Source organism: Anabaena azotica FACHB-119 (genome assembly GCF_014697625.1).
Taxonomy (GTDB): domain Bacteria; phylum Cyanobacteriota; class Cyanobacteriia; order Cyanobacteriales; family Nostocaceae; genus Trichormus; species Trichormus azoticus_A.
The window spans coordinates 1-57,671 of sequence record NZ_JACJSG010000046.1 but is presented as its reverse complement, the minus strand read 5'-3'; the positions used below and the strand labels follow the sequence as shown (position 1 = coordinate 57,671).

General features: G+C 41.3%; 46 protein-coding genes and 2 pseudogenes (1 of these 48 running past the window's edge). 25 read left to right on the top strand and 23 right to left on the bottom strand.

Annotated features, from left to right (window positions below):
• Positions 1 to 234, top strand: partial view of an exodeoxyribonuclease VII large subunit gene (gene xseA, locus H6G83_RS26950; RefSeq protein WP_190477759.1) — the 3' end only. Its footprint begins 987 nt before the window's first position; only the last 234 of its 1,221 coding nucleotides appear in the window; its start codon lies beyond the left edge, outside the window; its stop codon occupies positions 232 to 234.
• A 545-nt stretch (positions 235 to 779) separates the two neighbouring features.
• Positions 780 to 1,013: a HetP family heterocyst commitment protein gene (locus H6G83_RS26945; protein WP_242044844.1), complete on the top strand. Its 234-nt coding sequence runs from the start codon at positions 780 to 782 to the stop codon at positions 1,011 to 1,013.
• A 13-nt stretch (positions 1,014 to 1,026) separates the two neighbouring features.
• Here H6G83_RS26945 and H6G83_RS26940 read toward each other — a convergent pair.
• Positions 1,027 to 1,389, bottom strand: a pseudogene (locus H6G83_RS26940) (NAD-dependent epimerase/dehydratase family protein); the annotation flags it as partial.
• Positions 1,390 to 1,487: 98 nt separating this feature from the next.
• On the opposite strand from H6G83_RS26940, the gene H6G83_RS26935 reads away from it, so the two are divergent.
• Entirely contained in the window at positions 1,488 to 1,679 is a 192-nt protein-coding gene (locus tag H6G83_RS26935) for a hypothetical protein (RefSeq protein ID WP_190477756.1), read from the top strand.
• Between the two features lie 320 nt (positions 1,680 to 1,999).
• A complete protein-coding gene (locus H6G83_RS26930) occupies positions 2,000 to 3,175 on the top strand; it encodes a patatin-like phospholipase family protein (protein ID WP_190477754.1) in 1,176 nt (391 codons plus the stop codon).
• A gap of 27 nt (positions 3,176 to 3,202) precedes the next feature.
• On the opposite strand, the gene H6G83_RS26925 is transcribed toward H6G83_RS26930, so the two are convergent.
• Complete coding sequence (locus tag H6G83_RS26925; RefSeq protein WP_190477752.1) at positions 3,203 to 3,343, bottom strand: hypothetical protein; 141 nt, start codon at positions 3,341 to 3,343, stop codon at positions 3,203 to 3,205.
• A 231-nt stretch (positions 3,344 to 3,574) separates the two neighbouring features.
• Between H6G83_RS26925 and H6G83_RS36460 the strand changes: the two genes are divergently transcribed.
• Positions 3,575 to 3,649, top strand: a complete 75-nt coding sequence (locus H6G83_RS36460; RefSeq protein WP_190477780.1) for an element excision factor XisH family protein — start codon at positions 3,575 to 3,577, stop codon at positions 3,647 to 3,649.
• A 128-nt stretch (positions 3,650 to 3,777) separates the two neighbouring features.
• Here the strand turns inward: H6G83_RS36460 and H6G83_RS26915 are convergent, their stop codons facing one another.
• On the bottom strand, positions 3,778 to 3,924 hold the full coding sequence (locus H6G83_RS26915) for a hypothetical protein (RefSeq protein WP_190477750.1): 147 nt from the start codon (positions 3,922 to 3,924) through the stop codon (positions 3,778 to 3,780).
• Between the two features lie 4 nt (positions 3,925 to 3,928).
• Here H6G83_RS26915 and H6G83_RS26910 point away from each other — a divergent pair, with 4 nt between their 5' ends.
• Positions 3,929 to 4,813 (top strand): hypothetical protein, encoded by an 885-nt coding sequence (locus H6G83_RS26910; protein ID WP_190477749.1) that lies wholly within the window; start codon positions 3,929 to 3,931, stop codon positions 4,811 to 4,813.
• A 104-nt stretch (positions 4,814 to 4,917) separates the two neighbouring features.
• Here the strand turns inward: H6G83_RS26910 and H6G83_RS26905 are convergent, their stop codons facing one another.
• The 6 genes from H6G83_RS26905 to H6G83_RS26880 form a co-directional block, all read right to left on the bottom strand.
• Positions 4,918 to 5,520 carry a hypothetical protein gene (locus H6G83_RS26905; protein ID WP_190477747.1) on the bottom strand — a complete coding sequence of 201 codons (603 nt, stop codon included), beginning with the start codon at positions 5,518 to 5,520 and terminating at the stop codon, positions 4,918 to 4,920.
• Between the two features lie 173 nt (positions 5,521 to 5,693).
• Entirely contained in the window at positions 5,694 to 6,695 is a 1,002-nt protein-coding gene (gene galE, locus H6G83_RS26900) for a UDP-glucose 4-epimerase GalE (protein WP_190477744.1), read from the bottom strand.
• Positions 6,696 to 6,750: 55 nt separating this feature from the next.
• Positions 6,751 to 7,080: a hypothetical protein gene (locus tag H6G83_RS26895; protein ID WP_190477742.1), complete on the bottom strand. Its 330-nt coding sequence runs from the start codon at positions 7,078 to 7,080 to the stop codon at positions 6,751 to 6,753.
• A gap of 103 nt (positions 7,081 to 7,183) precedes the next feature.
• On the bottom strand, positions 7,184 to 9,403 hold the full coding sequence (locus H6G83_RS26890) for a family 1 glycosylhydrolase (RefSeq protein WP_190477740.1): 2,220 nt from the start codon (positions 9,401 to 9,403) through the stop codon (positions 7,184 to 7,186).
• Positions 9,404 to 9,587: 184 nt separating this feature from the next.
• The gene (gene glf / locus H6G83_RS26885) at positions 9,588 to 12,038 is read right to left on the bottom strand and encodes a UDP-galactopyranose mutase (RefSeq protein ID WP_190477739.1); all 2,451 of its coding nucleotides are present in this window, start codon (positions 12,036 to 12,038) and stop codon (positions 9,588 to 9,590) included.
• A gap of 898 nt (positions 12,039 to 12,936) precedes the next feature.
• Positions 12,937 to 13,176 carry a hypothetical protein gene (locus tag H6G83_RS26880; RefSeq protein WP_190477737.1) on the bottom strand — a complete coding sequence of 80 codons (240 nt, stop codon included), beginning with the start codon at positions 13,174 to 13,176 and terminating at the stop codon, positions 12,937 to 12,939.
• A 410-nt stretch (positions 13,177 to 13,586) separates the two neighbouring features.
• Here H6G83_RS26880 and hisD point away from each other — a divergent pair, with 410 nt between their 5' ends.
• The 3 genes from hisD to H6G83_RS26865 all read left to right on the top strand — a co-directional run bounded on the left by hisD (position 13,587) and on the right by H6G83_RS26865 (position 18,842).
• A complete protein-coding gene (hisD, locus tag H6G83_RS26875; protein WP_190477734.1) occupies positions 13,587 to 14,876 on the top strand; it encodes a histidinol dehydrogenase in 1,290 nt (429 codons plus the stop codon).
• A gap of 1,146 nt (positions 14,877 to 16,022) precedes the next feature.
• Positions 16,023 to 17,141: a mechanosensitive ion channel family protein gene (locus H6G83_RS26870; protein ID WP_190477733.1), complete on the top strand. Its 1,119-nt coding sequence runs from the start codon at positions 16,023 to 16,025 to the stop codon at positions 17,139 to 17,141.
• A 648-nt stretch (positions 17,142 to 17,789) separates the two neighbouring features.
• Positions 17,790 to 18,842, top strand: a complete 1,053-nt coding sequence (locus H6G83_RS26865) for a tellurite resistance TerB family protein (RefSeq protein WP_190477731.1) — start codon at positions 17,790 to 17,792, stop codon at positions 18,840 to 18,842.
• A 302-nt stretch (positions 18,843 to 19,144) separates the two neighbouring features.
• On the opposite strand, the gene H6G83_RS26860 is transcribed toward H6G83_RS26865, so the two are convergent.
• Positions 19,145 to 19,762, bottom strand: a complete 618-nt coding sequence (locus tag H6G83_RS26860; RefSeq protein ID WP_190477729.1) for a DUF4231 domain-containing protein — start codon at positions 19,760 to 19,762, stop codon at positions 19,145 to 19,147.
• A gap of 13 nt (positions 19,763 to 19,775) precedes the next feature.
• A complete protein-coding gene (locus H6G83_RS26855) occupies positions 19,776 to 20,516 on the bottom strand; it encodes a hypothetical protein (RefSeq protein ID WP_190477727.1) in 741 nt (246 codons plus the stop codon).
• A 382-nt stretch (positions 20,517 to 20,898) separates the two neighbouring features.
• Here H6G83_RS26855 and H6G83_RS26850 point away from each other — a divergent pair, with 382 nt between their 5' ends.
• From H6G83_RS26850 to H6G83_RS26830, 5 genes are all read left to right on the top strand, one after another.
• Positions 20,899 to 24,678 carry a two-partner secretion domain-containing protein gene (locus H6G83_RS26850; RefSeq protein ID WP_199328610.1) on the top strand — a complete coding sequence of 1,260 codons (3,780 nt, stop codon included), beginning with the start codon at positions 20,899 to 20,901 and terminating at the stop codon, positions 24,676 to 24,678.
• Complete coding sequence (locus tag H6G83_RS26845; RefSeq protein ID WP_190477726.1) at positions 24,675 to 26,426, top strand: ShlB/FhaC/HecB family hemolysin secretion/activation protein; 1,752 nt, start codon at positions 24,675 to 24,677, stop codon at positions 26,424 to 26,426. Before H6G83_RS26850 ends, H6G83_RS26845 begins: the two co-directional genes overlap by 4 nt.
• Positions 26,378 to 29,215, top strand: a complete 2,838-nt coding sequence (locus H6G83_RS26840; protein ID WP_242044842.1) for a CHAT domain-containing protein — start codon at positions 26,378 to 26,380, stop codon at positions 29,213 to 29,215. The genes H6G83_RS26845 and H6G83_RS26840 overlap by 49 nt, the downstream gene beginning before the upstream one ends.
• A gap of 324 nt (positions 29,216 to 29,539) precedes the next feature.
• On the top strand, positions 29,540 to 32,686 hold the full coding sequence (locus H6G83_RS26835) for a TIR domain-containing protein (RefSeq protein WP_190477724.1): 3,147 nt from the start codon (positions 29,540 to 29,542) through the stop codon (positions 32,684 to 32,686).
• A 109-nt stretch (positions 32,687 to 32,795) separates the two neighbouring features.
• The gene (locus tag H6G83_RS26830; protein ID WP_313937119.1) at positions 32,796 to 33,485 is read left to right on the top strand and encodes a DUF928 domain-containing protein; all 690 of its coding nucleotides are present in this window, start codon (positions 32,796 to 32,798) and stop codon (positions 33,483 to 33,485) included.
• Between the two features lie 503 nt (positions 33,486 to 33,988).
• On the opposite strand, the gene H6G83_RS26825 is transcribed toward H6G83_RS26830, so the two are convergent.
• Together H6G83_RS26825 and H6G83_RS26820 are read right to left on the bottom strand one after the other, a co-directional pair.
• Positions 33,989 to 34,336, bottom strand: coding sequence for a DUF2973 domain-containing protein (locus tag H6G83_RS26825; protein ID WP_190477720.1), 348 nt, complete (start codon positions 34,334 to 34,336; stop codon positions 33,989 to 33,991).
• 237 nt (positions 34,337 to 34,573) lie between these two features.
• Positions 34,574 to 34,894, bottom strand: a complete 321-nt coding sequence (locus H6G83_RS26820; RefSeq protein WP_190477718.1) for a DUF2605 domain-containing protein — start codon at positions 34,892 to 34,894, stop codon at positions 34,574 to 34,576.
• A 491-nt stretch (positions 34,895 to 35,385) separates the two neighbouring features.
• On the opposite strand from H6G83_RS26820, the gene thrS reads away from it, so the two are divergent.
• The 4 genes from thrS to H6G83_RS26800 all read left to right on the top strand — a co-directional run bounded on the left by thrS (position 35,386) and on the right by H6G83_RS26800 (position 39,020).
• Positions 35,386 to 37,233 (top strand): threonine--tRNA ligase, encoded by a 1,848-nt coding sequence (gene thrS, locus H6G83_RS26815; RefSeq protein WP_190477716.1) that lies wholly within the window; start codon positions 35,386 to 35,388, stop codon positions 37,231 to 37,233.
• Between the two features lie 57 nt (positions 37,234 to 37,290).
• Positions 37,291 to 37,479, top strand: coding sequence for a hypothetical protein (locus H6G83_RS26810; RefSeq protein WP_190477714.1), 189 nt, complete (start codon positions 37,291 to 37,293; stop codon positions 37,477 to 37,479).
• A 264-nt stretch (positions 37,480 to 37,743) separates the two neighbouring features.
• A complete protein-coding gene (locus H6G83_RS26805) occupies positions 37,744 to 38,670 on the top strand; it encodes a hypothetical protein (protein ID WP_190477712.1) in 927 nt (308 codons plus the stop codon).
• Between the two features lie 113 nt (positions 38,671 to 38,783).
• Positions 38,784 to 39,020, top strand: coding sequence for a ribbon-helix-helix domain-containing protein (locus H6G83_RS26800; protein ID WP_190477709.1), 237 nt, complete (start codon positions 38,784 to 38,786; stop codon positions 39,018 to 39,020).
• 20 nt (positions 39,021 to 39,040) lie between these two features.
• Here the strand turns inward: H6G83_RS26800 and H6G83_RS26795 are convergent, their stop codons facing one another.
• Both H6G83_RS26795 and H6G83_RS26790 read right to left on the bottom strand, forming a co-directional pair.
• Positions 39,041 to 39,280, bottom strand: a complete 240-nt coding sequence (locus tag H6G83_RS26795; protein ID WP_190477707.1) for a hypothetical protein — start codon at positions 39,278 to 39,280, stop codon at positions 39,041 to 39,043.
• Between the two features lie 74 nt (positions 39,281 to 39,354).
• Positions 39,355 to 39,723, bottom strand: coding sequence for a hypothetical protein (locus H6G83_RS26790; protein WP_190477705.1), 369 nt, complete (start codon positions 39,721 to 39,723; stop codon positions 39,355 to 39,357).
• A gap of 201 nt (positions 39,724 to 39,924) precedes the next feature.
• On the opposite strand from H6G83_RS26790, the gene thrB reads away from it, so the two are divergent.
• The 4 genes from thrB to H6G83_RS36065 all read left to right on the top strand — a co-directional run bounded on the left by thrB (position 39,925) and on the right by H6G83_RS36065 (position 48,711).
• Positions 39,925 to 40,830 (top strand): homoserine kinase, encoded by a 906-nt coding sequence (gene thrB, locus H6G83_RS26785; protein ID WP_190477702.1) that lies wholly within the window; start codon positions 39,925 to 39,927, stop codon positions 40,828 to 40,830.
• A gap of 23 nt (positions 40,831 to 40,853) precedes the next feature.
• Positions 40,854 to 41,393, top strand: a complete 540-nt coding sequence (locus H6G83_RS26780) for a hypothetical protein (protein ID WP_190477700.1) — start codon at positions 40,854 to 40,856, stop codon at positions 41,391 to 41,393.
• Between the two features lie 414 nt (positions 41,394 to 41,807).
• Positions 41,808 to 43,421 (top strand): NAD(P)H-quinone oxidoreductase subunit 4, encoded by a 1,614-nt coding sequence (locus H6G83_RS26775; protein WP_190477698.1) that lies wholly within the window; start codon positions 41,808 to 41,810, stop codon positions 43,419 to 43,421.
• 1,138 nt (positions 43,422 to 44,559) lie between these two features.
• Positions 44,560 to 48,711 carry a hypothetical protein gene (locus tag H6G83_RS36065; RefSeq protein WP_190477695.1) on the top strand — a complete coding sequence of 1,384 codons (4,152 nt, stop codon included), beginning with the start codon at positions 44,560 to 44,562 and terminating at the stop codon, positions 48,709 to 48,711.
• A gap of 124 nt (positions 48,712 to 48,835) precedes the next feature.
• Here H6G83_RS36065 and H6G83_RS36550 read toward each other — a convergent pair whose 3' ends face one another.
• The 8 genes and pseudogenes from H6G83_RS36550 to lgt all read right to left on the bottom strand — a co-directional run bounded on the left by H6G83_RS36550 (position 48,836) and on the right by lgt (position 54,497).
• Positions 48,836 to 49,330: a CAP domain-containing protein gene (locus tag H6G83_RS36550; protein ID WP_242044846.1), complete on the bottom strand. Its 495-nt coding sequence runs from the start codon at positions 49,328 to 49,330 to the stop codon at positions 48,836 to 48,838.
• A pseudogene (locus tag H6G83_RS36545) lies at positions 49,322 to 49,690 on the bottom strand (CAP domain-containing protein); the annotation flags it as partial. The gene H6G83_RS36550 and the pseudogene H6G83_RS36545, both read right to left, overlap by 9 nt.
• A 29-nt stretch (positions 49,691 to 49,719) precedes the next feature.
• Positions 49,720 to 49,983: a hypothetical protein gene (locus H6G83_RS26760; protein WP_190477691.1), complete on the bottom strand. Its 264-nt coding sequence runs from the start codon at positions 49,981 to 49,983 to the stop codon at positions 49,720 to 49,722.
• Between the two features lie 169 nt (positions 49,984 to 50,152).
• Positions 50,153 to 50,866, bottom strand: a complete 714-nt coding sequence (locus H6G83_RS26755; RefSeq protein WP_190477689.1) for an SDR family oxidoreductase — start codon at positions 50,864 to 50,866, stop codon at positions 50,153 to 50,155.
• A gap of 8 nt (positions 50,867 to 50,874) precedes the next feature.
• Entirely contained in the window at positions 50,875 to 51,945 is a 1,071-nt protein-coding gene (gene rlmN, locus H6G83_RS26750) for a 23S rRNA (adenine(2503)-C(2))-methyltransferase RlmN (RefSeq protein ID WP_190477687.1), read from the bottom strand.
• Positions 51,946 to 52,107: 162 nt separating this feature from the next.
• Positions 52,108 to 52,461 carry a phenylpyruvate tautomerase MIF-related protein gene (locus H6G83_RS26745; protein ID WP_190477685.1) on the bottom strand — a complete coding sequence of 118 codons (354 nt, stop codon included), beginning with the start codon at positions 52,459 to 52,461 and terminating at the stop codon, positions 52,108 to 52,110.
• A gap of 131 nt (positions 52,462 to 52,592) precedes the next feature.
• Positions 52,593 to 53,375, bottom strand: coding sequence for a precorrin-4 C(11)-methyltransferase (cobM, locus tag H6G83_RS26740; RefSeq protein ID WP_190477684.1), 783 nt, complete (start codon positions 53,373 to 53,375; stop codon positions 52,593 to 52,595).
• A 255-nt stretch (positions 53,376 to 53,630) separates the two neighbouring features.
• Positions 53,631 to 54,497, bottom strand: a complete 867-nt coding sequence (gene lgt, locus H6G83_RS26735; protein WP_190477682.1) for a prolipoprotein diacylglyceryl transferase — start codon at positions 54,495 to 54,497, stop codon at positions 53,631 to 53,633.
• Positions 54,498 to 54,662: 165 nt separating this feature from the next.
• On the opposite strand from lgt, the gene coaD reads away from it, so the two are divergent.
• From coaD to H6G83_RS26720, 3 genes are all read left to right on the top strand, one after another.
• A complete protein-coding gene (gene coaD, locus H6G83_RS26730) occupies positions 54,663 to 55,241 on the top strand; it encodes a pantetheine-phosphate adenylyltransferase (protein ID WP_190477681.1) in 579 nt (192 codons plus the stop codon).
• Positions 55,124 to 55,819 (top strand): ATP synthase subunit B family protein, encoded by a 696-nt coding sequence (locus tag H6G83_RS26725; RefSeq protein WP_190477679.1) that lies wholly within the window; start codon positions 55,124 to 55,126, stop codon positions 55,817 to 55,819. Before coaD ends, H6G83_RS26725 begins: the two co-directional genes overlap by 118 nt.
• Before the next feature lie 292 nt (positions 55,820 to 56,111).
• Entirely contained in the window at positions 56,112 to 56,996 is an 885-nt protein-coding gene (locus H6G83_RS26720) for a TIGR02391 family protein (protein ID WP_190477677.1), read from the top strand.
• The last annotated feature ends 675 nt before the right edge of the window (positions 56,997 to 57,671 follow it).

Below are 57,671 nucleotides of genomic sequence, written 5' to 3'. Positions count from 1 at the left end.
CAGCGTCAACAATTGTTACAGTTAACTTTGGGGCGATCGCAGCAAGCCAAGCAGCACTTACAACTGTTACGAGAAAAATTAATCAGTCTTGACCCGAAAGCGGTGTTACAGCGTGGCTATGCAGTGGTGAGACAGGAAAATGGGGCGATCGCGCGGACTGCGGCTGAACTAGCTGTGGGCGATGAATTGTTGATTCAACTTTCACAAGGTGAGGTTAAAGTCAAGGTGATATAGGAACAGTATTTGATTTTGGAAAAAGTCGGCAACAAATTTGAATTATTTTTACCCGTAAAAAAATGCCAATCTGGCTGAATTAGACGCAAGAAACTAGTATTCTGTACTTTAGGTAACTGTTTGGTAATTTGTTTTGCTTGGCGAAGTTAGTGTCTGGAGTTTAAGAAATGGTGATAAATTTTCCATATTCTCACTGCACTACTCAAAAGTTAAAAAACCATATTTATCTCTGTTAAAGGTGCAGTTTTCCAGTGATAATTACTGCTAATAATTAAACTATCAAGTTAAAAGCTAGTCAAATAAACTTCATTTTTCAGTGCATTGCAAATATTCTACTTGAGCGAATTAAACGACTTTTTGCGAATTGTTTCAATTTGTATGGCAATCAGCTAATCTCAGCAAAATGGTAACGCTAGATAGATTAAAATAAAACGCTAACCATAAAATACGGATAGCAAGAGACACTCAAGGCTATAACCTGTACTTTATTGAAAACCATTATGAGATACCCCATCCATTCTTCTGGGTCTAGTTTTCAGAATACAATGACTACTGAACAATTAAATCAGATAATTGAAGCAATTACTGATGGGAGATATTCCTGGGCTTGTGTATTAATTTTGCGTTTCATTGGCTACAACCCACTTCACTTTATACCTCAACGGACTTATAGCCGGATATTAAAAGAGAATAGACAAGTTACAAGCAATCAAGCAAATACAACAGAATTAAAAATACCCTGTGGACAGGCTGCTACAGGTGTTGGTAGAGATAACTAAAACACTGGGAATTTCAGGCTGTTTTGTGTTCCCTATCCCCTGTTATATGTCTTCGTTGATGCCATTGCCAAGCGTGAGTGATAATTTCATGCAAATTGGGTATTGAGGTGGCGAAGCTAATTTTATCTGTACTTTATCAATACTACCAACTAAAATCGGTGGATCACTCGGCGATCGCGCTCTATAGTTTTGATATCTTTCCCTGTAACAAGCTTGGCAGTTTCTATCACTTCCCGCACGGAAAACTATTCCCATTTCCTAAGTTAAATACAACACTTTCTCCCCCGTTGAGTACATATTGCAAAGCCAGAATATGGGCTTGCGCCAAATCATTCACATGAATGTAATGTCGGATATAAGTGCCATCTGGGTAGGGTCATCAGTGTTAGAGATGAAAACTGTTGATATAGGAATCTGATTTGATTTCTAAATAAATCTCAGTAATTGTAGGGCGCTGCACTGCCCACCAAAGATATGATACTGTATGCAATGCCCTACGCCACTTGCGCGATTGCCGATTTAGAAGTATCGAGAAACCTGATAATAGGAAATTTAGAGTTCCACAAGAACGATACCTGCGGCGAACATAGCGTATGCACTCATCTAGCTCGTTCCTATTGTGCAACGTCGGTTTTGACGGTGAGTTGTTCATGCGGTGGGGCATGAATTTTTGTCGTTAGATTGTGCAGGTTTATGACAACCAGAGCCTACCAAGAGCTTCATGTTGCTAAAAAGCTACACATTATTTAATCTGTAGCGTTCCCAACCTCTGCTCCAGAGGGAGATGTACCGCAGGCGATAAATTCTTTCTATGGATGTTCATATAGAAGTGAATAGCAGCTAATGCTTAAAGTCACTTGACTAGCATCTATCTTAGGATATAAATGTAATGTGCATCAAGTAATTGGTTAATAAGTGGCAAAAATCTTCTTATTGATCATAGTCATGATTTTTGAAGACCTAATTATCGACCTTATTAGAGGACTATGAAGCCATTCAAAATTCTTAGCCTAGATGGTGGTGGTATCCGTGGAGTTTTATCCGCAACACTTCTTGAGGAAGTAGAGAGGATAGTAAGAGAAAAGAAGGGACAGGAACTCCATGAATATTTCGACTTAATTGCCGGTACTTCTACTGGCTCAATTTTGGCTGCCGGGATTGCTTGTCAGATGAATGCCAAGGAAATGACTCGTCTTTACCTGCAACAGGGACAAAATATCTTCCTCAAGTCAGTATATGAGCAACGCAAATGGAGAAAGCTCAGTCAAATTTTCGGATTTTTCGGAGATTATGTGTTATATCCCCACGAATACGGAGAGCAGGGATTGTCTAAAGTATTGGAAAAAGAATTACGTGCATCTCCTGTGGGTAAAAAGTTGGGTAAATGTCCCACAATGGCAGAGATTAAGGAACATACCACAAACCAACTGTTGATTCTTGCTTATGATGTGTTATCCCGAAACACAACCTGGTTTGCCAATGATGACAAAGAAGAATGGTACTATAATAACGAACTCTGGAAAATATGCACTGCCTCGGCTTCAGCACCAACGTTTTTCCCTCCTTACAAATTCTCCTATAAGAATTCCCCGGATGTTCTCCCTCACATTGATGGTGGAGTAGCTGCAAATAACCCAGAATTGGCGGCGGTAGCTCATGCTTTATCTATGACGACAGAGGATCAAACCAAGCCGGAAATACAACAAATTGCCGTTCTTTCGGTTGGCACAGGTCAAACAACTTCTGCTTATGACTACGAGAAAGTCAAAAAATGGGGGTTACTAGACTGGGTAAGTCATCTTCCTGATATTTTTCTAGATCCTGGAGCGGAAAATTCACACTATGTTGCTTGTCGTATGTTTATGGGAATACGCTGTGAAAATCGTCTGCGTTTGAATTTTGAACTTAACAAGCAGTTTGAATCAAAGCGGGAACCCGGTAGGCTGCGTAAACAGCTAAAAACACCCTATAATGAATACATTGAAAAAAAGACGGGGCAGAAGAAAGAAATTAACGAAGAGATTGACAATCCTGAAAATTGTCGAGACCTGATAGAGGCTGCCAAATGTTATCTTGAATACGGAATCATAAAAAATTATCCGAGCAAAGGAAAAGACATTTCAGTTCGAGAGGCAATTGAACATTTTATTGATTGTCATTAAGTGCGATCGCCCAAGGCAGGGTTTCTTTCAGGGTATCTTTAGCAAAGAACCGGGATTAACTGGGTAAACCTCTAGCAAAAAGCGATCGCCTTCCATGATCGTCAGTTGAAAATCATCTACAGCTTTACTCAGAGTAAATATACCATAAGGTATAAAGGTTTTCTCCATTTCATTCTCAAGCTAGCCCGCGCCCTACTTACCTATCAAGCCATCGCTTTTCTGATTTGTGGAAGGCGATCGCTTCGTTATATGAGTAATGGTAGGATAATTTTCATCTATGTATGCCAGATAAAGATATAGCAGGGGACAGGTTATAGGGGACTCTTGTCAGGGCTGAAAGCCTTTGAAATTAAAGGTTTTAAAATTGTATGATGTCCTAACTTATGCTTCGACTGCTATATATTTCATAATATTGTTAAAACGGCCCTCGAAAAAGATAAATGGACAATTACTAACGGGCATCTATTTATTTAAGTTGAGGAAGTTGTAATTATTTTAGCTGAAGACAATAGTAGGGTGCGTCAGATGTGGAAAATACCTTGATCTGTTCCAAATTATTGCTGCTGACGCAACCTACAGTTAGTTTGATGATAACTTGTTCATCAAGCGATCGCAGATCGTACCGCTCCACCCATCGCACATTTGAGGAGTATTGCCGCGCTAGGTTTGCATACACTCACCGCCGCGTGAATTATCTCATAGCTGGTTCTGTTGTATTTGACAACATAGTAATGGTAGCCAATGGACATGATTATGACAATGCTAGAGACAATGACAGGAAAAATCAACCCCCAAGAACTGACACAAAGCAGACTGCAATTGCACTACGCAGTTCAATATATTGCGGCAACGGGCGCGGCATTGGTAGAACCTCTACCAGATGACAGCCACACCAGTATGATATGGAATCCGGTTTTAGAAGCGTTCGTTGGCGCGACTATTCGAGGGGATCAGCCCTTTCAAATAGCAATCAAGCCAGTTAGCCTCACATTAAGCTTGATAGATCCTCAGAATAACACGATCGCATCTTTGCCATTACACGGAAAGACTATGCTAGAAGGACTCGATTGGCTCCAGCAAGAGATTTCTAAACTCGGTATAGATGCGAACAAAATTGTGCTTTTGGACTTTCCATCTGATGATTTTCCCGCTCATCCCCTTGCTCATGGAGCATCCTTTGATGCCAGTCAAGAAGGAGAATTGCGTGAATTAGCTAGTTATTATATTACCGCGCATCGGCTACTTCAGGCAATGGTTACAACTTACGAGAATGCTTCAGCCATTTACATTTGGCCTCATCATTTTGATATAGCAACACTAATTACACTTCCAAGTTCCAAAAATGAGAATTCATTAACAGTCGGGGTTGGGTTATCGCCTGGAGACACTAGTTATCAAGAACCTTATTGGTATGTGTCTCCTTATCCGTATCCAGACATAGCAAATCTTCCTAGCCTTGATGGTCAGGCTTTTTGGCATACCCAATACTGGGTTGGGGCTGTGCTGCCAGCTTCTCAATTCACTAAGAATGCTAATGCTGAAACCCAACAACAGCAGGTTGCTGCATTCCTACATTCTGCTGTGAAAGCATCAATAGCCCTACTCCAGCCCAAATCTGCTTGGGAAAACTCTGGTTGAGCAAGTAACTAGGGTGAAGGTAGAATCCTCTCTCTAACGAGACGCTTACGCGAACGGCTTTAGCCAGGGGAGTGTCAACACATGACAACTGCAAATTCTCATTCTCAGCCATTCTGTACCATCCAAACCAGAAAACCCAAAATTTGCTCAACTGGTAGTAGTGGATAATCGCTTAAGTCAATGGTGACAGTTTGCCCTTCGAGTTTGAGAAACCGCCAAACTGTACCACTCGTCACTGTTCCGTAAATCGTGGAAATTGGTTGCTGCTTTTGTTGATTAAAACGTTGTGCTGCTACCATTTCGGCTAAACATTGTCCCAGTGCTGGTTTGAGGTCTTCTTTCTTCGCTTCTACCAATACTACCGCCGGGGCTTTAATAAATAACTGTTCTGGAGAGCGACTAATCAGAAAATCGACATAGCCAGTCAAATCAACCTCTGGTTGCACGTTGAACTCTTCGCCGGAAAAGACGCTGATTTGTCCATGAAACTGACGTTTGACTTCTAACAAAACGGGGTTGATAATTCCTTCAGAACGGGCTTTTTCACTACCCACCGCAACAGCCCAAGGTAGGGTTTCTTTCAAGGTATCTTTGAGCAAAGAACTGGGATTGACTGGGGAAATCTCTGGTAAAAAGCGATCGCCTTCTACAATCGTCAGTTGAAAATCATCTACAGCTTTACTCAGAGTAAATTTACTATAAGGCATAAAAGTTCTCCCCATTTGCTTGATAAGCTAGCCTGCGCCCTATTTATCCATCAAGCGATCGCAGTCTGGAAGCTGTATCTTTAAATTTGATTTGTTGGGGTTTACTTGAGTTATCCCAACCTACGGCTAGCTTGCTTAACTGCATTATCTAAACTCTGAGAATTTTAGATTTGCTATTTCTTAGCCTCTACTATATGTCTTTTTTGATGCCATTGCCAAGCGTGAGTGATAATTTCTGGCAAATTTGGATATTGAGGTTGCCAAGTTAATTGTGTCCTTGCTTTATCGCTACTACCAACTAAAATTGGTGGATCACCCGGTCGGCGATCGCGTTCTATAATTTTGATATCTTTACCTGTCACTTGTTTGGCAGTTTCTATTACTTCCCGCACGGAAAAACCACTGCCGTTTCCTAAGTTGAATACTTCACTTTTGCCGCCGTTGAGTAAATATTGTAAACCCAAAATGTGAGCTTGCGCCAAGTCATTTACATGAATATAATCGCGGATACAAGTACCATCTGGGGTAGGGTAATCAATACCAAAGATAAAAATAGATTCACTCTTACCTAACGCAGCTTGTAACACTAGTGGAATTAGATGAGTTTCGGGAATATGGTCTTCACCTAACAAGCCATTGGGGTCAGCACCTGCGGCGTTAAAATAGCGAAAACTTACAGATTTAAGATGATAAGCAGCATCAAAATCAGTCAGAATTTTTTCTACCATCCATTTGCTAGTAGCATAGGGGCTAATGGGGTTTTGCGGATGGTCTTCTGTCAGGGGAATAAATTGAGGTACGCCATAAAGAGCGCAACTAGAAGAAAAGATAAATTTATTAATCGATGCAGCTAACATTGCTTCTAACAATGTTAAAGTGCCGACAACATTATTACGGTAATATTTGGCTGGGTCAGTAACAGATTCACCTACAGCAATGTAAGCGGCAAAGTGCATGATTGCCGCTATATTATTTGTAGCAAAAATGTTGTCAAGAAGAGAGCGATAGCTCATATCCCCAACAATCAACTTTACCTGCAAAACCTCTTCGACAATTTCTCGATGCCCATTTGAGAGATTATCTAAAACAATAACTTCATAACCTGCATTTTTGAGAGCGAATACTGCATGGGAGCCAATGTATCCGGCTCCACCTGTGACTAAAATAGTTGACATAATTAAAAACTAGTAATTAATGATGAATATTTTTTAAATTGATATAACCTATCTCTCAAGAAACACAGGTAACAGGTGACAGAAAATAGGGAATAGTTGTGTTTCTTTTATATTTTGCGGGAGCGTGCGATCGCGCTTGTGGGAGGTTCTTATCTTGCGCCACTCTGTTATTGCGAAAATTGCAGCCCAAAACCTTTATGATTTCGTAGGGTGGGCAGTGCATCGGCACTAGCTTATTGAGAAGGTGCAAAATGTCAGCTATGTAACTACGGCTATAAATTGCGAATGCAGGCGGTTGCATTGTTAATGCAGGCGGTTGCATTACGAATGCAGAGGGTCGCATTGTTAATGCAGGCGGTCGCATTGTTAATGCAGAGGGTCGCATTGCGAATGCAGGTGGATACATTGCGAATGCCATGTAGTAAATAACGAATGCGTTAGAAATTGTATAAGTGGTGGGCAATGCCCACCCTACTGTCTGTCACTTGTCACCCGCTATAATTTCTATCATTGAAGTATTTGGACATAGCACTGTCGAGGCAAGGCATGATTTCGCCGCGACTGCTACCAAGTACACTGTAAGTAGGACGAGGAGCAATCCAATCAAGTTCTTGTGCAGGTAAAGCTACTAAACTACTGACACTTACACCAGCTTGTTTTGCGGCTAGTCTAGCTAAATCAGCCCAGGCGATCGCACTTTTATTAGCCAAATGCCACAAGCCGTTTTCACCATCAATTAATAAATCTAAGCTAGCATGAACAAGGTCTGGCACATAGGTGGGCGAAACAACCGCATCCTCAGCCGCAACAAATTGTCTGCCTGCACTCAATTCACGTAGAGCAATAGTGACAAAGTTGTACTCATCCCACGGGCCAAAAAATGCACTGGTGCGAATTACTAATGATGCAGGATAAGCTTGCAATACTAATTTTTCTGCCATCACTTTGCTGCAACCGTACACATTTAGAGGTGCAACAGTATCAGTTTCTACATAAGGATTTGTTACTGCGCCATTAAATACTAAATCTGAGGAAAAAGTTAATAAAGCTACGTTATGTTGAGCGCAAGCGGTAGCTAAGATTTCTGCACCTTCAGTATTTATTTTTAAGCAAATGTGAGGTTCGCGTTCTGCATCATCTACTTTCACATATCCCGCAGCATTCACAACTGCCCAAGGTTGTAGTTCCGCAAGTACCGCATTCACAGAAACAGCATCGGTAATATCCATTTCTTGGCGTGATAACAAGCGATAGGTAATACCGCGCAGTTCACACAACCGAGCAAAAGCTTTTCCTAATGTGCCTCTAGCGCCAATAATTAATAAAGGACGAGAAGCCGCAGGAATAATTTCTACCCCACACCCTTGATGAAAACAATTAACAGCCGGATATTCTAAACGCTCTGGTCTTCGCCACCATCCAGGGGTTTCTAGTAGTGGGTGATGGGGTTGACGACCATGAGCTAAATTGGCGACTAATTTGGCGATCGCAGTTGGTCGGGGATCAGGCGATGGCGTTCCGCCCAGCGTAGCTGATCGCAAATCAAACACACCTGCTTCGTAATACCCAACTGAGCGAGTTAATAAGCTATTCCAATCGTAACTACCTAACAGCGCCCAAGCTGTAACAGCAAGAATATCTACACCTTCATCTTGTAATTTGTGAGCAGCATTCCACACCTCAAAAAACCAGCGTAGTTGCTCCTCACGGGTACAGTGGAGGTGAACTTCCGTGATAGCTAAGGGTAGTTTATAACGTTCCCAAGTTTCCTTAAGTAATGTGTATGCGCCTGCTGTACCTTCAGCACATACCCTGACCGCCTCCACATCTGCGTACCTTTCCTTACCATTACCACCATGCGTCCAAACTGGATACTTTTCTAGATTTTCATCCAGAAAACGCTCACTTGTTAGGTAATGGTTAATACCGATAATGTCCGGTGGACAATAACAATTTGCACTCTTCTGTTCTAGTTCCGCCTCACTTAAACCGCAGTCACATAAGTATTTCCATATAGGATGATTTTGGTTGATGCGACCGCACAATAAATCAAAACTCAACCAACGGCGCTCGTTTTCAAACTCTGCTTGATAACTTAGTTTTGGTGTACTGTAAGTCTTACCTAAATCCTCCGTTTGCACAAGTTTAGCATCCGGGTTAACCTCGCGGATAGCTTTCATTGCCAGGGCGATCGCTTGACACTCCCCTAACAAAGCACGAGCAAAAGTTAAATCATCCTTTCCGTGAGGATACCAATGTCCATACATCCCACTAAACCTTGCAGTCGTCAGTGGTTCATTCACAGGCGTGTAATATGTAACCCAAGGATATCGTTCCGCCACCGCACGGGCAAACACCGCTAACTTCTGGGGAAACTCTGGGTCTACTAAGCTAGTATCAAGGGGACCACTACCATGATGTACCAATCCCACAATTGGAGTAATACCCAGTTCCCGCAACCTTTCCAGCCGTTCATCCGCCCAAGACCAGTCAGCAGTCTCCAACCCATGAGGGGCGATCTTCTCCCACAATACCGGGTAGCGGATTTTTTTGATCCCCAGTTCGGCAAACAATTCCAAATCATCCAAACGCCTTGCATGACCGTTGCGTTCCAACTGGTCAAAATACTCCTCACCCACACGATTAACAGTACATTCTATCCCAGCCCACATCTCTAGGGGATGTTTTGAATTGAAAACAACAGACATATATTTTGTAATTCGTAATTAAAAAAAATCAACTATACTTAGTAAAAAATCCGCGTTGCTGAATTAAAATATGAAAAGACAAAATAAACTTCCTTTTTCTTGATAACTTTGCGTCTCCGCGCCTTTGCGTGAAACAAAAAATCTGTGGGGCAGACAAAACGCCCACCCCACAACAAATCACCAACTAAGCCTTAACAGCAATTTGCTTGTAAACAGACAAAGCCTGCGCCACACATTGATCCATGTTGTAATATTTGTAAGTCGCCAAGCGCCCTACAAAATATACTCCGGGGATGCTCTCTGCCAAAGCCTTGTATTGCTTGTAAACTTCCTGATTTTCAGGACGTGGTACAGGATAATAAGGGTCGCCCTCTGCTTGAGGATATTCGTAAACAATGCTAGTTTTAGCGTGTTCCTGTCCAGTCAAATACTTAAACTCAGTTACACGAGTATATAAGTGTTCATTGGGATAATTAATCACTGGTGCAGTTTGGAACACCTGAGTATTGTGTGTTTCGTGCTTAAACTCCAGCGAGCGATAAGGTAACTTACCGAAACGATATTCAAAGAACTCGTCCACTGGCCCAGTGTAAACCATCTCCCGGCAAGGTATCGCCTTCTCAATTTCCCGATAATCGGTATTCAACATTACCTTGATGTTCGAGTGATTTAACATAGTCTCAAACATCCTGGTAAAACCGTGGAGTGGCATTGCTTGATAACTATCAGTAAAATAGCGATCGTCGCGATTGGTACGGGTAGGTATTCTGGCAATTACTGACTTATCGAGTTCGGAAGGGTCAAGTCCCCATTGCTTTCTGGTATAATTGCGGAAGAATTTCTCATACAATACCCGACCAACTTTGCTGATGACTACATCCTCTGAAGTCTGGATATATTCTTTGGGTTCAGCTAGTGATTTAAAGAACTCTTCCGCCTCAAAAGAATTGAGGTTCATCCCATAAAGTTTATTGATGGTGTCCAGGTTGATGGGGATGGGAACCAATTGTCCATCAACGCTAGCAAGCACGCGATGTTCGTAAGCACGCCACTGGGTGAAGCGAGAAAGGTACTCAAAAACGTCGCGGGAGTTGGTATGGAAGATATGCGGCCCGTATTTATGGACGAGAACACCATGTTCATCGTAATGGTCATAGGCATTACCGCCAATATGGTTACGCTTATCTACAATCAGTACCTTTTTACCATCAGATGCTAAACGTTCGGCAATGACACTACCAGAAAATCCCGCACCGACAATCAAATAATCAAAGACAAAATCTCTAGTGATAATATTGGGTGCTTGTCTACCTGCAACAGCACCAGTAGAGCCATTTTTCTCTTCTTTATTATCAGCTGCGATGGCGTTCCGCCCAGCGTAGCTGATCGCCGAATCGATCAACTTCACCATCGAAGCCAAAGTGCGATCCCAAGAAATCTTTTCCAAAAACCCATCAACTCGACTCAGCCAACCTGATGCTACATTATCCTCCTGCATTGCCAACTCAGCCGCAGCGATAAACTCAGCAACTGTATCTGCAATGCGTACCAACTTCAGATCCCCGTAAGGACGAACTACATCGCGAATAGAAGTAGATACTACAGGTGTAGCGGCTGCAAGATACTCTGGAGTTTTGGTAGGACTAATATAGCGGGTTGACTCATTACGCGCAAATGGCAACATCGCCAAGTCCCAACCAGACAAATATTTAGGTAGGTCTTTATATTCCTTACTGCCGAGATAATGAATATTATCGTATTGAGGCAGAGTTGCCGGATCAATTTTCACCACTGGCCCAATAATTACCAAATGCCAGTCGGGACGCGCTTGGGCAATTCCCCGCAACAATTCAATATCCATCCGCTCATCAATTACACCATAGAAACCCAAACGCGGATGGGGAATTTCAGCTTGATCTGCTGGTTCTTGCAGATTTCTGGCTTTGGCAAAATGCGCTACATCGACGCTGCTGGGGAAAGCGTAAACATTGGGGTGCTGATTAACTTTACTTTCGTAAAGGCTTTGTCCCCCTGTAAATACCAAGTTTGCACGGCGGAATAATTCTGCTTCGTACTCCTTCAATTTAGGTGATGCACCTTTGAAAGCAGATAATTCATCCATACAATCATAAACGACAGCTTCGGGTTGCCAATGGCTGGTAAATGCGATCGCCATTGGTGTGTAATACCAGCAGATATAATTGTTAATTTTCTGTTCAGCTAATAAGCCATCAACCAACACCTGCAAATCTGCATTAATAGCATCCTCACTCAAACCTTCTGGTAGATGCGGTACAACAACTACTACACCGCTATCATCTTGAATAACATCTAACCTACCTAAAGGTTCCTTAGTAAAAATCGGCTCTTCAATGAAAAATACTCTTCTTCCTTGAGCGCAACGGCTCAGAAGGTGTTGTGGTCTTTGAAAGACAAAATTCCACCGCAAATGGGATAAACAAACTATATCAGGTGTCTGTGTAAAACCTTGGGGTTTTTGTTGTTTTTTCGATATAGAAGATGATACACCAGAAGCTTGCAGATCAGTTAATTCTGGTAGACTGGTTTGGGCAACTTTCTGTGAGATTATCTGCTTAAATCCGTTACCGTTGATGTTAGATTTGCTTTGTGTCATATTGCGGTAAAGAAGATATATGTTGAAATTGCAGTGAAAATGTATCAACAATACTGACAAATCAAAAGATAAATATTTAACTTGTCGGCATATTTCCGCTTGAAAATGTTGTTAAATATATTGGCGGTATGATTTGTAAGCATCGGTAAAATGATGACAATAACTAACGGTAAATATTATTTTCCATGTTCACATCTACTGAAGATAGAGCTTTGTGTATATCAAAAGCATGATTTTTCCTCTAAATAAGCACAGCAGCTTAAATGTAGGTTTGATATTTGATTATAGAAAACGTACATCTGGTAAAATGGCATGATCATAATTACAGATACTAAAATCCCTTCAACGAGCAAGTTAGATTTTTATATCTGCAATTAAGTTGTGATCACTGGCAACAAGCTTGATAAATTGCTAGGCACAGAAAAACCCTCAAGCTCAAAGATACTAAAACCTTCCTCTATCCTGCCTAACTGCAACTATCAATGTTATCGCCTAATTAGTCCTAAATCTGTTTTCTTTTAACGTGAGTTCGACAAGCGTTGTTTTGACCTCACCCCCAACCCCTCTCCTACGAGGAGAGGGGAGTAAGAGGGTGATTTTTTCGTTTCTCCTCCCTCTCCTCTTAGGAGAGGGAGGTTGGGAGGGAGAGGTTCATCGAACTCACGTTCTTTTAGTACATAAATTTTCATTTGTAAAAGAAATTGATAACTTTAAGCAGGTTATCTCTTTTAGACAAATTTTTTGAATGATTAACCATTAGCTAATAGAAATAAAAGGTAATGGCAAGCAATATGAAGATTGTTGCTCGTTCTCCAGATGATATTGGTAACTAAAAAATATCATAGTACGAACAAAGGAGAAAACGAGCATTTATCCTCAGCCTAGTTCCAGAATCTTGTTAGCGAGATTCTGTTCCTTGATTAGGAAGACCAGGTGTTGTTACTGTACCGCCAGGCGCTTCAGGTTCAGCACCTTGACGAACATCAGTACCAGATTCTTGACCAGTCATCCGATATCTTTCATCAACAGAAGTGTCACCTTCTTCTGTGGTTGGCACAGTTGTTTGGGTTCCAGGGTTATCTTCTGGATTAAATTTCTCATCATTTTGACGATTATCAGGAGGAGTTTTAGATGTCATAATATTTAGTACCTTTTGCAATCCGTTATTGTATTAGAATAGATTTTTATTATCTTTATTTCGACTACCCTGGGATAGAAATTTTTCTCTAACTTATTTCACAAAAATATTGGCAAAACATCACTATATTGAGTGTATGAAAGCAATAAATAAACTAATATTTACTATTGCAAGATTCTTTAGTATGAAATTAGTAACCAAAAGTTAGATTGAAGAAGAGGGGGAAAGGGGGAGGGGGAAAGGGGAAGGGGGAAAGGGGAGTAACTGTTGACTGTTGACTGCTGACTAATGACTAATGACTATTGACTGTTGACTATGGACTATGGACTAATGACTATTGACTATTGACTAAAGCGCTAAACTAGATATTGTCCTTACTGCAAACCTGCATTAACTCAGAGATACTGTCCATGCTAGTCCTGAAAACAACCGCCCCAGAATTTTACAGCAAATTTCAAGCATTAGTGAGCGATCGCCGCGAGGCAACGGTTGATGTTAGTGGCACAGTACGCGAGATTCTGGCTGATGTGAAAGTGCGGGGTGATGCCGCAGTTAAGGACTACACGACTCGCTTTGACCATTTTAGCCCCCCTTCCCATCATTTAACTGCAACCTTCATCGCCGAACAAGCCGCAAAATGTTCTCCAGAGGTGAAAGCAGCATTAGAACTAGCGGCTGAACGTATCAGTTCTTTTCACCAAAAGCAACTACCCCAAGACATTGGTTACACCGACAGCACAGGCGTAAAATTGGGTTTAAATTGGGTAGCTCTATCTCAAGTAGGAATTTACGTCCCTGGAGGACGCGCTAGCTATCCCAGCTCAGTCTTGATGAATGCTCTACCCGCGAAAATTGCCGGGGTAGAACGCATAGTGATGACTGTACCCATGCCCCAAGGGGAAATCAATCCTGCCGTTCTAGCTGCTGCCCAAGTCGCAGGTGTAACAGAAATATATAGCATTGGTGGGGCGCAAGCGATCGCTGCCCTAGCCTACGGAACCCAAACCATCACCCCTGTAGATAAAATTGTCGGCCCTGGTAACGCTTACGTAGCCGAAGCCAAACGCCAAGTATTCGGGACTGTGGGGATTGACAGCATTGCTGGGCCTTCGGAAATTTTAGTTGTAGCCGATCGCCAAAATAATCCAGAATGGATTGCCTGGGATCTATTATCGCAAGCTGAACACGACCCCAACGCCCAATCTATCTTGATTACCGATGATGAACCCTTCGCCCAAGAAGTAATCGCCGCCGTTGCCCAAATTCTCACCACCCTACCCACCAAACAAGTAGCTAGCAGCAGTTGGCAAAATCACGGCGCAATCATTATCGTCAACGACTTAGCCGAAAGTATCCCCCTACTCAACCAACTAGCCCCAGAACACGTAGAACTGTGCGTAGACAATCCCCAATTACTAGCCAGTCAAATTAAATGCGCGGGTAGCCTATTCTTAGGAAGATACACCCCAGAAGCGATCGGCGATTATCTAGGCGGCCCCAATCACGTCCTCCCCACCTCCCGTTCCGCCCGCTTTGCTTCCGGCTTAAGCGTCTACGACTTCCTCAAACGCATCACCTACTTAGAATGCAATCAAGCCGCATTGCAAACAATCGGTCAAGCAGCCGTCACCCTTGCCCAAACCGAAGGTTTACCAGCCCACGCAGGTAGCGTTGCCATCCGTTTAGGCACTAGCAAATAAAAAATATCCCATCGTTTTCCAGGCAGTGCCTTGGGCGGCTCTGCTGTTTCAAAGCCTATCCCCCCGTACTCACAGGTGTAGGTTTTTAATATAGCAGTGAGTTGTAGGGGCGGGTTGACAAATACCTTTGATGATTGATGATGATCTGGGTAAATCCGCCCCTACCGAGAAAATCATTGTTTCATCCACAAGTCAGTTCGCTCAAGTCTCTTAACCCGCCCACGCTCCTCTGCTCCCCTACACTCTTAAACCCCTATACCCTTGCCAAAACCCTTGATTTTTCGTTCTCATGCGTAAGTCCTAAACAAGTAGCTATCAATTTAATGAACCTTTATTAAGCTTTTTTTAACTGTCTTAACTGTCCTTGCATCCTTATAGGAGTTTTGCAATACTAAGACAGGTGAGGTGCATCATCTGATACATCACTAAGGACTTTGAAAACAGCCTCTTAGATTTAAAAGTTTCCTTTGCATCTGAGTAAAGTATCCTCACGGAAATTTATCGCAACTTTAATTTAGTAAATATGCAAAAACAACTGGATATGTAAGGGATAAAAATAAAAACATAAACACAAGGTGGTGAATAATGTCAACATTATCCACCATACAAGCAATGCTTTCTTTGTTATATCAAGTTCGGCTAATTACTTATAATATGGTTGTTTTGGTCGGTAATAGCTAATAGCTAATAGGTAATTGTTGTGAGCCATTACCGATTACCGATTACCTATTACCAGCCCCCAATATATGATAAGTATTTAAGCGGACATGATATTAGAGAATGCCTGAAAACTTTTTCTTGTTGTGTTTAAGACTAGTAGCTCCTTTTTAAGGCAGGGCTGTTTCATTCCCTAAAAGACCATAATTTACAAGCGTTTCAACCAAAAAAATCAGGGAGCGCACAGTAGGGGCGCACATCTGTGCTTCCCTACAGATAATCGATGTGTGGCAAATATTTTTGGCATGGGTATAATTTTTCAATTGCCCACTTTCTCAAATTTTTGGCTGATACTCTTGACAAAATCCTGCTCCAAACGAATGAAACAGCCCTGCTTTTTAAGGGGGGTTAGGGGATATCAAAACATATACTTAGCACTTAAGACACATCCTCTGAAATGAAAAATGTTAACTAACCCGGATATAACCTATGGAAATAGTTTGGAATACGTTGAAAAGCCTTAATTACTCCAGCATCCCCATTGGCAAAATAGTTACTGTTGTCATCCTCTTAACGATTACACAGACATTAAGACGATTTGTTGTGGCAGCTATAGTTAAAACTATTGAGAGTTTTACTAGAAAAACTAAAACCACCCTGGATGATGAATTAATTTCGATTATCAAGCCGTCATTAAGTTGGTTGATTTTGATTGGTGGGCTATGGCTCGTTAAGGAAATTCTGTCACAGGAATTAGGTGTTCAATTGAGCGAAACCATTGGTAGGGCGCTCAATTTAGCTTCGGTGTTTATAGTAGCATACGCTATCTATCGAGCCTCTTCTATCTTAGGACAGATAATTGCTAACTTGTTGCTACATACCGACACTGAGTTAGATGAATTACTCAGACCTTTAATGCCGAAAATATTTCAATCGGCTGCTGTTATCGTCATCACTATTAAGGTCAGTGAAATATTTTTAGGACAATCCGCCGCAGCTTTAGTTGGTCTATTAGGTGGTGCTGGTATTACTTTAGGTTTGCTGTTAAAAGATATTGTCTATGACTGGTTTTGTACCGTGATCATTTACTCTGATAATCTCTATCGAGAAGGGGATTGGGTTTCAGTTTCAGGATTACAGGGTTTTGTGCAAATACAGAGTATTGGATTTAGAACTACCACTCTACATGTCTATCAGTGGGGTTCTATTTTGAAAATGCCCAACTCGAAAATGATTACGGGAATTGTTGAAAATTGGTCACAAAATCCGGGTGATGAATTAAAATGGGGCATTAATCTAACTCTCAAGATTGATAATATTTCCGCACAGCAAACGGCGAAAATATGCGATGCTATTAGGGAAATGCCCTCATCTATTCAGGGCTTATCCAAAGAGATAATTGTGCGGTTTAGCAAGATAGAAAATAATGCCCGTGTTATTAACATTGTTGCATTTGTTAATAACGAAAACCTCTATTTTGATGCAGAAAAAAACTTAAATTTGGCCATTTTAGATTTACTGGAACAAGAGGGAATTGATTTTCTGTATGTGGAACTAGAAACGAATCCTGAAGAACATAAAAGGTTCCAGAAAGCAGCCAATAATTAGCAAATAAATATTGTCACCGCCTATTTGTAAAGTAAATCTTAAGTAGGGTGTGTTACGGCAGTACAAATTGCCGTAACGCACCATGAGCAAGTGGCGCGTCACGCATTGCTTTAACGCACCCTACTATTTAAGCTTTACTTTATAAATCATCTCTCATGAGATTATACCGTTTCTTGATGAAGATGCACTTTATTCGGCGCTGTAGAGACGTTGCATGCAACGTCTCTACATTGTTTATTCGGCGCAACTTCATGGAGAATTGGTATTAGTTGTAAATTATTAGATTTTGTTAATCAAACCTTAACCTTCTGCCTACTAAATAGCGATCGCCTTCGCAAATGTAAAGAAATATATACATAACATTTGCCCAATATTTACACATACACCAGTCATAAAACCCAACAGCAAAAAGCTTTTGAGCCTGTTCCCTATCACCTGTCCCCTGTCCCCTACTATAACTAATGACAGAAATTTATGAATAAACATAATTCGATTGCTAGAGGATAAAACTTCCAGGCTATCGTACTAGTAATTTGTCATCACCGTAGAAATACCAAATATCGTAGATGAAAATCCTGTTAATTTCTTCCTATTGTTAGAGAAGTATCAGGCTTTTTGTAAGTTACTGTTTAGTAAGAGGTAATACTTATGACTAGTTACGAGCAGATTTTTAACTCAAAACAGACCATAGAAGAAGCACTTAGCCCAGAAGAAGCCGTTGCGGCGATCGCAGTTGTTACCACCCTTGCAGATTCAACCGATGAACAGATAGATGCTGAAAGTTTAGCCAGTATTCTCTGGCAATTTGAAGTTTTTGCTGAATATTCAGAAGAAGAAATCATTGAAATAGTTGATGAACTCATCACTATTGCCGAAGAAGATGGTGTTGGTGCTTTGTTTAATGCGGCAAGTCAAACCCTTTCTGATGAATTAGTTTGGGATGGTTTTGCAGCTGGAGTAATTATTCTCCTAGACGGCGAGAAACTAGTAATTCCCGAAGAAAAACAGCCTTACATTAAACAACTTCAACAAGCATTAAAACTAGATGAATCAGAAGCCCAAGAAGTTATTCAAGAGATAACCGCAGCTTTTCAACAAACAGATAATGAAGATGACTTAGATGATGAAGAAGATATTCTTATAGTGGAAGATTACAGTGAAGAGGTTTATGAATCACCCTTGGGTAACTTCACTGTCCCTATTCCCGTTGATGCCGAACAAGGAGGTAAAATTCAAAGTCAAGAAGGTGTAGTTGGCTTCTCAGATGACTTCGGCACTTTATTGAGAATTGATTATTACCCCATACCTCCAGAACAATTAGAAGAACTCGATTCCACAGATAAACAAGCATATCTCCGCTCAATCATGGTTGACAAGTATGTGCCTCAAGCAATACTACAAAACCTCCCAGATGCAGCAATCAAGCATACAGAATATCAAGAAAAAGGGGAGTTAAACTATTATTATACCCTGGTTGATATGCCTCTTGGCTCAACAATTTCTCAACAAGACAACAACGGCACTATTACTAGATTAAATGCCTATCGAGGGTTAATTTCTTTTATTCAAGATGACTTTTTGTATATAGTTAGCAGTCAGCGCAGCTTTTTTAATGGCGACACACCCGACTCCATAGAAGAAGAAGCAGAAAACATCAAAGAAAGTATTTTAGAGTTTGTTGATACTATAGAGTTTACTTAGTGGTAAGAGGATGTTTGAAAAGTATTATTGCTGACCTCAAATTCTTTAAGACCTAACCCCCCAGCCCCCTTCCCTACAAGGAATGGCAGGGTGGTTTCATACAATTAGAGAAAAAAGATTATTGTGTTTCAAAGCCTCTCCCCCCGTGGGGGAGCCAGTTGCGTGGGCGGGTTTCCCGACTTGAGCAAACTGGCGTGAGAGGTTTGGAGAGGGGTCAAAATCTCTGCTGCAAAACGAGAAATCAGGACTTATAAATTTTTCTTTTTCGTATGAAAGCACCCGCTATTAATTTTTAGTACAACTCATGATGATGAAGTATTTCCGACATAAACTTTTGAGGTTTGAAGGTTCTGCGGCAATACCCCATTGCTTTGTTTGTCATCATCGGTACTTGCTTGTTCTTTCTTCTCTTGCACAACTTGAGTAGCGTACACTTCTACATCCTTTTGGATAATATCTTCCACTTGGGTCGAAAAGAAGCTAAATGCTTGCTCGTGGCTTTTGTAGTCAACATAAGGCCCTGCCAATTGAAAGAATTGCCACCCTTGTGTTTTGAGAGATTCAGCTGTACGTCGATAGTGTCGCCAGCGTTCTCCGTAATGAAAAAATTCTTCAATGGCGGCGCTAATAGCTACAAGTTGACTTAGCGCAAAAGTTGACCAAACAAAAAGGTCTCTGACTGTAGAACTATTAATATTTAAACTGACTAAAGCCGGAAGAATCACACCACCAATAATTGTCACCAGTCGTAATCCATGATATCTATTGCGAGCTTTACCTGCTTGTGCTTCCATCCAGAGCATTTGGTCTAACCAACGCGAAGATAGAAATTTTTTTTGCATTTCTGAGAGAGTTAAGGAATCTATTAAATTTGTAAATTCCTCTTTGAGAAATTCTCGATAAGGATCTTTATTCAACATAGTTGTTTGCTCCCTAATTCAACAGTAAGTTTGTAATTGTCTTAATCAAATCTTCCTTTGCTGCTTCTAAGTCAATTGTTTGTAGACAGCCTGATGCAGCTAATTGTTTAGCTCGTTCATCAGTAGCATCCCCATGCAAAGCAGAAACTAGCTTGTCTGCGGTTCTGCCGCTACCAGCAATTACCATCACTAACCGCCCAGCAATAACGCTATTTAACGCATCCACAAAGGTAATTTCGCCACCATTAATCAGGACTGTAATTGAGGGTGCGCCATTAGCTAAAACAGTTGCCACTTGTACTATCCAGGGAGATTCATCACCCCAATTATTACCAGGAACTAGCACAAAATGAGTATGATGCGGCTCAAGGGGTGTGGCATCCTCACTGAAGACAGTTGTTTGTTCAGGTAAAATTACCTTCCCTATGGGTGCTACACCAACTAGCGGAAAATCGCCATTGATTTGGCTACGGGCTTTGCCTATCAATTGCATCACTCCCGCATCAGTACCACCATCCACCACATAAGCCCCCAAGCTTTGGGCAATTGGCGCTAAAACTTCTACGAACAGCCTCTGGATACGTAAAAAATCTGCTTCGCTAATTTTACTAGCGCCCCCTACTATAACTAAGACAGGACGGGAATTACTTAGCCCTAATTGCGCTAGCGCCTGGGGTAATTCCACGGCTTCAGATACCGTAACTGCTACTGCTGCTTGCTGGGAATTTAAATTTAGGCTGAAAAATTTGACCATTGATTGGGTGTATAACTTACAAATATTTAAGTATTTACCGTAACAAGTTTCTGTTTCATGTTCAATCGGCCATGAATACTATTTATAAATTAAATGTAGCTAAATAGACTTTAAATTCATTTGCATACTAAAGATAACCAACTTTTGAGAGAATGAGTAGACCCATAGCCAAAATTCGTCAAACAAGCTCCATTTATAGGCTTATTTCATTTAAGTAGCACTTGTTTAGAGCCAGTTTATCAGCATCTATAACTTTAGGCATACTACAAAAATATACACTAATATCGAAAAATTACTATGTAAATTCTTGACAAATTACAGTGTAGCGTTTTTAATTGGTAATTAATTATGCCGGATTTTACAATATAACTTTGAAGCCACCGTGAATAACAGTAGGATCTTTGCTGACGGCAAGCCTGGATTGTTCCTAGCAAAGCAAACTTTCATCCCCGTCGCTGTAGTATCGATATTGACCAGCAACCCTTGCCTAGCGCAAATCACACCTGACACGACCTTGGGAAATCAAAACTCCCAAGTGACAACTGGTGTCAACATTCAAAGAAATGAGGTTGACTTACAGGCTGACTTAATTGAAGGTGGTGTCCAAAGAGGCAGCAACCTATATCACAGTTTTTTAGAATTTAATGTCAACAATGGGCAGAGGGTATATTTTGCTAACCCTACAGGTGTTGAGAATATTTTTAGTCGAGTTACGGGCATTAACCCTTCTAATATTTTGGGGACTTTGGGCGTAAATGGTGCAGCTAATTTATTTTTGCTCAATCCCAAGGGGATTATTTTTGGGCCAAATGCCAAGTTAGATATTCAAGGTTCATTCCTGGCTACCACAGCTAACAGTTTTAAATTTTCTGATGGTAGTGAATTTAGTGCTACGAGTCCCCAAGCGCCGTCACTGTTAACAATGAGTGTACCCGTGGGTGTGCAGTTTGGTTCACAGCCAGCAGCAGATATTACCAGTAAAGGAGAGTTGGTAGCAGAAAAGGATTTGACGCTGAATGCTGGCAATTTGGATTTACAGGGAACAGTCAAAGCTGGTAGGAATTTAACATTACAGGCGCAGAACAATTTAAAAGTTAGAGATATCGAAAGTAATGCTTTCATTGCGCCTGCGGGTGGGAATTTGCTGGCGCAAGGTGATCTGTCTAGTTCTAATTATTCGGTAATTCATGCTATCGGCGATGTGAGCTTTAATAGCTACACAGGAGGATCTTTGCACATTCTGGCGGGTGGGAGTGTCAATATTGCTGGTAACGTTACAATTAAGGGCGTAGACAGCACAGGCAATTCTCTTCAAGAAACCGTCACGCGATCGGATGGAGAAACAGAGATAGATATTGATGGTAGTCAAACACCAACATTAGACATTAGAGCAGGGGTAGATTCCAAATATATTGGCACTCCAAACTTTACATCTAATACTCCAACAAATGCCAATATCAATATCAACGGAAATCTTACAAACTATGGAGGTTTGATATTTTTAACAAATCAATATCAACCAAATCCTCAGTTATCAGGAAATATCGCAACCAAGGAAATATATTCTGGCGGAAAAAACATTTCTAACCTTGAAAATGGAGGGAATATTGTTATTGAATCCAAAGGAAATATCACAGCCTCTAAAATATATTCTGGTGTAGAGAATAATAAAGGTGACGCGGGGAATGCAGGTAATATTATTGTTCAAGCCACTGGTAATATTAGGGTTGGAGCAACAGATCCAAATAGTCCAGATGGTGAAGGCGCTATGAATGCTTCCGTATTCACATGCAATTCCTCTGTACAAGGATGCTCTGGAAAAAGAGATGCTGGAAACGCTGGGAGTATTAAACTTACCAGCACTAACGGTGGTATCAAGGTTATAGGGGGCTTATTTACGAACTCAACTGCTTTTGGGGAAGGGAGTAGAGCAGGTGATACGGGAAATATTACATTACAAGCAAGGAACGGGACTGTTGAAGTTATTGCTAATGGATCTGGTGCGATTGTAACTCGAACTCAAAATGACAACAAGCCAGGTACAAGTGGAAATGCAGGGAATATTACAATTGATGCCAAAAGTATTACAATTAAGGGCCGAGCAAATAATCAAACAGACCTTGATGTAACAAGCGAATCTAAGCTAACAGGCTCATCTGGAAAGATTACATTTAACAGTCAAATGCCACTGGAATTAAATAACCTCACGATTGGCACGGATGCTCGTGATGGTAAGGGTGGCAATATTGATATCATCGCTCCTTCATTAACTATAAACAAGAGCCAAATTACTACAACAACTTCTGGCACAGGTAATGCAGGGTATATTAAGATAATTGCACAAAATTCGGTGCTAGTTGATAATGAATCGGCAATCAATACTAATAATACAGGTTCAGGATTTGCAGGAAATATCACAATTGATGCTAAAGAGCAAGTAGCTCTCGACAGCAGTAAGATATCGAGCGAAGGCAATAATGGATGGATAATTATTGGTGGCAGCTATCAGCCTAAAAGCATGATTATTGATAATTCAAAAATAACTACTGATAGTAAAAATTTAGGAGATGCAGGAAATATCACAATTAATGCTAGTGACAAAATATCTATTGACAACGGCAGCGAGATATCTAGTCAGGGGAATAATGGCTCTATAGTTATTGGTAATGACTCTGTGCCTAAAACCTTTACTATTGATAATTATTCTAAAATAACTACTGATGATGATAATTCAGAACAAGCAGGAAATATCACAATTAATGCTAGTGAAAAAATATCTATTGACAACGGCAGCAAGATATCGAGCACAGGTAATTATGGCTCTATAGTTATTGGTAATGACTATGTGCCTAAAACCTTCACTATTGATAATAATTCTAAAATAACTACTGATGGTGATAATTCAGAACAAGCAGGAAATATCACAATTAATGCTAGTGACAAAATATCTATTGACAACGGCAGCAAGATATCGAGCACAGGTAATTATGGCTCTATAGTTATTGGTAATGACTCTGTGCCTAAAACCTTTACTATTGATAATAAATCTAAAATAACTACTGATGGTAATAATTCAGAAAAAGCAGGAGATATCACAATTAATGCTAGTGACAAAATATCTATTGACAACGGCAGCGAGATATCTAGTCAGGGGAATAATGGCAGTATTAACATCACCACAGGTAAGTTGTCTGTAAATCAGAAATCGGAAATCAATACTAATGGTAATAATTCAGAAAAAGCAGGAAATATCACAATTAATGCTAGTGAAAAATTATCTATTCTCAACAATAGCAATATCTCTAGCAAAGGAAAATTTGGCAATGTTAACATCACTACAGGCAGCTTGTACCTGAATCAAAATTCGGGAATCAATACTAATAATGATTCCGGTGATGCTGGAGATATCAAGATCACAACACAGAATTTGTTACTTCGTCGCCAAAGCAAAATTACTACTACCGCAGGTTCAGAAAAGAATCCTGGTAATGGCGGTAGCATCAAAATTACTGCCGAGGATGGATTTGTTATAGCAGTGCCATCGGAAGATAGTGATATTACTGCCAATGCCTTCAAAGGTCAGGGTGGCAAGATTGATATTCGTGCTAACCGCATTCTCGGATTTAAAAAGCAGGAAAATTTGAGTTCAACACAACTGAGTGGGCTTACCAAAAATGGTATCAGCGACATCAGCGCCAGTTCCGATGTGGGTGACAATGGAGAGGTATCGCTGAATACTCTCAGTATTGACCCTACTCAGGGGCTAGTGCAATTGCCGACAAATATAGTAGACACTTCTAGATTAATTGCCCAAGGCTGCGGTAGCAGTAGTAACGTTGCTAAAGGAAAAAGTGAGTTTGTCATTACTGGACGTGGGGGACTACCTCCCAGTCCTGATGATACTCTCAAGGCTGGGGCTATTTCCCCGGAATGGGTTGTAAATAATACTACTACTAATAGGAATAATTCGGGGAGTATGCCTGAGAGGAATTTAAAGCAATTATCATCAAATACTGCCGATACTTTAGTTGAAGCGGTGGGGATGGTACGTAATGCAAATGGAGATATTGTTTTTACTGCTCAACCTACAACGGCTACTGGGCTACAGTCGGGGCTATCTAGTCAAGCTTGTGGTGTTGTGCAAGGGAATGTGAAACCATGAACGGGTTGCAGGGTAGGCGATCGCCACATCTATCTCAATACTATCCAAATAAGGTTCACATATCCTTCCTGGTGACAGGGTTAATTCTCGGCTTCCATCTACAACCCTTGGCGGCTCAAGAGGTTCCCGCAGAAGTAAGACCGCCTTCCATACAACCATTACCACAACCACAACCCCTCCCAGAACTACCACCGCCAGAACAGCTACTACCCAATGCACCCCAGTCACCAACGCAACCAGATGTGAATCCGCAAACTTTAGCGGAGACGTTGATTGTAGAACGGTTTGAGTTTGTGGGGAACACAGTTTTTAGCAACCAAGAACTGGCGAAGGTGACAGATGCTTACCTGAAACGCCCAATTACTTTTAATGATTTACTCGAACTACGTTCACGACTGACGCAGTTATATGTAGATAAAGGCTATGTGACTTCTGGAGTCATTATTCCCCCCCAAACTGTGAAAGGCGGGGTGGTGGTATTGCAAGCGGTAGAAGGAAGCTTAGAAAAGATAAATGTGATAGGTACGCGCCGCCTTAACCCCGACTATGTGCGCGATCGCCTAGCAATTGCAGCTGGTAAACCCCTATCGCGCGATCGCCTACTCGCCGGACTGCAACTATTACAATTAGATCCTTTAATTAAAAGTATATCTACGGATTTACAAGCCGGCATTCGTCCGGGTACTAATATATTAGAAGTTAAAGTTACTGAAGCCGATACTTTTAGCACTCAAATAGTCTTAGATAACCAACGCAGTCCCAGTGTAGGCAGTTTTCGCCGCCGCATCAATGTTAGCGAAGCCAATTTGTTGGGGTTAGGAGATGGTCTAAGTGTTGGTTACACCAATACAGATGGTAGTAATGGCTTTGATGTTAGCTATAGCCTACCCGTCAATCCCCGCAACGGTAAGCTGATTTTTACCTATGCGAATACTGATAGTAATGTGATAGAGCGTCCTTTTAACTTTTTGGATATCAATTCCGAGTCCAGATACTATGAATTAACCTACCGTCAACCCCTGCGACAAACACCCACCCAAGACTTGACTGTAGGAATTACCGCTAGTCACCAAGCAGGTCAAACATTCTTGGGTTTTGACAATATCGGGGCGACTCCGCTAGCCGTTGGTGCTGATAACCAAGGTAGGACGAAGGTTTCTGCAATTAGATTTTTTCAAGAATGGACTCAACGCAGTAGCCAACAAGTCATAGCAGCGCGATCGCAATTCAGTTTCGGCTTGGGTGTTTTAGGCGCAACAATTAATCGAGATGAACCCGATAGCCGCTTTTTTGTCTGGCGAGGACAAGCCCAATGGTTGCGCCAACTAGCGCCCGATACCTTAGTGCTACTGCAAACTGATTTGCAATTAGCCGATAGAAAACTGTTAGGGTTGGAACAATTTGGTATCGGTGGACAATCAACTGTGCGCGGATACCGTCAAGATCAATTGTTAACAGATAATGGTGTGCAAGCAAGCGCCGAAATTCGCTTACCAATTGCGCGAGTTGCACAAGGAGTTTTGCAACTTACGCCTTTTTTCGATATTGGTACAGGCTGGAATAATGGCGGTTCAAATCCCCGTAATAATACCTTAATCGGTACGGGGCTTGGTTTGTTGTGGCGACAGGGTAGTAATTTTACTGCGCGTTTAGATTGGGGTATTCCGCTTACATCAGATAATTCTCAGAGGGATAGAACATGGCAAGAAAACGGTTTATATTTCTCTGTCATCTATACACCTTTTTAACTTGGGGATGGATGGTAAGAGTGAAAAAATTGGCGGGGAAACAACGCCAACAATTCTGGTATGGAATTTTGGCTTGTCTGACAACTTTACTATGTATATTGGTTTCGCCTGTGGTGGCTCGTGATGTGGGAAGTCAAGAGTTGACTACATCGGTGGTTGCTTCTGACTTTTCACGGGATCTAGAAAACCTCTCTCCAAACCTCTCTCCTAAGAGGAGAGAGGCTTTAACTACTCCCCCTTCCCTTGTAGGGAAGGGGGCTGGGGGGTTAGGTATAGAGTTAGCTTATCCATCAAATGTGAAAAGTCAAATAGTTGCTTCTTCCTCTCCAGAACAAGCAGCTAAAAATCTCTATATGACAGGGCGATTTTCCCAAGCTGTCGAGTTATTACAGCAAGCTTACCAAACAAATGGTGATCCAGTAGAAAAGGCGGTGATTCTCAGTAATTTGGCTCTCAACTTGCACCAATTAGGGCGCATTGATGAAGCAACTAAGGCAATTGAAGATGCGATCGCTATCTTACAAAAAATTCCCCAATCATCACAATTACCAGTTTGGGCGCAAATTTGGGATGTCAAAGGTAATCTCGAACTAGCACAGGGTAAAGCCCAAGCCGCTTTGTCATCTTGGGAAACAGCCGCATCACTCTACCAACAATTAAAAGATAGCGATAAGGCTATCCTCGCCCAAATTAACCAAGCACAAGCATTGCAGGCTTTAGGACTCTATCGCCGAGAAATTTCTCTACTCCAGAATTTGACCAAGGATTTGCAAAAACAACCAGACTCCCTCGCTAAGGCGGCTAGTTTTCGCAACTTGGGTGAGGCGCTGGCGTTGGCTGGTGATTTCCCACAAGCACAAAAACATTTACAACAAAGTCTAGAGATTGCCCAAAAATTGGCATCACCGGAAACCATTGCTACAGCTTACCTCAGTTTGGGTAATCTCGACTATATTCCCGGTAGCAACACAAAACAAAAAAAGACTGCTCTAGCTTATTACGAAAAAGCAGCTATTTCCTCAACTACTGCGACTAGCAAAATTCCCGCCCAACTTAACCGTTTACGCCTATTAATTGAGTTGGAACAATGGGCAGAAGCTCAAGCATTATATCCCGAAATTCAAAGTCAAATTACTAACCTGCCGCTTGGACGTTCTGCTATTTACGCTCAAGTGAATTTGGCTCAACGCCTTCTAGAAATGAGGCAGAAATTCAGCGAACCCAACCCAGAAACAATTGCTAAAATTCTAGCTGTGGCACGTCAGCAAGCGCAACAATTGCAAGATGTCCGCTCAGAATCTTTTGTATTAGGTAATTTGGGTCATCTATATGAATTATCTCAACAATGGTCTATAGCCCAAGATTTGACCAAACAGGCGCTAGATTTATCTCAGTCAATTCAAGCCCCAGATATCGCCTATCGTTGGTATTGGCAAATGGGACGTATTCTTTGCCAAGGTAAACCCCATTGTGATCAATCGGGAGATATTACAGGAGCGATCGCTGCTTACCAACAAGCATTTAATAGTTTACAAAATATTCGTGGCGATTTGATTGCTACCAATAAAAATGTGCAGTTTTCTTTTCGGGAAACTGTAGAACCTGTGTATCGTCGTTTAGTTGATTTGTTACTTCAATCATCAACATCCAGTCAAGAGAATCTAAAACAGGCTCGTAATGTCATTGAAGCCCTACAAGTGGCAAAATTACAAAACTTTTTGCAGCAAGCTTGTCAAGATTCTAAATTAGAACTTGACCAGGTGATTGATTCTCAAGACCAAACATCAGCAGTTATTTATGCAATTATTTTGAATGACCATTTAGAAGTTATTCTCAAACGACCTAATAAAGAACTTAGTCATTATACTGCCTCGCCACAAGAGAAAATTCAGGATGTTGTCAAACTACTATATGATAATCTCCAAGATGATAGTGCTTATGATGAAGTAAAAGACTATGGTCAACAAGTCTATAACTGGCTGATTCAACCAATAGAAAAAGAGCTAAAAGAAAGCAATATCAAGAATTTGATTTTTGTTTTGGATGGGCCTTTAAGAAAAATCCCGATGGCGAGTCTTTATGATGGTCAGCAGTATCTAGTAGAAAAATATTCTGTCTCCTTAGCTTTGGGGTTACAAGTGCGTGAACCAAAGCCTTTAAACAGAGAAACCATGAAAGTTTTAGCTGCTAGCTTGACTGACCCACCAGAAAATCAAGAGGTTTCTGGTTTTTCTCGATTAGTAAATGTTTCATTTGAAGTGAAGGAAATCAAAAAGACAGGATTAGCAGTGGATTGGATTGCTGACCAAGAGTTTACCACAAAAAACTTTAACAAAGAGCTAAATACTGCTAATTTTGATGTCGTACATTTAGCCACTCACGGTCTATTTGGGGAAAATCGAGAAAATACTTTTGTGGTGACCGCAGATGGTAAGTTGAAGATAGATGATTTTGATCAATTGTTTAGTAGTGAAGGACAAAGCCGCAAGCAAAAAATAGACTTACTTATTCTCAGTGCTTGTCAGACAGCTACAGGTAACGACCAAGCCGTGATGGGTATTGCGGGAACTATTGTCCAAGCTGGCGCTAGTAGTGCGATCGCTAGTTTGTGGGATCTAGACGATGAAGCCAGCGTTCCCTTCATGAAAGAATTTTATCAACATTTAGGACAACCCAACATTAGCCGAGCCGAAGCCCTACGTTTAGCACAGCAATCTCTACTCAAAAGCGACAAATATGACCACCCTCGTTATTGGGGTCCTTACGTTTTAGTTGGTAGTTGGCTTTAATATCAATCGCCAAAAACTTTGAATTAAATCAGTTATCAGTTATCAGTTATCAGTTATCAGTCCTGACGGTGTATGCTGGGGGTCAAGAAGCGCAAAAATACGACTTCCAGCAATTGATGTGGTGTTTCACATTCGTATTTAACTGATAACTGTTCACTGTTCATTGTTAAGTTTATAATCTCACCTGTTTTTTTACGTATTATCACTATACTTTAGGGAAGAATTTTTCTTTACAGTGTATCAGATGGATGGCATTTATACAGGCGATATCCATCGGCTAAAGTCAATGATTTGTATTATAAAAATGAATATTAGTATTTAATTATGAATAACTTTAAAAATGCCTTCATTTCTTACGGGAGAGCAGATAGTAAAGCCTTTGCGACTAAGCTGCATCAGCGACTGATAGAAGCCGGCTTCAACATTTGGTTTGACCAAAATGATATCCCTTTAGGTGTCGATTTTCAAAATCAAATAGATGACGGAATTGAGAAAGCTGACAATTTTCTGTTTATCATTGCGCCCCACTCAATTAACTCCCCCTATTGTGGTAAAGAAATAGAGTTAGCACTGCGTCGTAAAAAACGTATTATTCCCTTGCTACACGTAGAGCAAATTACCCAGGAAACTTGGCAAGAACGCAACCCTGGAAGAGATGCTAGTGAGTGGGAACAATATAAAACCAAGGGATTACATTCTAGTTTTCCTAATATGCACCCAGCAATTGGTAAAATTAACTGGGTATACTTCCGTGAAGGTATAGATGACTTTGAAAAATCCTTTGCGGGACTGCTAGAGCTATTTTCCCGCCATCAAGATTATGTGTATCAACACACCTACTTTTTAGCCAAAGCCTTGGAGTGGGAACGACAGCAACAACACTCACAATACCTATTAATTGGTGACGAGCGGGTACAGGCGGAAAACTGGTTAAAATTTCGCTTTAAAGATGAGCAACCACCATGTGAACCAACAGATTTACATTGCGCTTTTATCTGTCAAAGTACAAAAAATGCTAATAACCTGATGACTCAGGTGTTTCTCTCTTACTCAGAAAAAGAGAGAGCATTTATGGCAAAAATTGCCAAAATATTAATGCGAAAAAGCTTCACGGTTTGGACAAACAAAACAGATATTCAGACTGGCGCGGATTTTGTCGAGTCAATTTACCGAGGTATTGAGGAAGCAGACAATTTGGTGTTTCTGATGTCACCAGCCTCTTTACAATCAGAATATTGTCAAATGGAACTGTCTCATGCTTTCTCTCTGAAAAAACGGATCATTCCTTTATTAATTGAACAAGTAGACATAGAGCAGATTCCTGTAGAACTACGTACCTTGCAGTTCATCGACTTTACAGACCAAGAAGAGGAGGGAAAAGAGTCTGCCGATACTGATCAACTAATTAATATACTGACTCAAGATGCAGCTTACTACGAACAGCATAAAATCTTATTAGTCAAAGCTCTGAAGTGGGAAAGACAAAAACGCAATTCTAGTATTCTGTTGCGGGGTTATAATCTTCGAGAGGCGGAAGCTTGGTTAAAAATAGCTCAACAAAAAACCCAACATCCACCCATACCTTTACAAGTAGATTTCATCAGCGAAAGCCTCAATCAACCACCTCTAGTAGCACTAGATGTATTTGTTTCCTACTCTCGCGCTGATTCTGATTTTGCCCGCAAGCTCAACGATACCTTACAAATTCAAAACAAAACTACTTGGTTTGACCAGGAAAGTATAGCCTCTGGTAGTGAGTTTGAGCAAGAAATTTATAAAGGGATAGAAAGCGCCAACAACTTCTTATTTATTATTTCGCCAGACTCGATCAATTCAGACCAATGCAAGGCTCAGGTAGAGTATGCAAACTCATTGCATAAAAGGATTGTCACGGTTTTATATCGGACAATTAATACTGGAGAACTTTTGCCAGAATTGGCTAAGGTGCAGTGGATTGATTTTTGTCAGCATGGTGCAGACTTTTTGACAAAATTTGGGGAATTAACCAGAACATTAGATGCAGATCCAGATTATGTGCGATCGCACACTCGGCTTTTACTCAAAGCCAAAGAATGGGAAGATGCTAAACGTGACGATAGTTTTTTGGTACGGGGTAAAGATTTAATCGCCTCTGAGGAATGGTTGAAGCAGTCTGTTGACAAACAACCAGCCCCCACCAATCTCCAACTAGAATATCTTGCAGCCAGTCGCGCTCTCCCCTATCGTAAAATCAAGCTCCGCACTGTGCTGTTGACTAGTTTGGCTGTGTCAATGCTAACTTTTATTGCTAGGTTTTTCGGACTCACCCAGACTTTAGAACTAGCAGCTTATGACCAGATGATATCCTTACGTCCTGATGAACCAAAGGACGAACGATTTTTAATGGTCGATGTTGACCCCCAAAGTTTGGAAAGTTTGAATCAAAGTGGGAGATATCCGGGTGGTAGAGGTTCTATTTCTGATGCTGCTCTAGACGATTTACTCAAAAATCTTTCCCAGCATCAACCTAGTATGATTGGGTTGGATTTTATCCGTGATTTTCCGGCTGAGGATAGCCTAAGACAACGTTTGCAGCAAACGAAAAACTTTATTTCGGTCTGTAAAAACACTGATAATAGCCGGGGTGAAAAAATTATTGGCTTTAAACCAGCGCCAGAAGTCCCCCTAGAGCAAGTTGGCTTTGCTGACTTGGTTGATGATGATGCTAAAGGTGGTCGTTATGTGCGCCGACAATATTTAATGCAAAAGCCAGACGAGAAATATTGTCAGACAAGGGAAGCTTTCAGTCTAGTAATTGCTCGTCGCTACCTAGAAGCTAAAGGTCAGTCTTTCACCTCTCCTCTCAATCCCCAAACCAAACGATATGACCAGCCTATGCAGTTTGGTAAAACTGTGATTCCCCGACTACTGGGATTGGGAGGTGGCTATCAAGACATGGATAATCAGTTTGAAGGCTATCAAACAATGCTCAAATATCGTACCTTTAAAGGCCACCTCAATGATTTCGCGCCTAGAGTCAATATTTTGGAGGTTTTGGACAATCAAGTTGCTGCGGAAAAAATTAAAAATCGGATTGTACTGATTGGCTTTACTGATAAGCAAAGCAGACAAGCTGATTACTGGAGTACACCCTATGGTGACGTTGCTGGAGTGACTTTACATGGGCAAATGATCAGCCAGATATTGAGTGCGACCTTAGATAATCGTTCGCTCATCTGGTGGTGGCCTCTTGGTTATGAAACAATCTGGATGTTTGGCTGGGCTTTGGTGGGTGGTCTTGTCTGTTGGCGATTTAACCGCAATCTTCATATCGGTATAGCTGTAGTAGGTTCTACTGGAACTTTATACATTATATGTTCTGTAATTCTGGTCAGCCAAAGTGGTTGGATACCTTTTATTCCGCCAGTTTTGGCATTATTAGTTACTGGAGGAACAGTAATATACTTAACTGATAAGCTCCGTAAAAATTAAATCAACATATCACCAAAGAGGTAATGACAAAATGATCCGTTCCCGTTTATCCATTCGCCGATCAACTGTTTTCATCTGCTCTTTGACAAGTGCTGTTTGTGTGAATTTTGTGTCGCCTATTTTTGTTCACAAAGCCCAAGCACAGAGTATTGTTGAGCGTATTGGCCGAATGTTTAATACTTCCAGACCAGAGGGAAATGCTTCTGGACGTTCACGAGCAGGAGCGACGCGATCGCAATGTTCTCAAATCGAGGACAACAACCTCATGGCCTTAGTTCCCAATAACGATGGTGGCTCGACTACTCAAGATTATCCCCAGTTCTGGTTTTATTTACCCTTCGGTGGCACTTCCGAGTCACCTCCAGCCACATTTAGATTATTAGATGAAAACAAAAGGTCTGTTTTGTCAAAGCCTTTGCAGCTCTCTTTACCAGAAAAAAAAGGCATCGCCAGCATTAGTATTCCCTCTACCGAAAAACCATTATCAATTGGCAAAAGATATCAATGGTACTTCAAAATTACTTGCGTCAATGATCAGGGACAGAACACAAATATTAGTGTCAATGGTTGGATTGAAAGAGTAGCAGCGAGTGCTGAATTAGTACAAAAAATTAAGCAAACAGCAAATCAACAGCAGTACATCCCTTATGCAGAAAATAATATTTGGTACGACACTGTTAGCAAACTTGCTCAAAACCGCACAGCTAATCAGCAGGAATGGAATAATTTACTATCACTTTTTCAGCTGAAGGAATTTGCTAACTCTCCTGTTTATGAACTGAAGATCCAAAAGCAATAACATACATCCCTACACCAAGTCTTAACAGATAACCTTGGTGCGTAAGTCCTGTTTTCTACATACAGCATATTTTGGTAGGACTTACGCAACTGGCATATTTTTTCTGTAGGGTGTGTGAGGAGCGATAATATTTGAACGTAGTCATGAGACTTGTAGCGTCACGCACCAACCACCAATTGTGACACTTGCGTAAGTCCTGTTTGGGTAAATGAGGTACAAGTGTCAAACCCAAAACCATGTAGAGACGTTACATATAACGTCTCTACAGTATTTCACGAATAGCGAAACTGCTGTAAGTGAAAGGTCATACCAATTTGAAAAAAGAATGCGACATCAGAAATGAAAACATGAAATTTCTCAGCCTTTCGGTAAAAGGGTTGATACTCAACAATGTCTGATAAAAAAGCCTGAACAGTTATTAAAACTAGTTCAGGATATAATTTGAATCAAGAATTTTTGTTAAAAATCGAAAAAATATTAAATTCGCTGCTACGTTTTTTGACCTATGCTTCTTCAGATTTTTCGCTTTTTTGTCCTGGGGAAGATTCATAAAGAGCATCTAGTTGTTGACGTGCATCTTCAACATTAATTGAACGCATTACTAACAGAGGTTCTTTAATAAATTTACCTGTACTATCTAATAATTCAGGGTGTGGTGTTATTTGTGTATTCACTGATGGATAACCATAGCTTCCCTGATTGGCATTTTGCGGGTTGGTTGAGTAATTCCCACCTAAGCCAGAACGCATCCCATCACGATCAAAACTAAACATAATTAAATTACGAATTAGGTTTGCTACAGCTATGAGAGCAAGAACTGTAAAAGCCATAATATAAAGCAGGTGTAACATCGGATTTTCCTCCAGCAACAGCGATTTTGGAAATTTATGCTTTAAACGTTTTGTTTTACTCGTTGATTATCAATGGCGAGGCTAAATACTTGGCACATTTGTAAGTGCGTCTATAGCTATATGGGGAAATTTGCCAACATCATAATAATCAATTGTATCTTATAATACATTATTTTTTTGTTAAAATAATGTTAAGAAGTTTACCCCATCATCCAGAGTCATGTGAAACCCTGCCATCTATTGACTAGATTGCTGCGAACGAAAGCGTGCCGCTACATTCCAGCATTCAGTTACTAATTGGTGCCAAGGTGCCATCGTTGCCATATCGATGCCAACTTGCCCCTCTGTCGCAGTAAACAGCATTTTTGCTGTGTTGAGTTCTTCCTGGGCTTGCTTAAGGCGCGACAACAAGTCTAACTGCTCTTGTTCATCCATAAATGAGAGCCGCTCAGTTTCCAGAAAGTCGCGCGATCGCGTAAACCAATACTGAAAATCTTCAAGCAACGGTTGCAGTACCGTTTTCAGCAGCTCAGTTCCCGATATATTCGAGTCTGACATAAATGAGAGAGGAACTTCTAATTTCTTTATTAATATTAACTCTATTTATCTTTCTTAACATTACTATAAGGTATTTCTTAAGGAAGATTTAATTGGCATCTGTAGTTATAAATACAAAATATACACAGTACAGATTGTACAGGAGGATAGAGGCGCTTAGGCTAGGGACTGGAGGTGAGCAAAGAGATATATCCATTTCTTGATGTGTGGTTTATTACATATATCCCAATGGGAACTCAGCAAAAGCAAAAACCTTCCACTTCCCCTTTACATTTTATGTACATGGTGGATAACGACAACTGATCGCAAGCTAGTCAACCGTTTGACTACAATAGATAAATCCCAAAATATTCCCAATAATATATAAGTAGTTATGCAAAAGCACCTTGATTACCAAGGATAGCTGACACAGCAGGAACATAAGCCCGTGTTATATTTGGGTAGATTTTGAGAACTTCAATTGATAAATTAATCTAGCAGTCACTTCGCTAATGGTTCAGCAGCCAATGTCGCCTAATCAAGACCCCAACAATCAGCCAGAACAACCACAGAAAATCTACTTACCGCGTACCAGCGAATCAGAAACCCTAAAAAAGATTCGCCACACCGCTTCCCACGTAATGGCAATGGCAGTGCAGAAGCTGTTCCCCAAGGCGCAAGTTACAATCGGCCCCTGGATTGAGAATGGATTTTATTACGATTTTGACAATCCAGAGCCATTTAGTGATAAGGATCTCAAAGCCATCCAAAAAGAGATGGTGAAGATTATTAATCGCAAACTGCCAGTAATTCGGGAAGAGGTCAGCCGTGAGGAAGCACAAAGACGGATTCAGGAAATTAAAGAACCTTATAAATTAGAAATCCTGGCAGATATTAAACAAGAACCAATCACAATTTACCACTTGGGCGATGAGTGGTGGGATTTATGCGCCGGGCCTCATGTGGAAAACACCAAAGATATCAACCCGAAAGCCATAGAGTTAGAAAGTGTGGCGGGTGCTTATTGGCGTGGGGATGAAACCAAAGCCCAATTACAACGTATTTATGCTACTGCTTGGGAAACTCCCGAACAACTAGCCGAGTACAAGCGCCGTAAAGAAGAAGCATTACGACGCGACCACCGCAAACTCGGTAAAGAATTGGGTTTATTTATCTTTTCTGACCTAGTAGGGCCTGGTTTACCTTTGTGGACTCCCAAAGGTACTTTGTTACGCAGCATTTTAGAAGACTTCCTCAAGCAGGAACAACTCAAGCGAGGTTATTTACCTGTAGTTACTCCCCATATTGCCAGAGTCGATTTATTTAAAACTTCGGGACACTGGCAGAAATACAAAGAAGATATGTTTCCCCTGATGGCGGAGGATGAAGCAGCCGCAGAACTTGAGCAAGGTTTCGTCATGAAACCCATGAATTGTCCCTTCCACATCCAAATATATAAGAGTGAGTTACGTTCCTACCGAGAACTACCAATGCGCTTGGCTGAGTTTGGGACTGTTTACCGTTACGAACAATCAGGAGAGTTAGGCGGTTTAACTAGGGTGCGTGGTTTCACCGTGGATGATTCCCACCTGTTTGTGACTCCCGAACAGTTAGACGATGAGTTTCTCAATGTAGTGGACTTGATTTTGTCGGTATTCCAAAAACTACAATTGAAGAACTTTAAAGCAAGACTGAGTTTCCGTGACCCAGCCAGTGATAAGTATATCGGTTCTGATGAGGTGTGGGACAAAGCCGAGGGTGCAATTCGCCGCGCAGTGGAAAAGTTGGGGATGAACCACTTTGAAGGTATTGGGGAAGCGGCGTTTTACGGGCCGAAACTCGACTTTATTTTCCAAGATGCTTTGGAGAGGGAATGGCAATTAGGCACTGTACAGGTAGATTACAACTTACCTGAACGGTTTGATTTGGAATACGTCGCTGAAGATGGTTCCCGCAAACGTCCGGTAATGATTCACCGTGCGCCTTTCGGTTCTCTAGAACGGCTGATTGGGATTTTAATTGAAGAGTATGCGGGGGATTTCCCTTTATGGTTAGCACCAGTGCAAGCTAGATTGTTACCTGTAGGCGAAGCACAGGTAGACTTTACCAAAGATGTAGCTGCGAAGATGCTGGCTTTGGGTATTCGCGCCGAAGTTGACAATAGTGGCGATCGCTTGGGTAAACTCATCCGCAACGCCGAGAAAGATAAAATACCCGTGATGGCGGTAATAGGGGCTAAGGAAGTAGAAAGCAACACGTTAAGCATCCGTACCCGCGCTTCTGGCGAGTTAGGCGCTATACCTGTGGATGAAGTCGTGCAGAAGATGAAGGATGCGATCGCTAACTACGAGAACTTCTAGTCATCAGTCGCTTGGGTAATACCCAGGCGACAACCTCAATTCATTAAACATATTGCTATGAGTACCACAAAAGATAAAGTCCAATCTCTTTTACAGCAACTACCTGATGATTGCTCAATTGAAGATATCCAATATCATTTATACGTAATTGATAAAGTTTTGCGAGGATTAGAAATAGCTAAAACAGCAGGTACTATTTCTCAAGTGGAAGCTGAAGAGAAATTGAGTAAATGGCTTATCAAGTAGTTTGGTCTTCCACAGCTTTAGAAGATGTAGATGCGATCGCTAACTCTGATAACCTATAATCGTCAGGTAGGTCAAACAGACCTATAAACTTTCTATATCAACTCGAAAATACTAAATATTTATCTATATACGAGAAAGCTTTGTCGCGGCAATTTGTGATTACCGTTACCTACAAAAAGAGCCTATATTATTTATTGAATAAAATAATTGTTTTGCAATTTACTTCTATTATATAGGTCTTATATTATGTATCAGTTCTATGATATGTCCAACTCTGTTCAACATTTTACTGCTCAAAAAAATCTCATTCAAGGGCTTTTCGTTCACGACGACTGGCTAAAAATATGCACAAGAAAGCCAAATCATCCAGCTGTAAGAAGGTATAAGATTTGCGAACAGATGATTGCTCAAGGGGGGATAATAAAATTCCCTGAAAATAAAGATATTCTTCCCGAACTTACTTCTATATTGCTTGATAACTATATCCTATCAAAAGTAAGTGGTGGTAATTCTGCAAGTTTCTCACTTGGAGATTTTGCAAACTACGGTGATGATAAAGTAAGGCAGCAGATTGCATCTCAGTTAAAGGAACCAGATGGTTTTCAAAGTATAATGACAGAACTTTCTTTTGGAGCTTGGTTCTTAAATAAGAAAGGTTTTCAATTAACTGCAACAGAAGATGAAGGATTGGCTGATTTTAAGGTAGATATAGATAATTATCCTGTTCCTATTGCTGTAGATTGCAAACATATAGATAGCAATACAAACGATACAAGATATAAAAAAGTTATTGAAAAGGCAAACAAACAAATAAAAAGATGGAAAGCCAGTTTGTCATGTCAAGAAATACATGGCATTGTTGCTATCGATGTTTCTCAAAAAATGTTACATACAAATAATGATTTTGGAAAGCTTTTACCTAACTTAAAAGAAATTGTAAATATTATACGAAATCTACTAAGAAAAGATTATTCGTATGTAAGTGGTGTCTTACTGATTTGCGATTCCTTTGAGATGAGTAAGGAACCTGGAGATGCTTCATCAACTAGCTATTCCTTTGCCAGAAGTGGATTATTTATTAAACATTTGAATCCTGTTAAACCTTTACCTAGCTATCTTGCTGAACCTTTTGAAAACCAATGGGGATATGAGGCAGGGAACCTAGTAAATTGGAAACCTAGAGAGTTATAGCTACCAACTTATAACTGTTAATGTTGATACTTTCGTCAATTCTCTATCAGCAGTTACTAGGTTTGCATTTGTCTTAAACGCCCTAAAATCTAGACGATTGTAGTCAAAGCATGATGAAAACAACAATATCACTACCAGACTCAGTTTTTGAAAAAGCCGAAGCACTGGCAAAACAGTTAGGTTTATCACGCAGCGAATTGTACACAAAGGCATTGCAAGCTTATCTGCAAAAGTACAATCGTAATCAAATTCTCAACAAGCTAAACGAAGTTTATTCTCAAGGGTCTTCTGAACTAGACCCGTTTTTGGCAAGGATGCAATTTCTCTCTCTAGAGAGTAATAATTGGTAATATATTTTCAAGAAAATTGCTCAAGATGCCCAACAGGTTTTCTCTGGAAATTCGCCTTTTTTCCAGTATTGTCTCACCTTTACAGCTGCTCTTTGGAACAATGCTTGTGAGTTTTGAGTTGGTGTTTCTTTCAGTTCTTTAACTTCTCCACTGTATTTATCTAACCACAGCGTTCCAAAAGAATCTTCGTGCGGCCCGAAGAGGTAAGTAACACCAGTTTCATCTTCTTGGTCTTTTAAAATCAAAACGTAAAAAGCCATAGTCTATGAAGTGGTTTATAAATTTTGCATACTTCATTTGTAACCCAAATGGGGTACAAATGAGGTACATTTAATTATGCTTCTGGTGGACTCCACAAACGACCAGAGTTTAGAGTTGCATTATGAGCAGTCCGGTAGTCGGTATTGAAAATCACTTCAAAGCGTGACTCAAAGTATTCATGTTCCAGTAAACGCAAATCTTCAGGAAGATAATTACCTTGTTGTAACCTAAACCAAGCATCAGCTATATCTGGATCTGGATCAAAGCAATCAAATCTATCATCCAACTGATGCTGGCGATAGAATATATGATCTTTTATCCGTCTAATGCGAAACTCTGCCCAACCTGTGGTACGCGCAATTGCTACTATATCGTCCGCAGTACCACGGATAGTATTATAAGCTTCAGGAGCATATTGCTCCCAGCGTTCCATATATTTCATTTTTTTAACTTTAATATAAAATTTAATATATCTTAATATTAACTCAATTTATAATTATTATCTCCGGTGAAATTACTTAAGTATATGGCAGCACTTAGATAAGTGTATATTTTTTACTAACACATCAGTATCGATATAACTCATGAACAAATCAACTAAATACATGGGATGCTAGTTGATTGGTTAGGTGAGTATTTGTAGATGTCTATTTCTTCTGTCACGGTTAAGGTTCCCGGTACAACGGCTAATTTGGGGCCGGGTTTTGACTGCATCGGTGCAGCGTTAACTATATATAATCAATTCCAGTTCACAAGCCAGGATGAAAGCAAGTTAACTATTCAAGCCACAGGCGCAGAAGCCCAACGGGTGCAAACGGATGAGAGTAATTTAGTTTATCAGGCGTTTGTCAAGTTATATCAATATATAGATCAGCCAGTGCCAGGGGTGAAAATTGAGATTGATTTAGGTGTACCTCTGGCGCGGGGTTTGGGGAGTTCGGCTACAGCTATTGTTGGGGGTTTGGTAGGTGCGAATCGATTGGCGGGTGAACCTCTGTCTCAGGCGCAGGTGACAGATTTGGCGATCGCAATGGAAGGACATCCTGATAATGTAGTCCCGGCTTTGTTGGGGGGATGTCGTCTGGCGGCTACCAGTGTTGCAGGTTGGGAAATTTGTGATATTCCTTGGCATAGTAATATTATCCCCGTGGTGGCGATTCCTGATTTTGAATTGTCTACCTCCGAAGCGCGGCGAGTTTTACCCACAGAATATATTCGTGCAGATGCGATTTTTAACACTGCTCATTTGGGGTTGTTGTTGCGTGGTTTGCAAACTGGTAAGGGAGAATGGTTAAAGGCGGCTTTACAAGATAAGCTGCATCAACCCTATCGCCAAGCTTTAATTCCTGGTTACGATGCTGTGAATGCGGCGGCGATCGCATCTGGTGCTTACGGTATGGTAATTAGTGGCGCAGGGCCGACACTGTTGGCTTTGGCGGATGTATCTCAAGCTCAAGCAGTAGAAGCAGCTATGGCTTCAGCTTGGGAAGAAGTGGGAATTACGGCGCAAGTGCGATCGCTTGCTCTCGATACTCAAGGCGCAACATAAAAATTCAAAATTCAAAATTCAAAATGAAACAACTTAACCCCAGCTTGGGTTTAGAGCAAATGCAGTCGGAGATTACCGCCCTCAAGTCGCAAATTCAGGTGCTTGAGCAAGAACGTGCGACTTTGACTATTAATAATGATGTAATTGCTCCTGAAGATGATTCACCTTTGGCAATTGTGGAAGCTTACCGCCGTCAAGCTAGAGAAAACGCCCAGCTATCTGCTGAACTCAAAGGTATTGATGATGCGATCGCTGCTTTACAAACTCACTTACAGCATAAACAGGGTGAATTAGCTCGTTTGCCACAAAAATTAAGACAAATCAACCAACAGCAACAATTAGAGGAAGCTAAAAAAGTCGCTCAAGTCCACGCTGAACGCATCAATCAAATTGCAGGGGAACTAGCAACGGAAATCCGCCTACTCAAAGCTTGTGCTGATCACCTCAGTCCATTGTATTGGCAGATTTACTACAAACCTTTCATCACTGGCTTCAAAACCATCTCGGTTCCTTACGTCCGTTCAGATGGGGAAGTTTGGACTATTGTCAATCGCATAGTTTAGATCAGTGAACAGTTATCAGTGAACAGTTATCAGTGAACAGTTATCAAGGTGAAGAAGAGTCACTAATGCTGAGAACCAATTGCGGTAGGTTTCCACCCGGTATGAACTGCTAACTGGTAACTGCTAACTGGTAACTGATAACTGATAACTGATAACTGATAGATAACTTTTTGTAACGGTGGCTGGAGTCACCGTTTTTTGTTGACGTTACAAAACTTTATGTCTAGAATGGGCTGGCTAGTAAATTTCTTGGGTATTTATTCTGTTTTATGGTGATAATCGCAGAATTTATAAGTATAAATGCTTATCTATAACCAAAATTGATTTATTCAGAGATAAATAAAGTTTACAAAAGTAATAATTCCTTAATATAATGTAATTAAAAGCGAAAAGAAAAAAAGATTGTCAGAAGTGATGAATCCTATAGAATTTCCGTGGCTATCAGCCATAATTGCCTTACCCTTGGTGGCAGCCTTAGCCATCCCCATAATTCCAGACAAAGAAGGTAAAACAGTTCGTTGGTATGGTTTAGGAATTGCGATCGCTGATTTTGCCCTAATGATTTTCGCCTTTTGGCACAATTACGACTTCCAAAACTCCAGCTTCCAATTTGTAGAAAAATACGCTTGGGTTCCACAAATAGGATTGAATTGGTCTGTAGCAGTTGACGGTTTATCAATGCCCTTGGTATTGTTAACCGGCTTAATTAATACACTCGCAATCTTCGCGGCTTGGAAAGTAACCAACAAGCCGCGATTATTTTATGGGTTAATGCTGGCGATGTACAGCGCCCAGTTGGGTGTATTCCTTGCCCAAGACTTGCTGTTATTCTTCCTCATGTGGGAAATCGAACTAGTTCCCGTCTACCTGCTGATTTCCATCTGGGGAGGCCCCAAACGCCGCTATGCAGCCACCAAATTTATCCTTTATACTGCTGCTGCTTCTATATTTATTCTCATAGCCGGATTTGCCTTAGCATTCTCTGGTGATACAGTTACTTTTGATATAGCCGCTCTGGGAATGAAAGAATATCCCAAAGCCATCGAATTGTTAGCTTATGCAGGATTTTTAATTGCCTTTGGTGTAAAACTCCCAATTTTCCCTCTACACACCTGGCTACCTGATGCCCACGGTGAAGCCTCTGCCCCTGGTTCCATGATTTTGGCTGGTGTATTGCTGAAAATGGGTGGTTATGCCTTAATTCGCTTCAATATAGAAATGTTGCCTGATGCCCATGTTTACTTTGCACCAGTCTTAGCAATCTTGGGTGTAGTTAACATTGTTTACGGTGCTTGCTGTGCCTTTGCTCAAACCAACCTCAAACGCCGCCTAGCCTACTCCTCAATTGCTCACATGGGTTTTGTGCTAATTGGTTTAGCTTCCTACACAGAAATTGGTGTAAGTGGAGCTATGCTACAGATGGTATCCCACGGTTTGATTGCTGCTAGCTTGTTCTTCCTAACTGGTGTAACTTACGAACGTACCCACACCTTATTGATGGACAAAATGGGTGGTATCGGTAAAGTCATGCCCAAAACCTTCGCCCTGTATACAGCCGGCGCAATGGCTTCTCTAGCTTTACCTGGGATGAGTGGCTTTGTAGGTGAATTGATGGTGTTCCTGGGTATCGCTAGCAGTGACGTTTACAGTTCTAGCTTCAAGGTTGTAGTCGTCCTGCTGTCAGCAGTGGGTGTGATTCTCACTCCAATTTACTTACTATCTTTATTACGCCAAGTATTTTACGGCAAACAAAGCCCAGAGTTACATCTTGATGCTTTCATCCCTGATGTTAAACCTCGTGAATTGTTCATCACTGCTTCCCTGTTGCTTCCCATCATCGGTATCGGTTTGTATCCCAAGTTGATCACCCAAACTTATGATGTGAAAACTGTAGAAGTTGCCGCCCATGCCCGTCAAGTGTTACCAGTGGTTGCAGGACAACAACCATCAAGTTTGTACTCTCAGATTTTTAAAACACCAACTTTAGCTAATGCTCAAGTTGAAGGTTTAGTTAATATTGCAAAGTAAATATATCTCAGCAAGGGTGCTGAAAGTAAATGTAAATATGAGGGGAATTAGGGGTGGTTGTCAGACTACCCCTAAAATTTTATTCATAGCAGGTGACAGGGGATAGGGAACAGGCAATAAAAGCGGCTCAGGACTTACGCAACTGGCACTTGGGGTAAGGTGTGTCAGATGTAGAAAATCCTTGAATATGTACGAAATTATTGGGACTGAGAGGTCATTTATAAAGTAAATATTAAGTAGTGGCGTGGCAAGACTAAAGTAGTGCATTAATTAACCACAGAGGCACAGAGGCACAGAGATAAAAGAAAATTTTATTGCACTATTTTAAGCTTGCCACGCTACTGGCGCGACCGGACTAATTTTGTGCATTAGCTAACAATCTATCATCTTGTTCATCTGCGTTTATCTGCGTTCATCTGCGTTCAATTTTCCCCAAACCTATTGCCACATTTTAGTCCAGTCGCGCTACTACTACAATTTCAGATTTACTTTATAAATCATCTCTGACGTACCCTACAGTTACTTTGATTATGACACTTGCGTAAGTCCTAAATTAATTTGAATACTTAATAAGTATTGGCAATAATTAAGTTTGGTAAACCTCATTACCGTAAGCAACATTTATCTCATACAACCTCTACCTATTTTCTCAGTAATATTTCATGCTTTGCTTCCAATACATCGGCTTCTATTACGAATAAAAAGCGTTCGGAATTAGATTTAACTAATACTTATATACTAGCAGTTGATGATCACATTGTGCCAGTTGCGTAAGTCCTAAATTTGTTCGGCAGCCCAAAAAAAGTGTGATAGCTAATCACATTTTTCAATACAAAAGTATATTAATTACATTGCAACTTAGTTTACTAGACCTGAATTTACCTGAAATTTTCAAGTACTGAATTTAACTGAACTATCTGGTTTAATCATCCCACATACTATCAATAGGGAATGAAGCTAACTGGAACATAAGCTTGATCCGAAGTAAAAGCAAAATGTATCGAGCTAATATTCTCACGAAAACAGCAAAAAAAACAAGACTGAGACTTAGAGAAAAACAATTCTTACGGCTTGTTTTCCAGCTTGAATTGATTCAATAAATTGATTGAAGTAATCCTAATTGAAGAAGCAAACGAACATGACACGAAGCAAAACTATATTCCAATTACGTTCTGAAAATGGACAAGCTTTTGATGGTTCCACTAAAGGAATTACAATCAATACATCCGCAAACGTAGGAGTTTTAAACACTGGTTTTCGCTTTAATGGAGGAGCTTTAGATATAGCAAGAAATATTGCACTAGATAATCTACAAACTTTTACCATTGAGGCTACTATCGTACCAGAAAAAATTGCAGGCGATCGCAGAAATCTCATAGAGGCTCAAACTCCGGGACTAGCACTGTTTATTGATCCTACTGGGAAACTAGTTGGCTCAATCAATACAAGTGCAGGCTGGATCAGCGTGGATAGTGGCACAACACTCATTGAATCAGGGAAGACAGTAAGGTTACGATTTCTGCGATATGACAATGGGCAAACGGAACTGCAAATCAATGATACAACTGTTGGCTCAAAAGTCATTTCCGGTTCCATTGTCAATGCAGGCACAGGCGGTTTCAAAATTGGTACATGGGTCGATGGAAAACGAAATCCATTTATTGGGAGTGTAATTACACTAGATATCAAGGAAGGTACGGTAACGCCACATTTCCAGGCGCAACTGGCAATCAAAGCACAGCAAATTGCCACAGAATTTCAGCAAAAAACAGGTATAACACGCGTATCTGTCAGCCTAATTCCCGATGAAGGACGCTCACGACTACAACCAATTCGTGACATCATGAACGCAGCAGGTGTGAAAAAATTATCAGATTTAGCGTCCTTACAGATCGCGCAGCCAACAGTCATGACACCTGGAAAGGTCATAGTTGCGCCTATGAAAAGCAATTCACTTCAAACTGATTGGTCAAATTTGGCAAAAAGATTGGCAACTGCAAACGTGACTCAAAAACAAGAGGTAATCGCTACACTGCTGTCAAATCGAAACAGTGAAACAGTACTCAAGAAGATGCAGGTAAATGCAGGCACACAGACAAGGCTTGCACAGAAAGTAAACATTATGCCTGACTCTGAAGATCCTCATCCCCAAGCTCTCAACATCAGCAAATCCACTCTGTCAAATACCAACGCTCTCACTAATGGATTGATTACTGATAGCGGCCGCCTCTCAACGCTGGGCAATTCGATTACAACTGGTACGCAACTATCTGAGGAACAACGACGCGAAAGCCCTACACTAAGACAGCAATTGCAGACACCTATACTTGCGGAAATATTCGTAGGAGATGATAACAAACAGAGACTAGCGGACATAGTAGCATTAACTGAAATGCTTCAGAATGTCAATCCTACGCTTTGGCCCACCACTGCCAATCCAACAATGCAAGTTAAGTCTCTAACTACTATTCCAGTGGGTAGTGCAGTGATTATCGCTAGTATACTAGACTTAACAAACACAAAGCTCGTCATTGAGCCAACAGTAACAAAGTTATATATCATTGCCGAGGAAGTAATTTGCGGAGCAAATGCACAGATCACATGGCGACGACCCGGCGGAACTACACCAGCACGAGCAGATAACCCTGATTTAAACGGGCGTGGCTGGTCTGGCGTACACACTTTCTCCAATTCGCGGGATGGACTTCATGGAGAAGATGGCCGGACTGGAGACCCAGGGATTAATGGTGCGCGTGGTGCAGATGCTCCAGAACTAGAGATGTGGGTGAAACGCCTGACAGCAATACCAAATTTAGATATTAATGGAGAAGACGGACGTAAAGGCGGGCAAGGACAGCGTGGTGGTAAAGGTGGAAATGGCGCAGACGGACAACGGGGCGAACGTTTCTGGTTTTTTGGTTGGCACTGTACAGCAAGGCCTGGATATGGTGGGCATGGCGGCAATGGCGGTAGAGGTGGTGTCGGTGGACGTGGTGGCGATGGTGGCAGTGGTGGCAATATCACCATTGGTGTATTGGAAGGTACACTAGCTGCGACAGTAACTAATAAGAGTTTCAAAATTAAAAACCAGGGTGGACAAAAAGGATCTGGTGGTGATGGTGGCAAAGGCGGTGGACGTGGACGTGGTGGTCGCGCTGGAATTGGTGAAACTTGCAAGGATGCACAGGATGGGCGTGATGGTGGTGAAGGAGCGTCTGGTTCAAGTGGCATAGAAGGTATAAATAGAGGATTTGACGGTGAAATCCAGATGTTCGAGTTCAGTGAGGATGCTTGGGACGAGTTACTAACACGTCCTTGGATTTCTGAATTGGCACCAACTGAAGCATTTCCAGGTGACAAGCTAACAATTCGTGGTAGCAAATTTGTATCAAGCGATCGCTTGTTGTTAGGAACAGTAACACTAGTACCGACAATCAATGCTGACGAGAGTATTTCTGTAACGATTCCAATCAACACTGGTGGTGGGGCTAAATCAGTCATCATCCGACGGGCTGATGGCACACAAAGCAATCAGTTGAACGTAGGCATTAAGCCACAAATAACTGCACTGCCAAATACACTCAGTCCTGGCGTTAAGGTGGATGTAACAGGTAAAGCTTTCTTAACAGGAGCAGGTATTTTAATTGACGGTGTGGTAGTACCAGCGACTTTCAATAGCAGCCAATCACTGACGTTCACAATGCCAAATACAGGCGGTACAGGTTCAGATGGTGGGTCGGTAAGTGTGCAAGTTCGTAATCCAGACGGACGGGTTAGTAATCCACGTATAGCCATGAAGCCAAAAATCCTAGAAATCCCCTTCCGCTACGGAGTACATAACCTGAAGTTTGGTAATTTTGATGATGGTAAACCCAGTTGGAAGACATTCGAGGATACTTTTGGGACAGCAGAAGTTTGGCATGAATCACTAGACCCTGTTTTTGGCCATCCACTTCTGACTGCTGCTTACTACAAGTTCTATGAACATTTCCTCATCGGCGAGACCAACAGTGGATTAGCAACAGGCTTTTGCACATCCCTTGCTAGTCTGGTAGCAGACAAATTTTGGAAGGGGGAAACAGATGCAACCACCGTTACCAAAGAAGGAATGATCAAATTTTTTACAGCAATACATGGTAGGTTACTCAGCCGCGAAAGTTTGATCCATTTCCATGACCAAGGACGTGAAGGTGTTCAGCGTGTAGAACTGACAGCGCGAGAAATCGAATCGACATTCCTACGTGGATGCGATCGCCAGAATGCTCCTTTACTTTTCTTTATTCCTTCCGGTGAAGTGTGGGATGCTGGCTACATTGATAAACTCGGCGCTTCACACTGTGTAATGCCCTACAAATTTGAGTATCCAGCTTCTCATCCGGGGCCAAAACTTTCTCCAGATGGCAGCACAACAATCTCAGATTTAGATGGGGTGAAAATGTTCGTGTGGGATTGTAACCGGCCAGACAAGGCAAATTGCCGATTAGAGTTTAAACAAGAAGGCAGTGTGTTACATTTCAGCTACTTTAGAGAGCAAGAAACTTCCCCACAGTTCTCCTCAAAAGACGGAATCACCTTGGGCATGATGACAAATGGCAATTATCTGCTAGCAGATCACAGCCTGCCCTTTAGTGGGCCACTGGGATTGACAAGGTTTGTGCTTGACTTCCTATTATCACCTGCTGATCTTCAAATAACTGACGGTCTTGGTCTGAGAACAGGCAATTTTGGCGGGCAGCTTCTCTCACAGATTCCAGACAGTCATCCATGTTATCTTGTGCCAGGTATGTATTTGCTACCAGATAAGACACCACTAATTCGGAGGATTACGGGTACAGGGAATGGTACATATACCTTTAACTCAATCACCCCAAGTGGTGCATCAATCGTTTTAGAGGATGTACAGACTGCACCAGGACAAGAAGATGTATTTGCAACGAACAATGATGCTACTCAGATCCGGTTCAGCCCTGGTAGTACCAAGACTTTCAATCTCACAATCGCACGTAAGGTCGATCAGCAATTCAGAGCTATAGCAGTGCGCGGTATGGCAGGCGCTCCTGGTGAAGAGGTAGACATCACATTATCGCCTGAGCTTTCGCTGTTGCGTGTGGGGAATCGTGGTGCAGCACGTTCACTAGAGGTGCGAGCATTCTCAGTTAACGAAGCCACAAAAATACCTGTGAACAAGAAATTTGCGGGTGTAAACCTACCGTTAAAACATGATTTATTGGTCACAGTACCTAATTGGGATACGTTGGAAATGAATGTAGAAGCTCTCAGCTTCAGCTAATACTTTTTCCGCAATATTTCTTCTTATCTGTAACCCATAAATAATTCTTTGTTTAACAGAATTATTTATGGGTTATTGCTATTATCTTTTATAAAAATCATGTCTGATTAGTGAAAATAAAAACCTATGATAATGATGTTGTGGATTGGGAACTACCAGATGTGGAAGTTTGAGTAGATGAGCGCAAAAAGATTTGCGTTATGTAAACTTCACCTTTGCTGTTGGTAGCCACACCCACACCTGTAAGGTTGTAATTACCGCGAATGTTTTTGAGATGTCCTGAACTTGACAACCAGCCTTGCACCGCTTGGGTAGCTGGGTCGCTATAGCCGCTATTGGTCGCCACATTTTCCGCCGCCGCTTGGTAGGGAATAGCGATCGCCGCAATTCGTTGTGCAAAACCATCATGACTAAATTTAACTTTACCATGAGCCATATTTTGACTATGAATTCTAGCTTGGTCATCTATAGCTGGATTGCGAGTTAAGGCTGGTAAACTTTGGGAAGTGCGAAATTTGTTAATTTGCTTAAACACAGAGGCTTCTACAGATGTGGTATTGATTGTAGATGTTGTGGGTTGGGAGCTACCAGATGTGGTAGTTTGAGTAGATGAGCGCAAAAAGATTTGTGTTATGTAAACTTCACCTTTGCTGTTGGTAGCCACACCCACACCTGTGAGGTTGTAATTATCTCGAATGTTTTTGAGATGTCCTGAACTTGACAACCAGCCTTGGACTGCTTGGGTAGCTGGGTCGCTATAGCCGCTATTGGTCGCCACATTTTCCGCCGCCGCTTGGTAGGGAATAGCGATCGCCGCAATTCGTTGTGCAAAACCATCATGACCAAATGGCCTTGTACCATTAGCCATATTTTGACTATGGACTCTGGCTTGATTGTCCATTGCTGTATTCCGGGTTAAGGCTGGTAAACCTTGGGAAGTGCGGAATTTATTAATTTGCTCAAAAACAGACGCTTCCAAAGTTGCGAAAAAAATATAGTATTAGCTTATTATTCCCCCTTTAAACGCCAATTTACCGAAAAACTGGGTTTAAAGCCCCGCCCTTCTAGGGCGGCTTTTGTGGTAGTATAACTAATAGCGGTAAAGCGCACAAATAAAAGACGAAGTAGGTCAAGCGGACTGCTCCTGATCCGGAAAGACAGGTAGTATAAATCCGCGCATCTTGTACCGCCACTTGCTTTATGCCGGGAAACCCGTCCAACGCAGTGGCTGACAAATGTGGGAGTAAACGCAGAAATTAAAAACCTTTTCAAACGCGGTCGGGCAGTCCGTGTGAGCTTGTGGACGTATCCAAACGGAGAAAGTTGAATACTAGTATTCAGATTTCTAGAGAGGACGGATGAAGCAAGAATCCTCCCTCCGGGACGCTAACGCGAACGTCTCTTTAGAGCGAGGAGTGTCAAAGAGTTTGCCTTTGGTTAACTAAATAGCCGCAGAATAGGCTTCATCTACTTTCAAGGTTGTACCTGTGATGAATTTGGCATCATCGGAAATTAAAAAAGCGACTGTTTTAGCAAACTCTTTGTAGGTAGCAGGACGGCCAAGCATCATATCTGAGGGTACATTCCAACCCTCTAATTCTGCCATTGAATCGGCAACGAAAAAAGGCGCGACGCAAACCATGCGAATTTTATCTGCTTTGTAACGTTTGGCATAAAGTTTTGTAAAGCCTTCCATTGCAGCGCGTAACGTCCCGCTAAAGGGTGTCCCTAAACTGGGTTCTTGGGAGTCACTAGCAGAAATGTTAACAATGACACCTCCACCTGAATTTTGCATTGCTGGTGTCACTAGTCTGGCGATACGGACTAAGCTTAAAAATAGCATTTCAAAGTTTTCTAGCCACATTTCATCAGAAATGTCTAGTAAATCAGGACGTGGTGGATCACCAAAACTATTGACTACCGCATCAATGCGACCAAATTTATTTAATGTAGATTCTACCAATGTTTGTAGGTCATAGGGGTTTGTCATCGAGCCTTGAATGGCAGTACCCCCTAATTCTGCAGCTAAATCTAAAACTTCAGGCGATCGCGCCATTAATGCCACATTATAACCCTTTGCCGCTAACTCTCTGGCACAACCCGCACCAATCCCCCGGCTAGCAGCCGTGATTATTGCTACTTTTGCTGAAGTCATAATCTTGATCAACTTGATTTGTTAGTGCGTAATTGTCCACAAGCCGCATCAGCTTCTAAACCACGGGAATAACGCACACTTACAGCAATATTTTGTTGCTTCAGCACCTTCACAAATGCTTCAATGCGATCGCGGCTAGGGCGTTTATAGTCAACTTCCACGATAGGATTATATGGAATCAAATTAACGTGACATTGAAAGCCCCGCAGACGCTTGGACAATTCTAGGGCTTGTTCTGGTAAATCATTCACACCAGCCAGCAAGATATATTCAAAAGAAATTCGCCGTCCCGTGATGGCTACATATTCTCGACATTCAGCTAGCAAATCTTCGATGGGATAGGGGCGGGCGCTGGGAATAATTTGTTCGCGGAGTGCTTGGTTAGGGGCGTGGAGACTGACAGCTAAGGTAACTTGGAGATGGTGTTCGGCTAATTGACGAATGCGATCGCGTATCCCTACAGTAGATATGGTAAGCGATCGCTGTCCAATACCCACATCTTGATTCAAGCTTTTAACCGCACTTAAGACATTATCTGTATTTAACAACGGTTCACCCATGCCCATAAACACAACATGACTCACCCGTTGTTGAAAATCTTCTTGAACAGTTAACACCTGATCAACAATTTCATGTCTTTCTAAGTTACGTTTGTAACCACCCTTACCAGTAGCGCAGAAATCGCAAGCCATTGGACAACCCACTTGGGTAGACACGCAGACAGTCAACCGTTTATCACTGGGAATACCAACGGTTTCCACAATTTGACCGTCGCCCAATTGTAGGAGATATTTTACAGTGCCATCTCTTGCAACAGAACGGTAGTGAATTGTCGAACGTCCAATAGGAACATCCGCCACAGTCGCCCGCCATTGTTTAGAGAATACAGAAATATCAGCGAGCGATCGCACTCCCTTATGATAAATCCAATCATGCAGTTGCTTACCCCGATAAGCAGGCTGTCCTTGCTGCTGCACCCATGCGGTTAACTCCGCCACCGAAGCACCTAATAAGGGAGGTAAGGCTGTTGTTTCTGAGATAGGTAACTGGAGAGGAGACGCAAGAGGTGTAGCAGACATAAAAAATCACAAATTTGTGCTGGATCTCTATTGTAAGGCTGGGGATTGGGGATTGGGGACTGGGGATTGGGAGATGAGGGAGATGAGGGAGTGGGGGGAGCAGAGGAGAACAACTGATAACTGATAACTGATAACTGTCACCTGTCACCTGTCAACTGTCCATTAACCAAAAGTCGTACCATTCCAGCCCCACATTGCACCCTTAGCCTCAGCAAACTCTATATAAATTCTATTTTTGGGTACGCCTAGAGTTTGATTAATTTGTTGGCAAAAATCTTGACTCATTGCCTCAGTTTGGTCTGATTTCATTGTACCAATGCTCTTGATTTCTATATAGCAAACGGGGTCTGTAGTGCCAGCAAATGTCATAGGCACTTCTGCCTCTAAAGCCGTCATGACATAAGATTCTGGCTTTCCTAAATGTTTAGCTAATTTAGCTGAGAGATTTTTTAACATTGCCTCAGCTTGAGTTTTTTCAGGCGCAGATACAGAAGTTTGTATTTTAATTAAAGGCATAATATCAATTCAAAATTCGCTCATTCAAAATTCAAAATTAGCACTGTGTTAATATTATCTAATTTAACAGTACAAAGCATAACTTCAGCGTAAGTAAAATTTCCCAGTCCCCAATACCCAGTCCCCAGTCCCTAATCTCTCGCCCCACGGAACAAATGATTATGCTCAGGATGATATAAGCGCGATCGCCCACTGATTGACGATAATGCAGGGCTAATCACATATAATGTGGTGCGAATGAGATTTTCTTGCCCAGTACAGTCTGCCATCTCTTGGAGCGGAACCACAAGGATTTTTTCATCTGGCCAGCCGATGCGAAAGCATATGGCTACGGGTGTGTCTGCGGGATAATGTTCTAGTAATTTCGCTTGAGCATTTTCCACATGACGCGCACTTAGATATAGGCATAAACTAGCCTGATGTGCTGCAAGGGAAGCTAATTCTTCTGTTGCTGGGACTTCTGTACGTCCGCTAATGCGGGAGAGGATGATAGTCTGCACCAAACCAGGGACAGTTAGTTCAACTTTCAGTTTAGCGGCTGCGGCTTGGAAAGCACTGATACCTGGGACGACTTCAAAAGGAATGTTGGCTTGATGCAGGAGTTGCATTTGCTCATGAATAGCGCTGTAGAGACTGGGATCACCTGAATGAAGACGGACGACAATTTTTTGCGATCGCGCCCTGTCAATCATCAAAGGCATAATTTCCTCTAAAGTTTTGTTAGCAGTCTGAACAATTTCCGCATCCTTTCGGCACAATTGCAAAAGCTGTTCCGGTATTAGCGAATCAGCGAATAAAATCACATCTGCCACAGACAGTAATTTTTGGGCTTTAACAGTTAGTAACTCAGGGTCTCCAGGCCCAGCCCCTACAATATACACTGCGGAATTTAGCTTATTTAAATGATTTTCCATACAAAAAATTATAAATAAATTCAGTAATTACCTTTAGGTATATAAACCTCAAAAAAATTTTTGAGAAATTGTTCAGTATCTTTCCGGATTCACTCTCTAGGCATAGTAGAGAGTAGTGGTAGATGCACCCTGGTTAAGCCCTAGAGATTACTCTGGGGCATTTTTTATTTTTAGTCATTAGTTTTTCTCCCCTACTCCCTGTTCCCCTCCAGGGAGGGGTTAGGGGTGGGTTTCTCCCTCATCTCCCCCCACTCCCTACTCCCCAGTATCCTTCACGGGAGAAACAACATCAGGTAGAGGGCGTTTGCGAACGTAAAGCCAAGCTAGTCCAGCTAATCCTAGAGCAATACCTGTAAGGCTGACAACTTGTGCAATTCGCAATGGCCCCAGCATTAAGCTATCGGTACGAAGACCTTCAATCCATAAACGTCCTAAACTGTAGGTGGCGAGGTAAACCATAAATAATGTACCTATTCGCAAGCGTGGTTTCCCAGCTAAACTACGAAAGAATAAAGTGATTAGCAAAGCAAATACCATTAAATCCCATATAGATTCATAAAGGAAGGTGGGATGAAAGTATTCAAAATTTGCTAACTCTGGCGGACGGCGTTCTATGGGAATGTAGAGCTTCCAAGGTAGATTTGTAGGACGACCAAAAGCTTCTGAGTTAAAGAAATTACCCCAACGCCCGATCGCCTGCCCTAAAATCAAGGAAGGGGCTACTAAATCTGTTAATTGCCAAAAAGAAACTCGCTTGAGTTTGGCAAAGATTAACGCCGCCAAAGTCCCACCAATAATAGCTCCGTGAATGGCAATTCCCCCTTGCCAAATGGCAATTATCCGTTCTGGATGCTGGGCATATTCTGACCACTCAAACAAGACATAATAAATTCGAGCGGCGGGAATTGCGCCTATCACCAGCCAAATCGACAAATCACTGAGTAAATCGGGATTAACGTTGCGGCGCTTTGCTAAGTATTGCGAAAGGCTAACACCAATTAGCACAGCCGAGGCAATCAATAAGCCATACCAACGAATAGTAATAGGGCCTATTTCCACCACAACTGGCCCCGGAGAAGTAAATAGAAATGCCATAGGCAAAGTGCAAATATCCAGTGTCATATAAAATTACCTAAGTTGTTATTAGTCATTAGTCAACAGTCCATAGTCCATAGTCCATAGTCCATAGTCCATAGTCAACAGTTAATTTATTACTTTCCCCCTTCCCCTTTCCCCCTTCCCCTTTCCAGATATAATCACTTCAATAACTTTGATACATATACGATTGTGATTGCCATTTATCCTGGTAGTTTTGATCCGATCACTTTAGGACACCTCGATATTATTCAGCGTGGTAGTCGTCTGTTTGAACGGGTAATTGTTGCTGTATTGCGAAATCCTAATAAAGTACCATTATTTAGCGTACAGGAACGCCTAGAACAGATTCGCATTGCGACTAAGCATTTACCTAATGTGGAAGCAGATGCTTTTGATGGCTTGACCGTAAACTACGCTCAACAGCGACAAGCACAGGTTTTATTACGGGGTTTACGGGCAATTTCTGATTTTGAAGTTGAGCTACAGATGGCTCACACTAATAAAACACTTTCTACACAAATTGAGACAGTTTTTTTAGCAACATCAAATGAGTATAGTTTTTTAAGTAGTAGTGTGGTAAAAGAGATCGCAAGATTTGGTGGTTCCGTCGATCATCTTGTCCCCCCACACATAGTTTTAGATATATACAAATGCTACAATCACAACTATCCAACGGCGAATCTAATGACAACCCCGACAACTACTCCCTCTCTCCAGAGTATGGCAACGGAGGCCCCCCTGGAGAACCTCCCAGACCAGGAAGTGTAGATATTCAGCAGGAACTTGACCGCTTAGAGGAGATTATTCTCTCTAGCTTTCGCATCCCTTTAACGGGACGGACACTTGTAGATGAAGAAAAGTTATTAGAACAGCTAGATTTTATCAGAGTTTCTTTGCCTTCGGTGTTTCAAGAAGCAGCTGCTATTTTGGAACAGAAGCAAGAAATTTTGTTGGAAGCGGAAGAATATGGTCAGCAGTTGGTTGATGCAGCTCAAGCCAAAAGAGCGCAAATTCTGGCAGAAAGCGATATTGTTAGGCAGGCAAAGCAAGAAGCTGACCAATTACGCCGCGCTTGTCAGCAAGAGTGTGAGGAAATGATGCAGGAAACTCTCACGGAAATTGACCGCAAACGCCGCGCTTGTCAGCAAGAGTGTGAGGAAATGCGACAAACTGCGATCGCCCAAGCTCAAGAAATTGAAGGTGGTGCTGATGAATATGCTGATCATGTTCTGGAAGGGATCGAACAAGACCTTAAAGATATGTTAAGAATTATTACAAATGGACGGCAACAATTAAGAAGTGATAGTCAAGCACAACGTAATTCTCATTCTCAGAAAAAGAAGTAAAAGTTTATCAGTAGGTAGATGCAAATAAAGTTCATGGGTATGGCTTACTATTAGGCGTAAATAGAAGGTTCGTGTCACCAAGTGCAACCTATGGCTATAAACCTTATACAACAACAGTTACAGAGATTGATACCAGATTTAAGCGTGAGCGTAAAAAGATAAGTTGCACAAATACTTTTTCTAGCGCAGAGACAGTAAGAAAACTTTGCCTAAATGTTATACTACTAAATGTAGTATAAAATATGCTGCGCTAATTACTGGCAGTTATATATAAACGATTCTCTAAAGACAAATGACGCTCCAAAATCACCCTGGTTATTTAGGCTTAACTTCTCAAGGAGTTATTGCTATTCATACAGATTGGCCAATTTACCCTGAAGAACATGGGGCAAATCTTGCTCTTCTTTGGTTGACAGTTTTTAAACCTAATACTGTTTTCAAATGTATCTCTGATATAGACCGTTGCTGTCTTTTCGTCGCAGAGGTTAATAAAACTAATTTAGCTAAACCATTTGATATCAACAATTTTCATTTAGCTGTATGGCACGAAGATATCCTGTGTTTAGCCGAAAAAGGCTTTATTACAGGAGTCTCAGCAATTACCGAACGCAGATGGTACGAAATTGAGTATTCAAAACTGCCGAAACCGGCATATTACCGTGGTGATGATGACCAATTGATCCAAATAAATTTTTTAGAAAATTTAGATGAGTATGATGATGAAGTAGACGCTTGTCCGGAATTTAGTGAAACAGGCATTACTGTCACAAACAAAGGATGGAAATATATTACAGAGTTTCTGAGTCAAGAGCCATTGAACTTTAGTGCAACTTTAGGAGAAAGAGTAACAAAACTATTTGATTTGGAATACTACGATACGTCAGTTCGAGAAGCTTGTATAGGTCTTGAGGTTCGTATTAAAAAATATTTGGGTAGTCAGACATATGGGTATAAGTTAGTAGAAGAGTATATTTCTCAGATACGAACCAAAGGTAGCTTCATTGAAAGCTTCATTAAAACTTTCAGGGGTGAACTTCGCTCAGTTTTCAACTTTATTCGTAATGATTTTATGCACAATTTTATTGATATTAATCGTACTCAAGCTAACTCAATTCTTATTCGTGTTTCACGAGTTACAGAGGTTATGAATAGTTTAGAAAGCTTAATCAATAGCTAACAATCCGGCGTAGATATAGCGTAGCTGACACAGGGGCAAACTAAACCGTATAGTTTTAATTCTCTGCTAGTGTTCAAGGCAACTAAGCCACACCCATGCCCGCGAAGAGATACTATGATAATTCTGTCTAGAAAGAGGGGTTAGTTTAACTCAGCATTCTGAACGCACCTACAGAGGTAATGCACGAGATGCAATCATGTCGCTGATTACTTAAATTACTTCTATTCCCTTTTTGAGCTAAAAAACAACATCATTACATAGGTTTAGAGCATTACATCTCCGCGTTCTTGCTAGTTACTGCTCGACCCTATCATCAGCCTCAGAGCTTGAAAAAAATTAAATTGAACTACTTGAATTTTACGTAAATCAGTTAATTTATCACCCCAAAAAAATGTAAAATTTAAATATTGTTGAATTAAGAATTTTCTAATGATATTTATGAAAATTATTGAACTTTTACCTACCTACGAGCAAGTTGATGTTTATCCAAAATATCGCACTTATACATGGGTAAATCCTCGCTCAGATCGTGAATGGGACTATGATTTTGATTTACATATATCCCTCTTCTGTCACTTTCCGAAATAAGCAAGTAGTAAATAACTGAAATTAGCCAGAAGAGAAAAAAGGTTTAAATTGGTTCATGGTAGAAATTAGGTGATTAAATCCAAGCAA

Coding starts and splice junctions, on each gene's coding strand:
- H6G83_RS26945 (WP_242044844.1), top strand. CDS start 780: ATGACTACTGAACAATTAAATCAGATAATTGAAGCAATTACTGATGGG.
- H6G83_RS26935 (WP_190477756.1), top strand. CDS start 1,488: ATGATACTGTATGCAATGCCCTACGCCACTTGCGCGATTGCCGATTTA.
- H6G83_RS26930 (WP_190477754.1), top strand. CDS start 2,000: ATGAAGCCATTCAAAATTCTTAGCCTAGATGGTGGTGGTATCCGTGGA.
- H6G83_RS26925 (WP_190477752.1), bottom strand. CDS start 3,343: ATGGAGAAAACCTTTATACCTTATGGTATATTTACTCTGAGTAAAGCT.
- H6G83_RS26915 (WP_190477750.1), bottom strand. CDS start 3,924: ATGTCCATTGGCTACCATTACTATGTTGTCAAATACAACAGAACCAGC.
- H6G83_RS26910 (WP_190477749.1), top strand. CDS start 3,929: ATGACAATGCTAGAGACAATGACAGGAAAAATCAACCCCCAAGAACTG.
- H6G83_RS26905 (WP_190477747.1), bottom strand. CDS start 5,520: ATGCCTTATAGTAAATTTACTCTGAGTAAAGCTGTAGATGATTTTCAA.
- galE (WP_190477744.1), bottom strand. CDS start 6,695: ATGTCAACTATTTTAGTCACAGGTGGAGCCGGATACATTGGCTCCCAT.
- H6G83_RS26895 (WP_190477742.1), bottom strand. CDS start 7,080: ATGCGACCCTCTGCATTAACAATGCGACCGCCTGCATTAACAATGCGA.
- H6G83_RS26890 (WP_190477740.1), bottom strand. CDS start 9,403: ATGTCTGTTGTTTTCAATTCAAAACATCCCCTAGAGATGTGGGCTGGG.
- glf (WP_190477739.1), bottom strand. CDS start 12,038: ATGACACAAAGCAAATCTAACATCAACGGTAACGGATTTAAGCAGATA.
- H6G83_RS26880 (WP_190477737.1), bottom strand. CDS start 13,176: ATGACATCTAAAACTCCTCCTGATAATCGTCAAAATGATGAGAAATTT.
- hisD (WP_190477734.1), top strand. CDS start 13,587: ATGCTAGTCCTGAAAACAACCGCCCCAGAATTTTACAGCAAATTTCAA.
- H6G83_RS26870 (WP_190477733.1), top strand. CDS start 16,023: ATGGAAATAGTTTGGAATACGTTGAAAAGCCTTAATTACTCCAGCATC.
- H6G83_RS26865 (WP_190477731.1), top strand. CDS start 17,790: ATGACTAGTTACGAGCAGATTTTTAACTCAAAACAGACCATAGAAGAA.
- H6G83_RS26860 (WP_190477729.1), bottom strand. CDS start 19,762: ATGTTGAATAAAGATCCTTATCGAGAATTTCTCAAAGAGGAATTTACA.
- H6G83_RS26855 (WP_190477727.1), bottom strand. CDS start 20,516: ATGGTCAAATTTTTCAGCCTAAATTTAAATTCCCAGCAAGCAGCAGTA.
- H6G83_RS26845 (WP_190477726.1), top strand. CDS start 24,675: ATGAACGGGTTGCAGGGTAGGCGATCGCCACATCTATCTCAATACTAT.
- H6G83_RS26840 (WP_242044842.1), top strand. CDS start 26,378: ATGGCAAGAAAACGGTTTATATTTCTCTGTCATCTATACACCTTTTTA.
- H6G83_RS26835 (WP_190477724.1), top strand. CDS start 29,540: ATGAATAACTTTAAAAATGCCTTCATTTCTTACGGGAGAGCAGATAGT.
- H6G83_RS26825 (WP_190477720.1), bottom strand. CDS start 34,336: ATGTTACACCTGCTTTATATTATGGCTTTTACAGTTCTTGCTCTCATA.
- H6G83_RS26820 (WP_190477718.1), bottom strand. CDS start 34,894: ATGTCAGACTCGAATATATCGGGAACTGAGCTGCTGAAAACGGTACTG.
- thrS (WP_190477716.1), top strand. CDS start 35,386: ATGGTTCAGCAGCCAATGTCGCCTAATCAAGACCCCAACAATCAGCCA.
- H6G83_RS26810 (WP_190477714.1), top strand. CDS start 37,291: ATGAGTACCACAAAAGATAAAGTCCAATCTCTTTTACAGCAACTACCT.
- H6G83_RS26805 (WP_190477712.1), top strand. CDS start 37,744: ATGTCCAACTCTGTTCAACATTTTACTGCTCAAAAAAATCTCATTCAA.
- H6G83_RS26800 (WP_190477709.1), top strand. CDS start 38,784: ATGAAAACAACAATATCACTACCAGACTCAGTTTTTGAAAAAGCCGAA.
- H6G83_RS26795 (WP_190477707.1), bottom strand. CDS start 39,280: ATGGCTTTTTACGTTTTGATTTTAAAAGACCAAGAAGATGAAACTGGT.
- H6G83_RS26790 (WP_190477705.1), bottom strand. CDS start 39,723: ATGAAATATATGGAACGCTGGGAGCAATATGCTCCTGAAGCTTATAAT.
- thrB (WP_190477702.1), top strand. CDS start 39,925: ATGTCTATTTCTTCTGTCACGGTTAAGGTTCCCGGTACAACGGCTAAT.
- H6G83_RS26780 (WP_190477700.1), top strand. CDS start 40,854: ATGAAACAACTTAACCCCAGCTTGGGTTTAGAGCAAATGCAGTCGGAG.
- H6G83_RS26775 (WP_190477698.1), top strand. CDS start 41,808: ATGAATCCTATAGAATTTCCGTGGCTATCAGCCATAATTGCCTTACCC.
- H6G83_RS36065 (WP_190477695.1), top strand. CDS start 44,560: ATGACACGAAGCAAAACTATATTCCAATTACGTTCTGAAAATGGACAA.
- H6G83_RS26755 (WP_190477689.1), bottom strand. CDS start 50,866: ATGACTTCAGCAAAAGTAGCAATAATCACGGCTGCTAGCCGGGGGATT.
- rlmN (WP_190477687.1), bottom strand. CDS start 51,945: ATGTCTGCTACACCTCTTGCGTCTCCTCTCCAGTTACCTATCTCAGAA.
- H6G83_RS26745 (WP_190477685.1), bottom strand. CDS start 52,461: ATGCCTTTAATTAAAATACAAACTTCTGTATCTGCGCCTGAAAAAACT.
- cobM (WP_190477684.1), bottom strand. CDS start 53,375: ATGGAAAATCATTTAAATAAGCTAAATTCCGCAGTGTATATTGTAGGG.
- lgt (WP_190477682.1), bottom strand. CDS start 54,497: ATGACACTGGATATTTGCACTTTGCCTATGGCATTTCTATTTACTTCT.
- H6G83_RS26725 (WP_190477679.1), top strand. CDS start 55,124: ATGCTACAATCACAACTATCCAACGGCGAATCTAATGACAACCCCGAC.
- H6G83_RS26720 (WP_190477677.1), top strand. CDS start 56,112: ATGACGCTCCAAAATCACCCTGGTTATTTAGGCTTAACTTCTCAAGGA.